This is a genomic window from Marinobacter sp., from assembly GCF_046484525.1.
Lineage (GTDB): Bacteria > Pseudomonadota > Gammaproteobacteria > Pseudomonadales > Oleiphilaceae > Marinobacter.
On record NZ_JAWOIS010000063.1, the window covers coordinates 55,871 to 107,407 of the forward strand.

43 protein-coding genes and 2 tRNA genes (1 of these 45 running past the window's edge) are annotated in these 51,537 nt (G+C 59.1%); 35 read left to right on the forward strand and 10 right to left on the reverse strand.

Annotation, left to right across the window (positions count from 1 at the left end):
* Positions 1-303, forward strand: partial view of a TetR/AcrR family transcriptional regulator gene (locus R6W86_RS13985; RefSeq protein WP_410329976.1) — the end only. The gene continues 312 nt to the left of window position 1, outside the view; the window shows 303 of its 615 coding nt (coding positions 313-615); its start codon lies off the left edge, out of view; its stop codon occupies positions 301-303.
* Between the two features lies 1 nt (position 304).
* Here the strand turns inward: R6W86_RS13985 and R6W86_RS13990 are convergent, their stop codons facing one another.
* Positions 305-802 carry an Lrp/AsnC family transcriptional regulator gene (locus R6W86_RS13990; RefSeq protein WP_410329977.1) on the reverse strand — a complete coding sequence of 166 codons (498 nt, stop codon included), beginning with the start codon at positions 800-802 and terminating at the stop codon, positions 305-307.
* Between the two features lie 145 nt (positions 803-947).
* Between R6W86_RS13990 and leuA the strand changes: the two genes are divergently transcribed.
* Complete coding sequence (gene leuA, locus R6W86_RS13995) at positions 948-2,642, forward strand: 2-isopropylmalate synthase (protein ID WP_410329978.1); 1,695 nt, start codon at positions 948-950, stop codon at positions 2,640-2,642.
* A gap of 95 nt (positions 2,643-2,737) precedes the next feature.
* Here the strand turns inward: leuA and R6W86_RS14000 are convergent, their stop codons facing one another.
* The 3 genes from R6W86_RS14000 to xseA form a co-directional block, all read right to left on the reverse strand.
* Entirely contained in the window at positions 2,738-2,947 is a 210-nt protein-coding gene (locus R6W86_RS14000) for a cold-shock protein (protein WP_008169155.1), read from the reverse strand.
* A gap of 314 nt (positions 2,948-3,261) precedes the next feature.
* Complete coding sequence (locus R6W86_RS14005) at positions 3,262-5,136, reverse strand: propionyl-CoA synthetase (protein WP_410329979.1); 1,875 nt, start codon at positions 5,134-5,136, stop codon at positions 3,262-3,264.
* 117 nt (positions 5,137-5,253) lie between these two features.
* Positions 5,254-6,573 carry an exodeoxyribonuclease VII large subunit gene (xseA, locus tag R6W86_RS14010; RefSeq protein ID WP_410330017.1) on the reverse strand — a complete coding sequence of 440 codons (1,320 nt, stop codon included), beginning with the start codon at positions 6,571-6,573 and terminating at the stop codon, positions 5,254-5,256.
* Positions 6,574-6,859: 286 nt separating this feature from the next.
* On the opposite strand from xseA, the gene guaB reads away from it, so the two are divergent.
* The 3 genes from guaB to R6W86_RS14025 all read left to right on the forward strand — a co-directional run bounded on the left by guaB (position 6,860) and on the right by R6W86_RS14025 (position 19,206).
* A complete protein-coding gene (guaB, locus tag R6W86_RS14015) occupies positions 6,860-8,323 on the forward strand; it encodes an IMP dehydrogenase (protein ID WP_410329980.1) in 1,464 nt (487 codons plus the stop codon).
* A gap of 63 nt (positions 8,324-8,386) precedes the next feature.
* Entirely contained in the window at positions 8,387-9,964 is a 1,578-nt protein-coding gene (gene guaA / locus R6W86_RS14020) for a glutamine-hydrolyzing GMP synthase (protein WP_410329981.1), read from the forward strand.
* Between the two features lie 692 nt (positions 9,965-10,656).
* Positions 10,657-19,206: a GH36-type glycosyl hydrolase domain-containing protein gene (locus R6W86_RS14025; protein WP_410329982.1), complete on the forward strand. Its 8,550-nt coding sequence runs from the start codon at positions 10,657-10,659 to the stop codon at positions 19,204-19,206.
* A 43-nt stretch (positions 19,207-19,249) separates the two neighbouring features.
* On the opposite strand, the gene R6W86_RS14030 is transcribed toward R6W86_RS14025, so the two are convergent.
* Positions 19,250-19,384, reverse strand: coding sequence for a hypothetical protein (locus R6W86_RS14030; protein ID WP_410329983.1), 135 nt, complete (start codon positions 19,382-19,384; stop codon positions 19,250-19,252).
* Between the two features lie 323 nt (positions 19,385-19,707).
* Between R6W86_RS14030 and R6W86_RS14035 the strand changes: the two genes are divergently transcribed.
* The 3 genes from R6W86_RS14035 (at position 19,708) to R6W86_RS14045 (ending at position 24,119) form a co-directional block, all read left to right on the forward strand.
* Positions 19,708-20,256, forward strand: coding sequence for a hypothetical protein (locus tag R6W86_RS14035; RefSeq protein WP_410329984.1), 549 nt, complete (start codon positions 19,708-19,710; stop codon positions 20,254-20,256).
* A gap of 147 nt (positions 20,257-20,403) precedes the next feature.
* Complete coding sequence (locus tag R6W86_RS14040; RefSeq protein ID WP_410329985.1) at positions 20,404-22,857, forward strand: catalase; 2,454 nt, start codon at positions 20,404-20,406, stop codon at positions 22,855-22,857.
* On the forward strand, positions 22,854-24,119 hold the full coding sequence (locus R6W86_RS14045) for a DUF2254 domain-containing protein (protein ID WP_410329986.1): 1,266 nt from the start codon (positions 22,854-22,856) through the stop codon (positions 24,117-24,119). The genes R6W86_RS14040 and R6W86_RS14045 overlap by 4 nt, the downstream gene beginning before the upstream one ends.
* 33 nt (positions 24,120-24,152) lie before the next feature.
* On the opposite strand, the gene R6W86_RS14050 is transcribed toward R6W86_RS14045, so the two are convergent.
* Positions 24,153-25,217 (reverse strand): endonuclease/exonuclease/phosphatase family protein, encoded by a 1,065-nt coding sequence (locus tag R6W86_RS14050; RefSeq protein ID WP_410329987.1) that lies wholly within the window; start codon positions 25,215-25,217, stop codon positions 24,153-24,155.
* 457 nt (positions 25,218-25,674) lie between these two features.
* On the opposite strand from R6W86_RS14050, the gene tadA reads away from it, so the two are divergent.
* Genes tadA through R6W86_RS14070 form a run of 4 tightly spaced genes read left to right on the forward strand, consistent with a single transcriptional unit; the run spans position 25,675 to position 28,992 of the window.
* On the forward strand, positions 25,675-26,175 hold the full coding sequence (gene tadA / locus R6W86_RS14055) for a tRNA adenosine(34) deaminase TadA (RefSeq protein ID WP_410329988.1): 501 nt from the start codon (positions 25,675-25,677) through the stop codon (positions 26,173-26,175).
* 9 nt (positions 26,176-26,184) lie between these two features.
* Positions 26,185-27,180, forward strand: a complete 996-nt coding sequence (gene galE / locus R6W86_RS14060; protein ID WP_410329989.1) for a UDP-glucose 4-epimerase GalE — start codon at positions 26,185-26,187, stop codon at positions 27,178-27,180.
* Between the two features lie 42 nt (positions 27,181-27,222).
* On the forward strand, positions 27,223-28,569 hold the full coding sequence (locus R6W86_RS14065) for a UDP-glucose dehydrogenase family protein (RefSeq protein WP_410329990.1): 1,347 nt from the start codon (positions 27,223-27,225) through the stop codon (positions 28,567-28,569).
* Between the two features lie 3 nt (positions 28,570-28,572).
* Positions 28,573-28,992, forward strand: a complete 420-nt coding sequence (locus R6W86_RS14070) for an HIT domain-containing protein (RefSeq protein WP_410329991.1) — start codon at positions 28,573-28,575, stop codon at positions 28,990-28,992.
* Positions 28,993-28,999: 7 nt separating this feature from the next.
* On the opposite strand, the gene fabR is transcribed toward R6W86_RS14070, so the two are convergent.
* Positions 29,000-29,614 (reverse strand): HTH-type transcriptional repressor FabR, encoded by a 615-nt coding sequence (fabR, locus tag R6W86_RS14075; RefSeq protein WP_410329992.1) that lies wholly within the window; start codon positions 29,612-29,614, stop codon positions 29,000-29,002.
* Positions 29,615-29,947: 333 nt separating this feature from the next.
* Between fabR and aspS the strand changes: the two genes are divergently transcribed.
* The 15 genes from aspS (at position 29,948) to nadA (ending at position 41,915) form a co-directional block, all read left to right on the forward strand.
* A complete protein-coding gene (gene aspS / locus R6W86_RS14080) occupies positions 29,948-31,747 on the forward strand; it encodes an aspartate--tRNA ligase (protein ID WP_410329993.1) in 1,800 nt (599 codons plus the stop codon).
* A gap of 61 nt (positions 31,748-31,808) precedes the next feature.
* Positions 31,809-32,552, forward strand: a complete 744-nt coding sequence (locus R6W86_RS14085; protein ID WP_410329994.1) for a YebC/PmpR family DNA-binding transcriptional regulator — start codon at positions 31,809-31,811, stop codon at positions 32,550-32,552.
* Between the two features lie 19 nt (positions 32,553-32,571).
* Positions 32,572-33,099: a crossover junction endodeoxyribonuclease RuvC gene (gene ruvC / locus R6W86_RS14090; protein WP_239036970.1), complete on the forward strand. Its 528-nt coding sequence runs from the start codon at positions 32,572-32,574 to the stop codon at positions 33,097-33,099.
* Positions 33,100-33,129: 30 nt separating this feature from the next.
* A complete protein-coding gene (gene ruvA / locus R6W86_RS14095; protein WP_410329995.1) occupies positions 33,130-33,762 on the forward strand; it encodes a Holliday junction branch migration protein RuvA in 633 nt (210 codons plus the stop codon).
* A gap of 148 nt (positions 33,763-33,910) precedes the next feature.
* A complete protein-coding gene (ruvB, locus tag R6W86_RS14100) occupies positions 33,911-34,942 on the forward strand; it encodes a Holliday junction branch migration DNA helicase RuvB (protein WP_410329996.1) in 1,032 nt (343 codons plus the stop codon).
* Positions 34,917-35,396, forward strand: a complete 480-nt coding sequence (gene ybgC / locus R6W86_RS14105; protein WP_410329997.1) for a tol-pal system-associated acyl-CoA thioesterase — start codon at positions 34,917-34,919, stop codon at positions 35,394-35,396. Before ruvB ends, ybgC begins: the two co-directional genes overlap by 26 nt.
* Positions 35,397-35,399: 3 nt before the next feature.
* Complete coding sequence (tolQ, locus tag R6W86_RS14110; RefSeq protein ID WP_410329998.1) at positions 35,400-36,089, forward strand: protein TolQ; 690 nt, start codon at positions 35,400-35,402, stop codon at positions 36,087-36,089.
* A gap of 31 nt (positions 36,090-36,120) precedes the next feature.
* Entirely contained in the window at positions 36,121-36,567 is a 447-nt protein-coding gene (gene tolR / locus R6W86_RS14115; RefSeq protein ID WP_410329999.1) for a protein TolR, read from the forward strand.
* 22 nt (positions 36,568-36,589) lie between these two features.
* The gene (tolA, locus tag R6W86_RS14120; protein ID WP_410330000.1) at positions 36,590-37,630 is read left to right on the forward strand and encodes a cell envelope integrity protein TolA; all 1,041 of its coding nucleotides are present in this window, start codon (positions 36,590-36,592) and stop codon (positions 37,628-37,630) included.
* A gap of 16 nt (positions 37,631-37,646) precedes the next feature.
* Positions 37,647-38,960, forward strand: a complete 1,314-nt coding sequence (gene tolB / locus R6W86_RS14125; RefSeq protein WP_410330001.1) for a Tol-Pal system beta propeller repeat protein TolB — start codon at positions 37,647-37,649, stop codon at positions 38,958-38,960.
* Between the two features lie 56 nt (positions 38,961-39,016).
* On the forward strand, positions 39,017-39,583 hold the full coding sequence (gene pal, locus R6W86_RS14130) for a peptidoglycan-associated lipoprotein Pal (RefSeq protein ID WP_410330002.1): 567 nt from the start codon (positions 39,017-39,019) through the stop codon (positions 39,581-39,583).
* Positions 39,584-39,611: 28 nt separating this feature from the next.
* Positions 39,612-40,361, forward strand: coding sequence for a tol-pal system protein YbgF (ybgF, locus tag R6W86_RS14135; RefSeq protein ID WP_410330003.1), 750 nt, complete (start codon positions 39,612-39,614; stop codon positions 40,359-40,361).
* 83 nt (positions 40,362-40,444) lie between these two features.
* Positions 40,445-40,520: transfer RNA gene (locus R6W86_RS14140), tRNA-Lys, on the forward strand.
* A gap of 67 nt (positions 40,521-40,587) precedes the next feature.
* Positions 40,588-40,663: transfer RNA gene (locus R6W86_RS14145), tRNA-Lys, on the forward strand.
* Between the two features lie 190 nt (positions 40,664-40,853).
* Positions 40,854-41,915 (forward strand): quinolinate synthase NadA, encoded by a 1,062-nt coding sequence (gene nadA, locus R6W86_RS14150; protein ID WP_410330004.1) that lies wholly within the window; start codon positions 40,854-40,856, stop codon positions 41,913-41,915.
* 22 nt (positions 41,916-41,937) lie between these two features.
* Here nadA and R6W86_RS14155 read toward each other — a convergent pair whose 3' ends face one another.
* A complete protein-coding gene (locus tag R6W86_RS14155) occupies positions 41,938-43,416 on the reverse strand; it encodes a M48 family metalloprotease (RefSeq protein ID WP_410330018.1) in 1,479 nt (492 codons plus the stop codon).
* Between the two features lie 159 nt (positions 43,417-43,575).
* Here R6W86_RS14155 and R6W86_RS14160 point away from each other — a divergent pair, with 159 nt between their 5' ends.
* Positions 43,576-43,803, forward strand: a complete 228-nt coding sequence (locus R6W86_RS14160; protein WP_410330005.1) for a sulfurtransferase TusA family protein — start codon at positions 43,576-43,578, stop codon at positions 43,801-43,803.
* A 16-nt stretch (positions 43,804-43,819) separates the two neighbouring features.
* Complete coding sequence (locus R6W86_RS14165) at positions 43,820-44,899, forward strand: AI-2E family transporter (protein ID WP_410330006.1); 1,080 nt, start codon at positions 43,820-43,822, stop codon at positions 44,897-44,899.
* 7 nt (positions 44,900-44,906) lie between these two features.
* Here R6W86_RS14165 and R6W86_RS14170 read toward each other — a convergent pair whose 3' ends face one another.
* Entirely contained in the window at positions 44,907-45,374 is a 468-nt protein-coding gene (locus R6W86_RS14170) for a peroxiredoxin (RefSeq protein ID WP_410330007.1), read from the reverse strand.
* A 74-nt stretch (positions 45,375-45,448) separates the two neighbouring features.
* Between R6W86_RS14170 and dapA the strand changes: the two genes are divergently transcribed.
* The 5 genes from dapA (at position 45,449) to R6W86_RS14195 (ending at position 50,119) form a co-directional block, all read left to right on the forward strand.
* On the forward strand, positions 45,449-46,327 hold the full coding sequence (gene dapA, locus R6W86_RS14175) for a 4-hydroxy-tetrahydrodipicolinate synthase (protein WP_410330008.1): 879 nt from the start codon (positions 45,449-45,451) through the stop codon (positions 46,325-46,327).
* Positions 46,328-46,434: 107 nt separating this feature from the next.
* Entirely contained in the window at positions 46,435-47,460 is a 1,026-nt protein-coding gene (gene bamC / locus R6W86_RS14180) for an outer membrane protein assembly factor BamC (protein ID WP_410330009.1), read from the forward strand.
* A 40-nt stretch (positions 47,461-47,500) separates the two neighbouring features.
* Positions 47,501-48,214, forward strand: a complete 714-nt coding sequence (purC, locus tag R6W86_RS14185; protein ID WP_410330010.1) for a phosphoribosylaminoimidazolesuccinocarboxamide synthase — start codon at positions 47,501-47,503, stop codon at positions 48,212-48,214.
* Positions 48,215-48,251: 37 nt separating this feature from the next.
* Complete coding sequence (locus R6W86_RS14190) at positions 48,252-48,989, forward strand: TIGR04219 family outer membrane beta-barrel protein (protein ID WP_410330011.1); 738 nt, start codon at positions 48,252-48,254, stop codon at positions 48,987-48,989.
* Positions 48,990-49,111: 122 nt separating this feature from the next.
* Positions 49,112-50,119, forward strand: a complete 1,008-nt coding sequence (locus R6W86_RS14195; protein ID WP_410330012.1) for an NAD-dependent epimerase — start codon at positions 49,112-49,114, stop codon at positions 50,117-50,119.
* A 44-nt stretch (positions 50,120-50,163) separates the two neighbouring features.
* Here the strand turns inward: R6W86_RS14195 and R6W86_RS14200 are convergent, their stop codons facing one another.
* Positions 50,164-50,988: an RluA family pseudouridine synthase gene (locus tag R6W86_RS14200; protein WP_410330013.1), complete on the reverse strand. Its 825-nt coding sequence runs from the start codon at positions 50,986-50,988 to the stop codon at positions 50,164-50,166.
* Between the two features lie 130 nt (positions 50,989-51,118).
* Between R6W86_RS14200 and R6W86_RS14205 the strand changes: the two genes are divergently transcribed.
* A partial coding sequence (locus R6W86_RS14205) for a lipocalin family protein (RefSeq protein WP_410330014.1) occupies positions 51,119-51,537 on the forward strand: 419 nt, incomplete at its 3' end.

Below are 51,537 nucleotides of genomic sequence, written 5' to 3' on the forward strand. Positions count from 1 at the left end.
TACGAGTTCTATCGCACCGAACCGGCCTATTCGGCCATCTGGAGTGGTGTCGAGGCGATGCCCGAGTTGCGGGAGCTGGACCTAAGGGAACTTTATAGTAACGCCCAGGATCTGGACGCCCGACTGAAAGAGGAGTGCCCCCATATTCCCGACACCCGTCGCTGGACGGCCAGCCTTCTGTTACCCCGCTCGGCCGGCAACATTCTTCGCCTGGCGGTCACCCTGCCCGAAGATCAGGGCCGTCAGCTGGTCGAGGAGCTCAAATGCATGGCAGGCGCCTACGTCCGTGAGCTGATTCGCTGACTCAGGACAGGTAGCCCAGGGGCAGGGCGGTGCTGTCTATGACCCGCCTGAGAACGAAGCTGGAGTGGACGCCACTGACCCCCTGAATACGGGTTATGTGGTTCAGCAGGAAGTGGTGGTAATGGTCCATGTCCGGGACCACTACCTTGAGCATGTAGTCGGCGTCTTGCCCGGTGATCAGATAGCACTCCTGGACTTCCGGGTAACCGGCGACCTTTTCTTCAAAGGCTGCAAAGCGTTCCGGGGTGTGCCGGTCCATGCCGATCAGGATGATGGCCGTTAATGAGAGCCCCAGCTTCTTGTGGTCCAGAATGGTGGCCCGGCAAAGGATGACGCCAGCATCCTCAAGCGCCTTTACCCGTCTCAGGCATGGGGAGGGGGAAAGTCCCACCTTTTCCGCCAGTTCCTGGTTAGTCAGTGAGCCGTCTTTCTGGAGTTCTTCCAGTATCCGCCGGTCGGTTTTGTCAATTTTTACGAGTTCTCTTGATTGCTTTGGCAATTTGTTGCGCCCCGGATTGAAATGAGGGTGGATTATGCTCAAATCTACTCGTTCTAAGACTGAAATAGCAATCAAATTTCCTTCCGACTGAGTTAGCATAGTAACTAAATCAAGTACTCCACCGGCAATCGAAAGGAATCCTTCCATGGCTTTTGATCATCGCAAATATATGGCATTCAAGCCGATCGCCAAGACCGACCGTCGCTGGCCGGACAAGGTGATCGAAAAGGCTCCCACCTGGTGCGCCGTAGACCTGCGAGATGGCAACCAGGCACTGGTCAAGCCCATGTCCGTTGCCCAGAAGCAGCGGCTGTTCGATTTGCTGGTCAAGCTTGGCTTCAAGGAAATAGAAATCGGTTTTCCGGCAGCGAGCCAGCCGGACTTTGATTTCTGCCGCAAGCTGATTGAGGAAAACCGCATCCCCGACGATGTCAGGATTCAGGTCCTGACCCAGGCACGCCCGGAGCTGATTGAACGTACCTACGAGGCCCTGGAGGGTGCCAGGCGCGCCATCGTGCACGTCTACAATTCCACCTCCACGGTCCAGCGCGAGCAGGTGTTCGGCCTGGACCGGGACGGTATCCGGGACATTGCGGTCAATGGTGCGAAGCTGGTGAAGGAGATCGCCACCCGCTACCCGGACACGGACTGGACCTTCCAGTATTCCCCGGAAAGCTTCACCGGAACCGAGCTGGACTTTGCTGCGGAGGTCATCGATGCGGTGACCGCGGTGTGGCGACCGGATCAGGGCCAGCCGGTGATCATCAACCTGCCGGCGACCGTGGAAATGGCGACCCCGAATGTCTTTGCCGACCAGATCGAGTGGATCTGTGACAACATCCAGCGCCGGGAGCACATCAGCATCAGTGTTCACACCCACAACGACCGCGGTTGTGCCGTGGCCGCTGCTGAGCTGGCGGTGATGGCGGGTGCCGATCGTGTCGAGGGTACCCTGATGGGTAACGGTGAGCGTACCGGCAATATGGATCTGGTCACCATGGCCATGAACCTGTATTCCCAGGGCGTCGACCCGACGCTGGACCTGTCCGGCATGGCAGAGATCACCGAAGTGGTTGAAGCCTGTACGGAAATTTCCACGCACCCGCGCCATCCCTATGCCGGCGAACTGGTATTCACCGCCTTCTCCGGCAGTCACCAGGATGCGATCCGCAAGTGTCTGGCGCGCCGCAAGGAAGGCGATGTCTGGAACGTTGCCTATCTGCCGATCGATCCGTTTGATGTGGGTCGGCGCTACGAGGAAGTGGTTCGCATCAACAGCCAGTCTGGCAAAGGCGGCGTTGCCTACGTGCTGGAGCGGGACTACGACATCAGTCTGCCCCGGTGGCTGCAGATCGAATTCAGCAAGGTGGTTCAGCGCGAGGCGGAGACCGACGGTGGGGAAATCGACTCACACACCATCCATCGCCTGTTCGAGGACCGGTACCTGAAGGTGCATTCCGATTGGGAATTGCGCTCCTATGACCTGCACCGGGATGACGAAGGGGTGCGCGCTGACGTGGTGGTGGGCACCGATGCCTCGCCGGTGCGCCTGGAAGGTCGTGGTCTGGGCGCTGTGGAGGCGGTCTCCGAGGCCCTTGAGGCCCGCTTCGGTATCACCATCGCGGTCGAGGCCTACGACGAGTTCGCGCTGGGCGAGGGGACCAATGCCAACGCGCTGGCGTGTATCCGCCTGACGGTGAATGGTCAGCAGTGCAGCGCCGCGGCTCTCGCCGAGGACACCACGTCAGCCACCCTGCAGGCGCTGTTCTCCGCCGTCGCCCAGGCTGTCGGAACCGATATGCCCTCCGCGGAAAAGGCCGTCGAGCTGGCTGACGCCTGAGGAAAGAAATCGAAGGTAAAAAATAAGCCGGCATGATGCCGGCTTATTACGTTTCCAATGCCCGTGAGGGGCAAGGAACGGTCCACGTAACCCGGTTATACCGGCGTTACGTTTTCCGCCTGCGGGCCTTTCGGGCCCTGAGTTACGGTGAACTGCACCTGCTGACCTTCGGTCAGTGTGCGGAAACCGGAAGCGTTGATTGCACTGTAGTGAACAAATACGTCACTGCCACCGTCCTGAGCGATAAAGCCAAAGCCCTTGGACTCGTTGAACCACTTCACGTGGCCGGTTTTTGTATCGGACATTGATCTTTCCTGTCTTTCTAAATTTTGCCCTCACGGGACCTTCGAATTCCTTATGGAACTGTGCTGAGAAATCCAGAGAGTACTGAGAGAAGGGGCAACGAAAAGCACGGAGGCACGACGTTGTAACGCATTCACTAAATACCGCTGTATTTTCACAGCAATTTCAGTATAGACCGAGTTTCGGGAGCGTCAACGCTTTTTTTGAAGCTTTTATTCGTTTTAAAAACAAGGATTTGACGGAAGTGTGACAGGAGGAGAGGTGCCATGGCCGGCCACGTTCGGGAGACCGGCCATGGTGTTTGCGAGCACGATGCTCAGGAGCGGAACTGCTGGCTGATCTCTTCGAGGATGGCCGGGTCATCAATAGTGCTGGGTACCGTGTACTCCTCACCATCGGCGATCTGGCGGATCACCCGGCGCAGAATCTTGCCAGACCGGGTCTTCGGCAGCCGCTCGACCACCATCGCCCGGCGGAAGCAGGCAATGGCGCCGATCTTGTCGCGCACCATTTCAACCAGCTCTTCTTCCAACTCATCGTGATCGATGGTGGCTCCGTCCTTGATCAGCACCAGGCCAATCGGGACCTGGCCCTTCAGCTCATCATGGGCTCCCACCACGCAACACTCGGCCACGGCCGGGTGGGATGCTACCACTTCTTCCATCTCGCCGGTGGAGAGCCGGTGGCCCGCAACGTTGATGACGTCGTCGGTCCGTCCCATGATGAATACATAGCCATCGTCGTCAATGAAGCCGCCGTCACCGGAGCTGTAGTAGCCCGGAATCGGGTCGAGGTAGGTCTTGCGGAAGCGCTCGTCGTCACCCCAGACCGTCATCATGCAGCCCGGCGGCAGCGGCAGCTTGACTGCTACCTGGCCCTGCTCCCCGGAGGGAATCTGGCTGCCATTCATGTCCACAACCTGAACGTCGTAGCCGGGGGAGGGCACGGTGGCGGAGCCGGGCTTGGTTTCCATCATTTCGATGCCCACCGGGTTACAGCAGATGGCCCAGCCGGTCTCGGTCTGCCACCAGTGATCGAGAATGGGGAGCCCGGTGTGCTCTTTAAGCCACTCATAGGTTGGTGGGTCGAGTCGCTCGCCGGCCAGGAAGATCCGCTTGAGGGAGCTGACATCGTACTTGCCCAGTTGGTCCGCTTCGGGGTCTTCCTTGCGCACTGCACGGAATGCCGTAGGCGCGGTGAACAGCAGGTCGACGCCATGGTCCTGTACCACCCGCCAGAAGGCACCGGCATCCGGGGTTTTTACCGGCTTGCCCTCGTACAGGATGGTGGTGCAGCCGGCAAACAGCGGACCATACACGATGTAGCTGTGACCCACGACCCAGCCGACGTCGGACGCGGCCCAGTAGACATCGCCGGGGTTGGCATCGTAGACCAGTTTCATGCTGTATTTCAGAGCGACCGCGTGGCCGCCGTTGTCTCTCACCACGCCCTTGGGTTTGCCCGTGGTGCCGGAGGTGTAGAGGATGTATAGCGGATCCGTTGATTTGACGGGTACCGGATCGGCCGGTTCCGCGCCTTCCATGACGGCGTCCCAGTCAAGATCACGGCCGTCCTGCATGTCAGCCCGGGCTTGCGAACGCTGGTAAATCACACACAGATCCGGCTTGTGGCTGGATTGCTCGATAGCCTTGTCCACCAGCGGCTTGTATTCGATAACACGGTTGACCTCGATACCGCAGGAGGCGGTGATCAGGGCCTTGGGCTCGGCGTCTTCAATTCGCACGGCCAGTTCGTGGGCGGCGAAACCTCCGAAGACCACCGAGTGAATGGCGCCAATCCGGGCGCAGCCCAGCATGGCGACCACGGCCTGGGGAATCATCGGCATGTAGATGATGACACGATCACCTTTGGTGATGCCTTGCGCTTTCAGGGCACCGGCGAATCGGGCAACCTCGGCGGTGAGTTCGTTGTAGGTATAGGATTGCTGGGTGTTGGTAACCGGGGAGTCGTAGATCAGGGCCTTCTGGTCACCCCGGCCGGCACGGATGTTTGCATCCAGAGCTACGTCGCAGGTATTGAGGACGCCATCAGGAAACCATTCGCCATGGCCATTGTCCTTTGGCTGCCAGATGGTCTTCGGCGCTTCGATCCAGTCAATCTGGTTGGCGTGCTCTCGCCAGAATTCGTCACGCTGGTCGATCGAGCGCCGGAATTCGGAATTGTAGTCCATAGATTCCACCTCTTGGTGCCTGTTGTTTTTGTGTTGTTTGTACGTATTGACACAACTTTAGGCGCTTTGAGTTTATGGACTAGTAGACCATAGGCTTAGTAAGGCCTTTTCGAGGGGTCAATTCCCGCCTGATTTGATAGAAGTCACCTCGGCCTCGACTTCGCCTCTCGCTACCCGGGCCGAGACCCGGTCACCGGGGGAGAGGTTGTCTGCGTTTCGGATGATGTCGCCGGTCGGGCCCCGGACAATGGCGTAGCCCCTGCCCAGGGTGGCGAGCGGGCTGACCAGATTCAGGGTCTGGGCGAGGTGTTCCATACGGTCCCGTTGCTGCCGGATAGTCAGCCGGGTTGCAGCAAACAGTCGCTCCTCGATGCGGCCGAGGGCTTCGCGGTTGATACTCAGCTGTTTCCGTGGGGACTGTATGGCCAACCTCTGGGCGAGGTGTCCGGTGCGCACATCCCAGCGCTCCAGTTTCTGCTTCATCGCCTTACCCAGCCGCAGTTCCAGATCATCCATCCGCTGGGCTTTTTCCTGCAGTTCCCGACGGGGATCCCGCAGCCGTGCACTCAGGTGTTCCAGCTGCACCGACAGGCGTTTGAGGCCCCGCCGTGCGGCATTGGCGAGTCGCAGCTCCTGTTCGGCAAGTTGCCTCAGCCACTGGCTCTGGTCCGGAGAGATCTTTTCCGCCGCGGCTGACGGGGTCGGTGCCCGGAGATCCGCCACGAAGTCGGCAATGGTGACATCCACTTCATGGCCAACGGCGCTCACGGTCGGAATCCGGCAGGCGGCAATGGCCCGGGCGACCGCCTCCTCGTTGAAGCACCAGAGATCCTCCAGGGAGCCACCACCACGACCGATGATCAGGACATCCGCAGCGCCATGGCGCTGTGCCTGCTCGATGGCTCGGACAATATCATTGGTTGCGGCCTTCCCCTGGACACCGGTCGGGTAGAGGGTGACCGGGATGGCCGGGCATCGACGCGAAAGCACTGTCAGGATGTCATGGATGGCGGCGCCGGTCGGGGAAGTGATTACCCCGATATGTCGGGGCAGGGCCGGAATCGGCTTTTTGCGCGCTGCGTCGAACAGGCCCTCGGCCTGGAGTTTGCGCTTGAGTTCCTCGAAGGCCTGCTGAAGGGCGCCCAGACCCGCCGGCTCGATGTGCTCGACAATGATCTGGAAGTCGCCCCGGCTTTCGTAAAGCGTCACCTTGCCACGGATGCAGACCTGGTCGCCTTCCTTCGGAATGGCCCGGACCCGCTGATTGAAGCCCCGGAACATGGCGCACCGAACCTGGCATTTGCGGTCCTTCAGGGAGAAGTACCAGTGGCCGGAGGAGGGGCGGGAGAAGCCGGACAGCTCGCCTTCCACCCAGACCTGCATGAAACTGGATTCCAGCAGGTGCCTGGCCTGGTGAGTGAGTTCGCTGACGCTCAGGGCCCGTGTCGGCCGAAGGCTGCCAGTATCACCGGAAGGGGGCTGGGAGTCCTGGAAGGAGGGAGTCAAGGCCGTGCTCCATGGTTGGTTTTATACGCAATACCCGAAAAAAATCGAGGTAAAAATATCGGAAATTCAAAAAGATGCAAGCAGACCTTAAAAATGGTGCGGTTTACTGTCCAGAGCCACCACTTTATAATAGATCGATTAAGGATTTTGCTTTGTCGCGCCGCTCAGGGCGCGGTACAGGATTTCCAAACTTAGCACGTTCAAAAGGCGGATCCCAATGCTGCGAATTGCTGAAGAAGCCCTCACGTTTGATGATGTTCTGCTTGTTCCCGGATTCTCGGAAGTTCTCCCTCACCAGGTCAGTCTCCAGACCCGGCTGACCCGGAATATCACCCTGAACATTCCGCTGGTCTCGTCTGCCATGGATACGGTCACCGAAGCCGAACTGGCTATCGCCATGGCCCAGGAAGGCGGCATCGGTATCATGCACAAGAACATGACTGTGGAGCAGCAGGCGGCTGCGGTTCGCAAGGTCAAGAAATTCGAGAGTGGCGTGGTGAAGGATCCGATCACCGTGTCGCCGGACACCACCGTGCGTGAATTGGTCGACATCACCATGGCCAATAATATCTCCGGCCTGCCGGTTGTCGATGGTCACGATCTGGTGGGTATCGTTACCGGTCGTGATATCCGCTTCGAAAGCCGCATGGACACCCTGGTGCGTGACATCATGACACCGAAGGGCAAGCTGGTGACCGTCAAGGAAGGCGCCAGCCTTGAGGACGTGAAGGAACTGCTGCACCGCCATCGCATCGAGAAGGTGCTGGTGGTTAATGACGAGTTTGAACTGCGTGGCCTGGTTACCGTCAAGGACATCCAGAAAGCCAAGGACTATCCACTGGCGTGCAAGGACGAGCAGGGTCGCCTGCGTGTCGGTGCCGCGGTCAGCACCGGCGGTGATACCGAAGCCCGGATTACTGCTCTGGCCGAGGCGGGCGTCGACGTGATTGTGGTCGATACCGCCCATGGCCACTCCAAGGGTGTTATCGAGCGTGTCCGTTGGGTGAAGCAGAATTTCCCCGAGGTCCAGGTCATTGGAGGAAATATTGCCACCTCCGACGCCGCCATTGCCCTGGCGGATGCCGGTGCGGATGCCGTGAAGGTCGGTATCGGTCCGGGTTCCATCTGTACGACGCGCATTGTTGCGGGGATCGGCGTGCCCCAGATCTCTGCGGTATCCAACGTTGCGGCGGCGCTGAAGGATCGGGGTGTTCCCCTGATTGCGGACGGCGGTGTGCGTTTCTCTGGTGACATCGCCAAGGCTATCGCAGCCGGTGCGCACAGCGTAATGATCGGCAGCCTGTTGGCAGGTACCGACGAGGCTCCGGGTGAAGTGGAGCTGTTCCAGGGGCGGAGTTACAAGGCCTACCGTGGCATGGGCTCCCTCGGCGCGATGGGGCAGGGCTCCAGTGACCGCTATTTCCAGGATGCCAGCAAGGGTATCGAAAAGCTGGTGCCGGAGGGCATCGAAGGTCGTGTGGCATGCAAAGGCCCGATGCGTAACATTGTCCATCAGTTGATGGGTGGGCTGCGTGCCTCCATGGGCTATACCGGCAGTGCGACCATGGAAGAAATGCGCACCAAGCCGGAATTCGTGCGCATCACCAATGCGGGAATGCGTGAGAGCCACGTCCACGACGTGACCATCACCAAGGAAGCGCCCAACTACCGTATCGGTTAAGAATGACCCAATGAACACGGCCCCGGAACGGGCCGCGTTGTTTATTTGTGATCCGAGGACTCCATGGCCCAGAACATCCACGACCACCGTATCCTGATTCTTGATTTCGGTTCCCAGTACACCCAGCTGATTGCCCGCCGCATCCGGGAAATCGGCGTGTACTGTGAGATCAAGGCCTTTGATATCACCGATGAAGAACTCAAAGAGTTCAATCCCAAGGGCATCATTCTCGCGGGCGGCCCGGAATCCGTAACCCAACTGGGTGGCCCCCGGGCTCCGGAGGGTCTGTTTGATCGCGGCATCCCGGTACTGGGTATCTGCTACGGCATGCAGACCATGGCTGAGCAGCTCGGCGGTCGTGTGGCCAGTTCCGAAAAGCGGGAATTCGGCTATGCCCAGGTCAAGGTGCGTGCCAAGGGCCCGCTGCTGGCAGATATTACCGACCATCTTACGCCAGCCGGAGAGTCCTTGCTGGACGTGTGGATGAGCCACGGTGACAAGGTTGTGGCCATGCCGGAGGGCTTCGATCTGCTGGCCTCCACCGAGAGCGCCCCGATTGCCGCCATGCAGGATACCAGTCGTAATCTGTACGGTGTGCAGTTCCACCCGGAGGTAACCCATACCCTCCAGGGCAAGCGCATTCTCGAGCACTTTGTACTGGCTATCTGTAATTGTGAGGCACTGTGGACGCCGGCCAAGATCGTGGACGATGCGGTGCGGCAGATCCGCGAGCAGGTCGGCAACGAGAAGGTGCTTCTCGGTCTCTCCGGCGGTGTGGACTCCTCGGTAACCGCAGCGCTGCTGCACAAGGCCATCGGCGAGCAGCTGACCTGTGTGTTTGTCGATAACGGCCTGCTGCGTCTCCACGAAGGCGATCAGGTCATGGACATGTTCGCCAGCAACATGGGCGTGAAAGTCATTCGCGTGGACGCCGAGGACCTGTTCCTGTCCAAGCTGAAGGGCGTGGATGATCCGGAGCAGAAACGCAAGATCATCGGCAACACCTTTATCGACGTGTTCGACGATGAGGCAGCCAATATCAGGGACGTGAACTGGCTGGCCCAGGGCACCATCTATCCGGATGTGATCGAGTCTGCCGCTTCCAAGACCGGAAAGGCACATGTGATCAAGTCCCACCACAACGTGGGCGGTCTGCCGGAAACCATGAAGATGAAGCTGGTGGAGCCGCTCCGGGAGCTGTTCAAGGACGAGGTCCGTCGGATTGGTCTCGAACTGGGCCTGCCCTACGACATGGTCTACCGTCACCCGTTCCCGGGGCCGGGCCTGGGGGTCCGTATCCTGGGTGAAGTCAAGAAGGAATATGCGGACATTCTCCGCCGTGCCGATGCTATCTTCCTGGAAGAGTTGCACCGTGCCGACCTGTACCACAAGACCAGCCAGGCCTTTGCCGTCTTCCTGCCGGTCAAGTCCGTAGGTGTCGTCGGCGACGCCCGCCGCTACGAGTACGTGGTGGCCCTGCGCGCCGTCGAGACCATCGATTTCATGACCGCCCGCTGGGCGCACCTGCCGTACGATCTTCTGGAGAAAGTCTCCAACCGGATCATCAACGAGATCAGCGGTGTATCCCGGGTGACCTACGACATCTCGTCGAAGCCGCCGGCGACCATTGAGTGGGAATGATCTGTAGCCCGGGCTGAGCGGGGAGGCATGAAGACGGGGTCAGATGAAAGCTTTCATCTGACCCCATTTTCACCAACCAGAATCCCGACCACCCATGCCCCAACCCCCAACCGACCAACACACAGACTGCCATGAGCGCAGCAAATCCCGTGATCTCCGTCCAGTGGGCTCGGGTCAGCAAGGATTCCCGGGGGCTGCGAGGCGGTTCTTCCATCTCACTTCCACTGCCACGGCATCCGAATCCATTGGATCGACCTCGCTCATTCAGCAATGGCATTTCTGCTGCTGCGGAGAACCTTAGATTATTGTCCGGGATTTGTTGAGCACTATATCGTTGGAGTATAGAGGTACAAAAAAAGCCCCATCCATTGAGTGCCCGGTATGCCATCCCTGTAACTCTCTATAAATGCGCGTTGGTAGCGGCTCTGGTGGCTGAAACGTCCTTCCTATGCTACGTTTTTTTATCTAGACGACCCCAATACCAGCCGGAACAACATATGATTCATTAAGACTGAATCGACCGCCACTTAAAGCCAGACAGAACACTGGTGCATTTTCGGTAGATACCGGTGATATGGCCAGGGCTTGCCCCTGACCATCCAGAGGGTTAGCAGGGAGCGATAACCATCAAAGCGTTCAGATTCTGGGCACGCACAGGGAATGGGCTGCGCCATGACCGGGATACCGAGCTGTTGCGCGCGGAGCTGTTCAGTATTGAGCAACTGAAGCGTCATGCAGTCACCCTGGCGGGACAGCATCAAATTGATCCAAGCCCGGGGGCGGACAGGTTGCTGCCGCGTCTGGCAGACAACGCCCGTGTTCTGCTGGCAGCTTACGACGTCGTTACGGCAGCCGCAACGACGGGGCAACGGATCGTGCCCACTGAAGCCTGGTTGCTTGACAACTTCTATCTGATTGAACAGCAGATCGGCCTGGCGCGACGGCATCTTCCTCGCGGGTACAGCCGCCAGTTGCCACGCCTGGCTGATGGAGAATCTGCCGGTTTTCCCCGGATATACGGCCTGGCGCTGGAGTTGATCTCCCACATGGATGGTCGGGTCGACAGCGACAATGTCACCCAATTCGTCGCCGCCTACCAGACTGTAGAACCCCTGAAACTGGGCGAGTTGTGGGCCTTCCCCATTATGCTGAAGCTGGCGCTGCTGGAGAATCTGCGCCGCGTCGGCGTACGCATCGCCCAACGGCGCGAGGAGCGCGACGCAGCCATCAGGTGGGCAGACCGCATGCTTGACGCGGCAGAAAGTGAGCCCAAGCAGTTGATCCAGTTGCTGGCCGAGTTTGCCCATGCTGATGTACCGCTGACTGCGTCGTTTGTGGAAGAGTTTTACGACCGGCTCCAGGCGCAGGGGCCCGCCATGGCGTTCGTGCAAACCTGGGTCGAACAGAAATTGCTTGAGCAGGGTACGACCGCAACGAAGTTGTCGGAGGCGGCCGGGCGGACGGCCGCCGCCAACCAGATATCCATCGCCAACAGCATTGGCAGCCTTCGCTTCATCGGCGCCATGGACTGGAAGCATTATGTCGAGACGCTGAGTGTCGTCGAAAAAACCCTGTGCGAAGACCCGTCAGGTATGCACGCCAGCCAGGATTTCGCCACCCGTGACCGCTACCGACATGTTATCGAGGATGTTGCGCGGGGCAGCGGCGGTAACGAAGCGGCGGTGGCTCGGAAAGCCATTGTTCTCGCGCAGGCGGGTGCCGCGCAGCGGGGCCGGCAAGACCGCAGCGCGCATGTAGGCTACTATCTGATTGATCGGGGACGCCCACATCTGGAGCGTGCGGTCGGCTGCTGCCCGTCGTTTACAACCCGCGTGAAACGGGCGAGCCGGCCTTTCCGCCTGCCACTCTATCTCGGCGCTATCCTGTTACTGACGTTGCTCACGACGGCAGGCGTGCTTTATACGCTTGATGGACTCGCACCCACTGACTGGCGCTACTGGTTCATTGCAATCACTGCCATGATCAGTGCCTCGGCGCTGGCGGTCGCGCTGGTTAACCTGGCGGTCACGGTGTTGTTGCCACCGCGTGCATTGCCACGACTGGATTTCTCACAGGGTATTCCCGACGTTCACCGCACCATGGTGGTGGTACCCACGTTGCTGGGCAGTCGGCATGAGGTCGATCGTTTGATCGAAGCCCTGGAGATACGCTATCTGGGCAATCGCGATCCCAATCTGTACTTCGCCCTGCTGACAGATTTTCCCGATGCGCCCGAGCAAACACTGCCGCAAGAGGTGGCTTTACTTGCCTATGCACGCGCAGCGCTCGAAGCACTTAATGAAACCTACCGCGATGATCACCCCTGCATCTTCTATCTGTTTCACCGGCCGCGCCTGTGGAATCCGTTCGAGCGGGTGTGGATGGGCTACGAGCGCAAGCGCGGCAAGCTCGAGCAGTTCAACGCCCGGCTCCGGGGCGGGGAGGACACCGCTTTCTCGGACATCGTCGGCGATCAGTCCATCCTTACCTCGATCCAGTACGTCATCACCCTGGACACCGATACGCAATTGCCCCGCGACACGGCGCACACCCTGATCGGCAACCTGGCGCATCCACTCAACCGGCCGGTTTACGATGACGCCAGGGGGCGTATCGTAGAAGGCTATGCGATTCTGCAGCCGCGCGCATCGATCAGCCTGACCAGCGCTGGCCAGTCACGATTTTCCAGACTTTTCGGGGGTGACTCGGGCATCGACCCCTACACGCGCGAAGTGTCGGATGTCTACCAGGACTTGTTCGGGGAAGGCTCGTTCATCGGTAAGGGCATCTACGATGTCGATGCGTTTCGTCAGGCCGTTGATGGACGCTTTCCGGAGAATCTCATCCTCAGTCATGACCTGCTGGAAAGCGGCTACGCGCGTTCGGGCCTGGTAACCGATGTCGACCTCATTGAGGAGCAACCGGCCAGTATTGCCACCGAGTCCAGCCGGCGCCACCGATGGGTTCGCGGCGATTGGCAGCTTGCTGGTTGGCTGCTGCCGCGCGTGCCGGGACCACCTGACGGAAATGGCGCGAGATCAAAGCGGCAGGCGAATCCGCTGTCAGCGCTGTCGCTGTGGAAGATTTTCGACAACCTGCGACGCAGCCTGGTGGCGCCGGCGCTCCTTGGTCTTCTGGTGGGGGGATGGCTTGTTGGTCCGGGCCCTGTGTGGGTGTGGACGGTGCTGGTTGTGGCGGTGTTGTTCCTGCCCCCCATGCTGTCCACCCTGATCGAGCTGATTCGCAAGCCCGAAGAATCTGAGTGGTTGCTGCACCTGAGCCAGACCGGAAAATCCGCCGGCCGTCCGATCGCGCTTGCCCTCCTGACCCTGGTCTTCTTGCCCTATGACACCCGAATTGTCCTGGGAGCGATCTGGCGCTCGGGTGCGCGCATGCCGTTTACGCGCCGTGGCCTGTTGATATGGCAATTGCCCGGCTACGCACGCCGCAACGCCTGCAGGTCGCTGACTGATTTTATCCGGGAAATGTGGGTTGCGCCGGTTCTCGCGGTGGGGGTGGGCGTGGCCCTGGTTGTGGTGGGGAGCACATTGGCGGCGGGGCTGGTCGCAGGCCCCATCTTGCTGCTGTGGCTGGTGGCGCCCGTCGTCGGCTGGTGGATCAGCCGGCCGCTGGTCGCCGCCAGTCCGGGCTTGAGCGTGGAGCAACAAGTCTTTCTGCGCGCTGCGGCCCGTCGCACCTGGCGCTACTTTGCGGACTTCGTCGGCCCGGACGACAACTGGCTGCCGCCTGACAATTTCCAGGTCTATCCTGCGCCGACCATCGCGTCGCGCACCTCACCCACCAACATCGGCATGTCGCTGCTGGCCGACCTGGCTGCGGTCGATTTCGGTTATCTCACGGTGGGGGAATGTCTGCAGCGCATCGACAATACACTCAGCACAATGGAAAAGCTGGAACGTTACCGCGGCCATTTTTACAATTGGTACGACACCCGAACGCTGCAACCGCTTAACCCGCAATACGTCTCTTCGGTAGACAGCGGCAACCTGGCCGGCAGCCTTCTCACCCTGCAGGCGGGGCTGGCCGAGCTGAAGGACCAGCCGGTGCTGTCGCTCAGTGCGTTGCAGGGCCTGCAGGACACCGTGCAGGTGTTGGCCGAACAGCTGCCTGCCTCACCGGCCCCCGAACTGGCGGAACACATCCGCGCGCTGCAAGACACCCTGCACGACCTCACATTAAAGGGACAGCCGCTGACACTGGCTGCCGCCGTCAGCGCGCTGGACCAGATTCTGCGCACCGACAGAGCGTTGTTTTCCTGGCTACCGGTGGATGTCGATATTGATGGCGAACTGGTTTACTGGGTGCAGGCTTTCGACCAGCAATTCCGTGCGCTTCGCGATGAACTCGGAAGTCTGGTTCCCGAGTCGTGGCAGGGCAGTGCGCTTCCAACCCGGATGGAGCTGGCCGCTGCAAATGGCCGCACCGATGGAGCAGGCGCGCAGGCACAGCTCGACCTAATCGATGACCTGGTGAATCGTTGCCAGGATCTGGCAGCAATGGATTTCGAATTTCTCTACGATGCTGAGCGCGGCCTCCTGACCATCGGCTACGACGTCAGTGAACGCCGCCGCGATCCAGCCTGCTACGACCTTCTGGCTTCGGAAACTCGCCTGGCCAGCTTCCTGCTTATCGCTCAGGGACAGGTGCCGCAGAAGCACTGGTTCACGCTCGGCCGTCTGCTGACCAGTCATGGTGGCGACGTCAGCCTGATTTCGTGGAGCGGCTCTATGTTCGAATACCTGATGCCTCAGCTGATAATGCCCAGCTACACCAGTACCCTGCTGGAGCAGACCTGCAAGGCTGCCGTGTCGCGCCAGATCGAATACGGCCGTCAACGCGCGGTGCCCTGGGGTATTTCCGAATCCTGCTATAACGCCACCGACTTCGATCAGGTTTACCAGTACCGGGCCTTCGGTGTACCTGGCCTCGGCCTCAAGCGTGGGCTGGGCGACGACATAGTGATCGCACCCTACGCCAGCGCACTGGCACTGACAGTGATGCCGCGGGAAGCCTGCCGCAATCTGCAGGCGCTGGCTGATCAGGATTTCCTTGCCGCCTACGGTTTCTACGAGGCGATTGACTACACGCCCACCCGTGTCCCCCGGGGCAAGTCGCACGCCATCGTGCAGACTTTTATGGCACACCACCAGGGCATGAGCCTGCTGGCCTTTGCCCATGTCTTGCTCCACCAGCCGATGCAGCGCCGCTTCATGTCCGACCCGCTCGCGCGGGCAACCGAATTGCTGCTGCAGGAGCGGGTGCCGAAGCGAGGCGAAACCCTGCACCCGCACGCGGCCGAAGCCAGCGCCGCCGCCCGCCCGCCCAGCGCAGAAGCCGGCGCAACCATGCGCGTGTTTACCGACACCGAAACCCGGCTCCCCGAAGTTCACCTGCTGTCGAACGGCCGTTATCACGTGATGGCGACCCATACTGGCGGCAGCACCAGCCGCTGGGGTGACCTTGCCGTTACCCGCTGGCGCGAGGACGCCACTTCCGACAACTGGGGCACCTTTATCTACCTGCGTGACCGCGACAGCGGAACATACTGGTCGACGGCGCACCAACCGACTCTGCGCCAGGCCGATCACTATGAAGCGATCTTTGTGCAGGGGCGCGCGGAATACCGGCGGCGTGACCATGCGATCGAAGCACACACTGAGCTCTGTGTGTCACCGGAAGACGATGTTGAGATTCGTCGCGTCAAGCTTACTAACCAGTCGACCCGCACCCGCCACATTGAGGTGACAAGCTTTGCAGAGGTTGTGTTGGCGCCGCTCAACGCAGACCTGGCCCATCGCTCGTTCAGCAATCTGTTCGTACAGACTGAAATCCTGACCGGGCGGCGGGCAATCCTCTGTACCCGACGCCCCCGCACACCAGGCGAGCAGGTGCCCTGGATGTTTCACCTGCTGGCCACGCCCGGCTCGGTAGCCGACGAGCCATCCTGTGAGACCGACCGGGCCCGTTTCATTGGACGGGGCCGCACGGCAGCCAATCCGATGGTGATGGACAGCGAAGACCGGCCATCAGCCTTGTCGAACACGCAGGGGGCGGTGCTTGACCCCTGTGTGGCAATCCGTAGCACGCTGACCCTGACCCCGGATGAATCGGCAAGGGTACAGATCATTTCCGGTGTTGCTGAAACGCGCGAGGCAGCATTGACGCTGCTCGAGAAATACTGCGACCGCCACTTCGTCGAGCGCGCGTTCGAGATGGCCTGGTTCCAGAGCCAGGAGGTGCTGCGGCACCTCAATGTAACCGAAGCCGATGCCCAGAAATTTGGCCGCCTGGCCAACTCTGTCATTTACGGCAATGCCCTGCGCCGCGCGGCGCCGGATATCATCGCCCGCAACCAGTTGGGGCAGTCAGGACTGTGGCGCTTTGCCATCTCGGGGGATCTGCCGATCGTCCTGCTGTTCATCGGCGACCTCAACCGCATCAATCTGGTCAAGCAGGTGGTGCAGGCGCACGCCTATTGGCGAATGAAGGGCCTGGCTGCCGACCTGGTGATCGTCAACGAAGGTTTCTCCGGCTATCGGGCGGAGCTGCAGGACCTGATCATGGGGCTGATCAATGCGGGGCCCGAAGCGCAGGTAGTCGATAAACAGGGCGGGGTCTTCGTGCGTCGTGCTGAAGAACTTACCGAGGACGAGCGTGTGCTGCTGCAGACCGTGTCCCGCATTGTCTTCAGCGATGCCGCCGAGACGCTGATCGAGCAGGTGGATCGCCGGGTATCGGCAGGACGCCGATCAGACCTGTTGAAACCTTCGCAGCAGGCGGGCGCCGAAACTGTTTATCCGCTGGAGCCGCGTGAGCTGATTTTCAGCAATGGCGTTGGTGGCTTTACCCCCGATGGTCACGAATACGTCGTCACCCTCGAACCCGGACAGACTACGCCGGCGCCCTGGGCTAACGTCATCGCCAGCCCTCACATTGGCACTGTTGTCAGTGAGAGCGGCAGTGCCTATACATGGGTGGAAAATGCGCATGAATTCCGCCTCACCCCCTGGTACAACGACCCGATCTCCGACAGCAGCGGCGAGGCGTTCTACATCCGCGATGAAGAAACCGGTGCTTTCTGGTCGCCAACGCCGCTGCCTGCCCGTGGCCGCTCCGGCTACGTGTGCCGGCACGGCTTCGGCTACAGCGTGTTCGAGCACTTTGAGGCTGGCATCGCCTCGGAGCTCTACACCTATGTCGCCATGGATGCGCCGGTCAAATTCGTAGTGGTCAAGCTGAGCAACGAGTCGAAGCGTGCGCGCAGCCTGTCGCTCACCGGGTTCTGGGAGCTGGTGCTGGGCGAGTGGCGGCATGCTAACCAGATGCACATCGTCACCGAAATCGACCTGCACACTGGCGCGTTGTTCGCCCGCAATGCCTACGGTCGCGAATGTGCCAACCGGGTGGTGTTCGCACAGATCAGCGAGCGCGAGCGGACGGTAAGCGGAAACCGCACCGAATTTATCGGCCGTAACGGTGCGCTGGCCAGTCCGGCGGCGATGCGTCGGAAGCGGCTGTCGGGCAGGACCGGCGCCGGCCTCGATCCGTGCGCCGCGATCCAGGCCCGGATCGAACTGGGCGCCGGCCAGGAACACGAAATCGTACTGGTCTTCGGCGCGGCGGGGAATGCCGATGAGGCCCGCCATCTGGTCCAGCAATTCGGTGGCCAGGCGGGCGCGCGGCAAGCGCTGGAGGCGGTATGGGAATACTGGAACCACACCCTGGGCGCGGTTAATGTCGACACGCCGGACGCAGCGCTGAACGTGTTGGCCAATGGTTGGCTGGTTTACCAGACCCTGTCATGCCGGTTGTGGGGACGCAGCGGCTACTATCAGTCTGGCGGTGCCTTTGGTTTTCGCGACCAGTTGCAGGACACCATGGCGCTGATCCACGCAGCGCCATGGCTTGCCCGCGAGCAGCTGGTCCGGCACGCCGGTCGCCAGTTCCTCAAGGGTGATGTGCAACACTGGTGGCACCCGCCGAGCGGGCAGGGCGTACGTACCCATTTTTCCGACGACTACCTTTGGCTGCCTTATGCCACCTGCCGCTATGTGCGGGCGACCGGCGATACCGGCGTGCTCGACGAGCCTGTCCATTTCCTGGAAGGGCGTGAATTGTATGCAGAGGAGGAGGCTTACTACGACCAGCCGCAACGCTCTCCTGAGACGGCCAGCCTGTACGAGCATTGCGTGCGTGCGCTCAAGTACGGACTGCGCTTCGGCCCCCATCATTTGCCGCTGATGGGCTGCGGCGACTGGAATGACGGCATGAACCTCGTGGGCAAGGACGGCCGCGGCGAGAGCGTATGGTTGGCCTGGTTCCTGGTCGAGAATCTCGAGTTGTTTGCCAGCCTGGCCCGCGATCGCAATGATCAGGATTTTGCCGAGCTGTGCAGTACCCAGGCGACAGAACTGCGCAGCAACATAGAGGCCCAGGCTTGGGATGGCGGCTGGTATCGGCGCGCTTATTTCGACGACGGTACCCCCCTGGGTTCAACCAGTAACGACGAATGCCAGATTGATTCGATCAGCCAGAGCTGGGCGGTGATCTCGAGAAGCGGCGACACGCAACGGGCACGTCAGGCGATGATGGCGGTAGACCAGCGCCTGGTGCGCCGTGACCAACAGATCATCCAGCTGCTCGACCCGCCCTTCGACAAGTCATCCCTCGAGCCAGGCTACATCAAGGGCTACATACCTGGAGTACGGGAGAACGGGGGCCAGTACACGCATGCCGCAGTCTGGACTACGATGGCGTTTGCCATGCTGGGCGACACCGAGCGTGCGTGGGAACTTTTTGCCATGCTCAATCCTGTTAACCACGGTAGCAAGCCTGAGGCAATCAAACGCTACAAAGTCGAACCATACGTTATGTGCGCGGATATCTACGGTGTGTCGCCGCATATCGGCCGTGGTGGCTGGACGTGGTACACGGGGGCGGCAGGCTGGATGTACCGGTTGACTGTAGAAACGCTGCTGGGGCTTCATCTGGAAGGCGGCCACCTGCGCATTGCACCCTGTGTTCCGGCTGCCTGGGAAAGCTACAATATTCACTACCGCTACGTAGATACCGTCTACCACATCACCGTCAGGCGCATGGGTGAATTTTCAGGACGGGTAACCTGTGTGACTGTGGACGGGAACAGGCTTACCGATACACGCATTCCGCTGACCGACGACCGCCAGGAGCACTTTGTCGAAGTAGACCTGGGCGGCTCGTAGTCGGTAGCAGCCCGGCTACTCGTCGGTTCTGTCGTTGAATGGTTTAGCGTTTATCCTTGCCGCCTTTTTTCCGGCTGTCGTCATTGATCTCGCCCAGCACGGTTCCTGATTTGCCACCCTGTTTCCGGGGTTTATCTTTCGCCTTGTCCTTATGACTGTCGGCCTGATTGTTGTTCATGAGCTGATCTCCACATAGTTAATTCGTTAGCGTTATTGCCTCTCACCCTGACTTCTCCGGAACCAGGGTGAGGATCTCAGGATATGTAAAGCGGCTGATCTGGTCTGTGCGTTGTCAGACTGAAGCCTGGGTTACCAAAACAAACCCGTCGGTTCTTATCATTTCATGCGCTTATGTGTGTTTTCGCACAGACGCACTGGTGCCCGGGCACCGATCCTGAGGGTGTGAGTTCGCGGCGGTTAAATACCGCAGTATCCGCTGGGACATGGTCCGCGCCAGGAATGAACAGGCGCAATTTCGGTAATCCAGGTAAGGAATTTGTCATGATCAGAGTCAAAACTGCGGTAATCAGTATCTGCCTTCTCGGCGCACTACCCATGGCAGCATCCGCACAGTCCTCAGAGTTCGGCCCACAGGAAGGCGAGCGGGAGTTTTCCCTCTCTGGTACCGGCAGTAACGACCGGGATTTCAACAGCGGCAGCTTCGGAGTCACCGGCGATCTTGGTTGGTATCTGAGGGATAATATGGTTGCCGGCGTCCGCCAAAGCATCAATTACGCCGACATCGAAGGGGAAGGTGTCACGGACGATTTCTGGAACGGCTCAACCCGTGGTTACCTCAACCATCAATTTCTTGATGATCGTGCGCGACCCTTCGTGGGCGCCAGCCTTGGCGGCATTTACGGTGATGGGGTCAAGGACAGTGCCTTCGCTGGCCTGGAAACGGGTTTAAAGTACTACGTGCAGAAGAAGACCTTTTTCCTCGCCCGCGCTGAGTATCAATTCCTGTTCAGCGATACCGATGATGCCACCGATGCGTTCCAGGACGACGGAATCTGGGCCTATACCGTAGGCCTGGGCTACAACTTCTGAAGCACGTTAAGGCGCTGTTTGGTGAGGTTGGCGTCAGGGCCAGTGGCCAGCTGTCCGTCATTGGCCCCACGCCCGTATAGGCGGCGGACGCCAGGCAGGTCGCCGGGTTGGAGCCCGGGACAGCTTGCAGCCGTGACATGAAAATCCATGAATGCTGGCGGTTCGAGCGGATCTCGATTGTCCACATCCCCAATTTCCCGGAGAGCCATGATGGCTGCGAACAAAAAACCGACCCGGTCGTCACGAGTGAAAGACAATGGTAATAAGTCCGCCACGGCAGGGCAGAAACATGGCGGGGTGCTCAGTACTAATGATGTGGTGGCCGAGCATGGCAAGGCAATCGACGAATTCGTTGCGGCTATGGCCTATAACAGCATCAAGGAACTGGAGCACGGTCATGACAATGCCCTGTCACCACCGACCGGAGTGACCGTTGAACCAGGCTCCAGCAGGCTGACCGCGAGCACACTCACAGAGGAATCCGGGACTGCAAAAACCGGTGGCGCAGCGCAGCTCGGAACCAACGAAACCATCGAATCCCTGGAACGAGTCCGGGTGGACCCAAGCGATCGGTCGTTGACGACGAACCAGGGCGTTCCCATTGGCGATAATCAGAACACCCTTAAGGCCGGATTGCGGGGGCCTTCGTTGCTTGAAGACTTCATTCTGCGGGAGAAAATCACTCACTTTGACCACGAACGCATCCCGGAGCGTATTGTCCATGCCCGCGGCTCGGCAGCGCACGGGTATTTCGAAGCCTATGATGCACTGACCAAATACACGCGCGCCGCGCCCTTCGCCGAGAAAGGCAAGAAGACGCCGGTATTCGCACGCTTTTCCACGGTCGCCGGCGAACGTGGCTCGAAAGACACCGCCCGTGATATCCGTGGTTTCGCGGTGAAGTTCTATACCGACGAAGGCAACTGGGACTTGGTCGGTAACAATATCCCGGTTTTCTTCATCCAGGATGCCATGAAGTTTCCCGACCTTGTCCACGCCGTGAAACCAGAACCGCACCACGGCATGCCTCAGGCGGCGTCGGCCCATGACACCTTCTGGGACTTCGTCTCACTGATGCCGGAGTCCACGCACGTTTTGATGTGGGTAATGTCGGATCGCGGAATACCACGCAGCTATCGGATGATGCAGGGATTTGGTGTGCACACGTTCCGCCTGGTCAACGAGCAGGGTGAGTCGGTCTTCTGCAAATTTCACTGGACGCCGCTCCAGGGTACCCATTCACTGCTCTGGGATGAGGCCGTCAAGATCTCGGGCGCGGACCCCGATTTTCATCGCCGGGATTTGTGGGAGGCCATCGAATCGGGTGAGTTTCCGGAATGGGAGCTTGGGCTACAGATATTTACGGAGGAACAGGCCGAAGGCTTCAGCTTCGATGTGCTCGACTCCACCAAGATAGTGCCGGAAGAACTGGTGCCGATTACGCCCGTGGGGAAAATGGTGCTTAACCGCAACCCTGACAATTTCTTTGCGGAAACCGAGCAGGTTGCGTTCTGCACGGCGCATGTCATACCGGGCATCGATTTTTCCAATGATCCGTTACTCGCTGGTCGAATCCATTCCTATTCAGATACGCAGATCACGCGACTCGGCGGCCCCAATTTCCACGAGATTCCGATCAATTCGTCGCTCGCCTCGGTACAGAACAACCAACGTGACGGCATGCACCGTCAGGCGCTGCATCGCGGGCGCGTTGCGTACGAACCGAATTCGCTGGCCGGTGGCTGCCCCTTCCAGGCCGGAACGGCAGGATTCGTGTCTTTCCCCGACACCAATGCGGAAGACAAAGTCCGTGGAAAACCGGAAAAGTTCGCAGAGCATTACGCCCAGGCCACCCTGTTTTTCGACAGCCAGACACCGGTAGAAAAAGCGCATATAGCAGCTGCATTCCGGTTTGAGCTGAGCAAGGTGGGCGTTCCTGCCATCCGCAAGCGGATGTTGTCGTCGCTGGTCAACGTTTCGCTGGAGCTGGCTGCAGAGGTCGCGGATGGGCTGGGCATGGCAGTGCCCGAAGCCATGCCCAAAGCCCTGGCCGAATCGCAGCCGCCGGAGGTGACGGTTTCGCCTGCATTGTCGCTGATGGCGCGGCCAGGTGAATGCGGTATCCGGACACGTCAGATTGCTGTATTGGTTGAAGATGGCGTCCACCATGCTTCTCTTGCCAGCCTTTATAGTGCGCTGGTCGACAAGGGCGCAGTGGTTCATTTCGTGGGGCCTCGGGTAGGCCTGTTCGTCGGTGACTCCGGTGGAGAGATAGAAGCGGATAAATCGATGGAGAATTCACCGGGATTCCTGTTCGATGCGCTGGTGATACCCGATGGCGGCGTGGCGGTCGAGGCACTGGCGGGTAACGGAGGAACGGTGGAGTTTGTGATGAACCAGTTCAGGCACTGTAAAACGATTCTTGCCCTGGGTGCCGGGCGCGAACTGCTGAAAATGGCCGGCATTGAATCGGGCCTGGATGGAGATAAGGGAATACTGCTGGCAGAGGGCGCCAATGCGAGCGAGGTTGCGCCGGCATTCATCAATGCAGTCGCCGCTCATCGCCACTTTTCGCGGGACAGTGATCCGCCCAAGATATGACGACATCGCCAAGCTGGAGTGCGGACCGGCTGCGTTTTGTTTTTAGTCGGATCAAGGAGCGCTTATGGGTCAGGCCACTGGCCCTCTGCGTACTTTCCATTGGCGGTACATTCATCGCCATGCTGGCGGACGACTCGGGGCTTTCCAGAGTATTGCCCGAGGTCACCCTGAAATCGGTCGAGTCGCTGCTGTCCATCATGGCCTCCAGCATGCTGGTTATCGCGACGTTTGCCGTAGGCTCCATGGTGGCGGCGTATGCCTCTGCCAGTACCGGTTCAACACCCCGTTCCATCCCGCTAATCATCGCCGATGACGTTACCCAGAACGCATTGTCGGCGTTTATCGGCGCCTTCATCTTCAGTATTGTTTCCCTGATCGCAATCCAGAATGACCTGTTTGAGTCAGCCGGCCGGTTTGCAATCTTCGTGCTTACACTGCTGGTGTTCACCATTGTCATCATCACGTTCGTTCGATGGGTGGACAGAATCGCACGGCTGGGCCGAGTGGTGAACACCATCGAACAAGTCGAAAAAGCAGCCCGTGATGCCCTGGACCGTCGTCGCCATGCTCCCACACTGGGCGCTCTAGCTATTTCACCAGATCACGCCGGAGACACAGGTGTACCTGTGTGTTCAACAACGGTTGGTTATGTCCAGCATATTGACCTGCAGGCTTTGCAATCCGTTGCTGAAGCCCTCAATTGCCGAATGATGGTCACCGCACTGCCTGGTAAATTTGTGACGACACATCAACCGCTGCTTCGTATCGAGGGGTGCACTGAGACGTTCAAGCCAGACACGGCTACCCGTGCCTTCACGATCAGTTCCAATCGTACCTTTGAAGACGACCCCCGCTTCGGGCTCATCGCCTTGTCCGAAATTGCAGACAAGGCGCTGTCGCCCGGCGTTAATGACCCGGGAACCGCGATTGACGTCATTGGCACTTTGGTAAGGCTGTTTACGCTTTGGCAATCCCCGCCCGAAAAGGAACGGCTCCAGGCAATCACCTTTGACCGGGTATTGGTTCCGGAGCTGGCGATCAGCGACCTGTTCGATGACGCCTTTACGGCCATCGCCCGTGACGGTGCAGGTATGGTTGAAGTCTCCATCCGGCTGCAGAAAGCGTTTTGCGCGCTGGCCGAAATAAATGACGATGCAATGGTAGCCGCTGCCAGAAAGCATTCACGAATGGCGTTGGCCCGCTCGGAGCATGCCTTGTCACTCCAGGAAGACATCGAAGCGGTGCGCAGGGCAGCCCCCTAGTGTCCCGTAACAGGGACGTCCCTCCCGGCACACTCATTCCTTCGCTCGCTGCTTACCGTCAACGATCTTTTCTTCTACCTTTTCAGCCTCTGCATGGTTGGTATCCGGCTCTTCCTGCTCAGCTTCCGCTTCTGGCTCCAGGCTCAGTTCGATGAAAACAGGAAAATGATCGGATCCCCACGCAGGCCCCTTCTCCATGCGGACAAGTTTGAAATGGTCAGAGTGGAAGACGTGATCGAGGGGCCAGCGCAAGAGCGGGATCCTGGCGTTGTAGGTGCTGTACATGCCGCGGCCGATACGGGGGTCGAGCAGGCCACTGGCTTTCTGGAACAGCGTTGTGGTGTAGGACCACGCTACATCGTTAAAATCGCCTGCAATAATGGTGGGCTTATCGTGCTTCTCGACTTCCCGGCCCACGATCAACAATTCCGCATCCCGTTCCGTGGTTTCGGTTGCGTACTTGGGGTTGGGGGGATCGGGGTGTACGAAGTGCATAGAAACCCGGTCATCGGAGGGCAACACCACCTGCATGTGCATCGACGGTATGCTGTCTTTGAGAATAAACCGGATGCTGGCATTGATTATCTCAAGTCGGCTGTACACGAGCATGCCATAGGTGTTGTTGAGCGGGTTTTTGAGTGTGTGCGGATAGGTATCTTCCAGTGGCCTGAGCGCTTCCTCCCACCAGTCATCTGTCTCCACAGTCAGGATCACATCCGGATCATAATCGCGCACAACCTCCAGGAAAGCTTCCGACTCCCGGTTGTCTATCAGAACGTTTGCGACGAGTAACTTCAGGTTGGCTTCATCCGAGTAGGATTCAGCATTCATTACCTGCTTGGGCATCAGTACCGTGTACGGAAACATTTTTACGACCTGATACCCTACGGCCAGCACCAATAGGCCCAGAATGACAGATTCGTAGATGCGGTGCGGGTTCCAGAAAAAGAGATACACAGTAACCAGTATGATGCCTGTGATAGCAATCTGACCTCGTGGAAAATCCAGTACACGAATCCACCATTGGTCGAAGCGCAGAAATGGCAGGGCGGTGGCGACGACGACCAGCAGTGCCAGAGCAACCAGAACCAGCTTCATAATGTTTGAAGGGGCTTCCCGGACGAGCACAAATTAATGCCGGCCACTGCATAGAGAGCGGCAACCATGATTCCTGCCTCCAGATAATTCAGACGTTTCGGGCGTCAGTACACAAATCCTATACCTGCCCCTGCACGGTCACTGTGCGTTACCGCACTCACCATTTACTCACGACTCCGGGTTTACGCCGGCGAGATGGTGTTGTAATCGGACAAAACGTCCTGTTTGACCGATTCATCAAAGCTTTGCTTCCCCGGCTTCATTCGGAACAGGGAGTGAATTGCCGTGCGGCACGGAACTCAGGATGAGGTTCCAACGTGCGCCCTAGAAGTTGGCCAGTCGGTTCGCTGGCGCACCAAGGGAATAGCTGCAATTTTGATGTGAAGCGGCTTCCACCGCTTGTGCGAGCACGCCAGTCAGGAGAAAATCACCGCCGAATCAATATAGGTAGGAAATAATGACTGGCAAAGGTGAAGACCAGGCCTGGATGGACCGTGCTCTCAAACTGGCGGGGCAGGCAGCCTCCGCCGGTGAGGTTCCGGTGGGGGCCGTAGTGGTGTTGAATGGCCGGGAAATCGGAGCCGGCTTCAACGCTCCGATCAGCGGGTGCGATCCTACCGCCCACGCGGAAATAAGAGCGCTGCGGGATGCCGCCCGCCGGGTCGGAAATTACCGGTTGCCGGGTGCCACGCTTTACGTCACCCTTGAGCCCTGTACCATGTGCGTGGGCGCCATCGTGCACAGCCGCGTAAGCCGTCTGGTATACGGTGCAGCCGAGCCGAAAGCCGGGGCGGTGGAGTCCGCCCGGCGAACGCTGGAAGAGGAACACCTGAACTGGCATGTTGAATTCGTCGGCGGCGTTCTGGCGGACCGGTGCAGTGGCATTATCAGAGATTTTTTCGCCCGGCGGCGGGCAGACAGCCGTCGCCGGAGGCAGTTGTTTTCAGGGAAGGAGTGATTACCGATCATGAAAGTTCTGGTAACCGGCGGTGCCGGCTATATAGGCAGTCACGTGGTCAGGCAGTTGGGCGAAGCCGGCCACGATATTGTTGTTTTCGATAACCTGTCCACAGGGTATCGCTGGGCTGTCACCTGTGGTGAGCTGGTGGTGGGCGACCTCGCGGACGAAGCAGCCATCGCGGACCTTTTCAGCCAGCATCGCTTCGACGCCGTCCTGCATTTCGCGGCCAATATCGTCGTTCCGGAATCGGTTGAAAATCCCCTCAAGTATTACAGCAACAACACCCGCAACACCCTGAATCTGTTGAAGGCCGTCGAGCGGTACCAGGTTCCATACATGGTGTTTTCGTCCACGGCTGCGGTTTATGGCATGCCGGAGCAGCAGGTCCTTACCGAAGACCTGCCGCTGGCTCCGATCAATCCCTACGGCGCGTCCAAGATGATGAGCGAGCGGATGATCATGGATCTGGCGGCTGCCTCAAGTCTGAATTACGTCATCCTGCGGTATTTTAACGTCGCCGGCGCCAATCCTGACGGTCTGCTGGGGCAGGCGACTCCGGAAGCTACCCACCTGATTAAGGTCGCCAGCGAGTGTGTCACCGAACAACGGGAAGGTATGAGTGTGTTCGGCACGGACTACGACACCCGGGATGGCACCTGTATTCGCGATTACATTCACGTAGAGGATCTTGCCAAGGCTCATGTCATGGCGCTGGATCACATGGTGAGCGGTGGCGAATCGAAGGTCCTGAACTGCGGTTACGGGCGGGGCTTCACCGTGCGCGAGGTCATCGATGTGGTCAAGCGGGTGTCCGGTGTGGATTTCCCGGTGACCGAGACCGACCGGCGCGCGGGCGACCCCGCCGCGTTGATGGCGGATAACACTCTGATCCGCGGCACTTTGGAGTGGGAGCCGGACTACGATGATCTGGAAACCATTGTCCGGACTGCGCTGGCCTGGGAAGCGATCTGGCAGAAGAAAAAAGCCTCCGGCGACCACTGAGCTCTGATATTTACCCATTTGGATACGTTTGGAAAGTAACCCATGAAGATTACAATTTTCGGTACCGGATATGTTGGGCTGGTGACGGGTGCCTGTCTGGCGGACGTCGGCCATCATGTCCTGTGTATGGACGTGGACCAGGGCAAGATCGACAAACTGCGCAACGGCCTGATTCCCATCTACGAGTCGGGCCTGGACTCAATTGTCCGGCACACCGTGGAAGCGGGCCGCCTGGCTTTCACCACCGATACCGAAGAGGCGGTAAAACATGGCGCATTGCAGTTCATTGCGGTAGGAACACCGCCCGATGAGGACGGCTCGGCAGACTTGCAGTACGTGACCGCCGTTGCCAAATCCATTGGCCAGCACATGGATGACTACAAGGTGGTAGTTGACAAATCGACGGTTCCGGTCGGCACCGGCGACAAGGTTCGCGCTGCCGTGCAGGCACAGCTGGACCACCGCGGCCTTGAGCTGGAATTCGATGTGGTCTCCAACCCCGAGTTCCTGAAAGAAGGCGCGGCCATCAACGATTTCATGAAGCCGGATCGCATCATTGTCGGCACCGACAGCGAGAAGGCGGCGGATTTGCTGCGGGAAGTCTATTACCCGTTCAACCGCAGCCACGACCGGATGATCTTCATGGATATCCGTTCGGCGGAACTGACCAAATACGCCGCCAACTCCATGCTGGCCACCAAGATCAGTTTCATGAACGAAATCGCCAACCTGGCCGAGCGCCTCGGCGCCGATATCGAGGCGGTACGTCGGGGTATCGGTTCCGATCCCCGTATCGGTTACCACTTTATTTACCCCGGTTGCGGTTACGGCGGCTCCTGCTTTCCGAAAGATGTTCAGGCTCTGGCCCGTACCGCCCGTGACTGCGGCTATGACGCCCGGCTGCTGAACTCGGTGGAAGAGGTAAATTATGCTCAGAAACATGTGCTGTTCGACAAGATCAGCCATCATTTCCAGGGCAACCTCGAGGGCAAGGTTGTTGCCCTGTGGGGACTGGCATTCAAACCTAATACCGATGACATGCGCGAGGCCTCTTCCCGTACGCTGATGGAAGACCTCTGGAAAGCCGGTGCCTCGGTACAGGCCTTCGACCCCGAAGCCATGGAAGAAACCCAACGCATCTACGGTGACCAGCCGGGTCTGACTCTGTGCGGAACCAAGGAGCAAGCGCTCAAGGGCGCCGATGTGCTGGCCATCTGCACCGAATGGAAGGAATTCCGTTCCCCGGATTTCGACGTGGTGGCCGCCAACCTGCGGGACCCGGTGGTCTTCGATGGTCGTAACCTGTACGAGCCGGAAATGCTCGATCGCTATGGCCTGATCTACTACGCCATCGGCCGCGGCCGTAACCAGTTCCACTCGGTGGTGTGATCGATGAGCCGGGAATTCGAGTTACATGAGCGGCTGGCAGCAGACACCATCCTGCTGGGCAGGACCCGTCTGTGTGAAGTGCAGTTGATGAACGAGAAAACCTGGCCCTGGGTTATCCTGGTGCCGGCGATCGCCGGTATCCGGGAGATCTATGAGCTTTCCGAAACGCAGCAGCAAAGGCTGATGGCCGAGTCATCCGCGCTGAGCCGCGCCATGATGGAGGCGTTCAAAGGGGACAAGATGAACGTGGCGGCACTGGGCAATATGGTGCCGCAGCTTCACGTCCACCACATCGTGCGGTTTGAAGGGGATCCGGCGTGGCCGGGGCCGGTGTGGGGTACCCAGACTCCGGTACCCTATGAGGAAACTCAGCTTGCGCGAATGAAGCAGGCTCTGGAGCCGGTGCTGGCAAGCCTGGCCTGAGCTGGCCTCATCGCCTCCGGGCCAGCGTCTGCGATCCCAGCAGGATCATCCGAAGCTCCGTTTTCAGCTTCACCTTCAGCTCTTCCTTTTCTTTCGGTGTGGCATCGAGCGCCTCCGCACCCTGGTTGAAAACCAGCGTCACCATCGCCTCGGCCACCACACGCGCGTCAGACAGCGGTTTGCCCTGTTCCTCGGCAAAGCGCCGCAGATCGTCGGCCAATTCCGTCACGAAGTGATCGATCTCCGCCTTCACCGCAGTCCGGAACGGCTTCGAAACACCGGTTCGCTCCCGAAGCATCAACCGAAACAGATTGGCGTTGTTGCCCAGATACTCCATGAACGTATCCACCGAGGTGGAAATGGCGCTGCCGTCCCGGGCGATACGTTTGCGGGCGTGGCGCATGAGCTGGCGCAGGGCGACACCGCCTTCGTCCACCAGGGCGAGTCCGAGTTCGTCCAGTTCCGAGAAGTGGCGGTAAAACGAAGTTGGGGCGATACCTGCTTCGCGGGCCACTTCTCTCAGGCTCAAACTGCCAAACCCCCGGTCGGCACTGAGCTGCGAGAGCGCAGCGTCCATCAATGCGCGTCGGGTTTTCAGTTTTTGCTCCGCTCTGGTGGCCAACTTCAGACTCCGTTTGTTGGTGAGAAGAGGGGGCATTCTAGCCGGCTGGAACCATACAGTCATCCGGGCGCCGGATTTGCACACCAGCACGCCTGATTTTCAGACCCATTGTGTTTATAATGGGCCGCTTTTCCAGTAAGGTCGCAAAAATTTTAGCGGCCACGAATCAAGTAGCCTCAGGTGGGGTGACCCTTTCCGAAACCTTGCGGAGCCATGAATGGCGGAGCAGAGCGTACAGGGACGTATCCACAGCGTGTTTCGGAAAGGGTCACCCCACCCGAGGCGGCAAGACACGAAAAAGTTTCGAATACATCTAACGTAACGGGAACCGGTATGCGCAGTCATTATTGCGGTGGGATCAACGAATCCCACATCGATCAGGAAGTCACACTTTGCGGATGGGTACACCGCCGCCGTGACCATGGTGGGGTTATCTTCCTGGATCTGCGAGATCGGGATGGTATGTCCCAGGTGGTTGTCGACCCGGACACCCCTGAGAGCTTCGCCCTGGCCGAGAAGGTCCGTAGCGAATTCGTCATCAAGGTTACCGGCCGCGTGCGTCGTCGCCCGGCGGGTACCGAGAACAACAACATGCCTACCGGCCAGGTAGAGTTGTTGGGCAAGGAAGTGACCATTCTGAACGCTGCCGCCACACCGCCGTTCCCACTGGACGAGCACGTGGACGTGGGCGAGGATGTACGCCTGCGCTACCGCTTCGTGGATCTGCGTCGTCCGGAGATGATCAACCGCCTGCGGTTCCGCTCCCGGGTCACCAGCTATATCCGGAACTTCCTGGACAGCCGCGGCTTCATGGACGTGGAAACCCCGATCCTGACCCGTGCAACTCCGGAAGGTGCTCGTGACTACCTGGTGCCGAGCCGTACCCACGAAGGTTCCTTCTTCGCGCTGCCGCAGTCCCCGCAGCTGTTCAAGCAACTGCTGATGGTCTCCGGTGTTGACCGTTATTACCAGATTGCCAAGTGCTTCCGGGACGAGGACCTTCGGGCCGACCGTCAGCCGGAATTCACCCAGGTGGACATCGAGGCGTCTTTCATCGATGAGCAGACCCTGATGGAGCTGAACGAAGACATGGTTTGCTCCCTGTTCAAGGATGTTCTCGATGTCAGCCTGCCGGAATTTCCCCGCATGCCGCACTCTGAAGCCATGCAGCGCTTCGGCTCCGACAAGCCGGACCTGCGTATTCCGCTGGAACTGGTGGACGTCAATGACCTGGTCGAGAGCGTGGATTTCAAGGTCTTCGCCGGCCCGGCCAGGGATCCGAAAGGCCGTGTCGCAGCTCTGCGTGTACCGAAGGGTGGCGAGCTGACCCGTAAGCAGATCGACGACTACACCAAGTTTGTCGGAATCTATGGCGCCAAGGGCCTGGCCTACATCAAGGTCAACGAACTGGCCAAGGGTGTTGAAGGTCTGCAGTCTCCGATCATCAAGTTCCTCGGTGACGACGTGGCCCAGGCCATCATGGAGCGCGTGGGTGCGGAAGACGGCGATATCGTGTTCTTCGGTGCCGACAAGACCATGGTCGTCAACGAAGCGCTGGGCGCTCTGCGCGTGAAGCTGGGTCACGACCTGAACATGCTGACCTGCGAGTGGGCGCCGCTGTGGGTTGTGGACTTCCCGATGTTCGAGGAAACCCCGGATGGCGGGCTGACCGCGATTCACCACCCGTTCACCGCGCCGTCCTGCTCACCGGAAGATCTGGCTGCGGATCCGGCCAACGCGCTGTCCCGCGCTTATGACATGGTCCTGAACGGCACCGAGCTCGGCGGCGGTTCCATCCGTATCCACGACGAGAAAATGCAGGAAGCGGTGTTCCGCATCCTGGGAATCGGCGAGGAAGAGGCCCGTGCCAAGTTCGGCTTCCTGCTGGATGCCCTGAAGTTCGGTTGCCCGCCACACGGTGGTCTGGCGTTCGGCCTGGATCGCCTGGTCATGCTGATGACCGGGTCATCCTCAATCCGTGACGTGATTGCCTTCCCCAAAACCCAGAGCGCGACCTGCCTGATGACCCAGGCGCCGGGCGAGGTTGACGAGAAGCAGCTGCGTGAGCTGCACATCCGCCTGCGCCGTTCTGCCAAGCCGGTTGAGGGCAACAAGGCCGAGGGTGACGAGTAAATTCTGACAAGGCGGGGGTGGGCCCGCGGCCCGCTCCCCGGACGATGGACGGAGGTTAGGCATGGCTGGTCACAGTAAATGGGCCAACATCAAGCATCGCAAGGCGGCACAGGACGCCAAGCGCGGCAAGATCTTCACCAAAATCATCCGGGAACTGACCGTTGCCGCCCGCCTTGGCGGCGGCGATCCCAACGATAACCCCAGGCTCCGGGCGGTTGTCGACAAGGCCCTGACGGCCAACATGAAAAAAGATACCATCGAACGGGCCATTGAACGTGGTGCCGGTGGTGGCGATGACAGCAACTACGAAGAACTGACCTACGAAGGTTACGGCCCGGGCGGTGTGGCTATTTTCGTCGAGGCCATGACCGACAACAAGAACCGGACCGTCGCCGAGGTACGCCACGCGTTCAACAAGTTTGGTGGTAATCTCGGAACCGATGGCTCCGTGGCCTACCTGTTCACCAAGCAGGGCATTATCAGCTACAGCCCGGAAGTGGACGGCGACCGGTTGATGGAAGCGGCACTTGAAGCCGGGGCCGAGGACCTGCAGGAACAGGAAGACGGCTCCTACGAGATTGTGACCACCCCGGAAGAGTACCTGGACGTCAAGGAGTCCCTGGTCGAAGCGGGGCTGAAGCCGGACAATTCCGAGGTCACCATGGTGCCGTCAACCCGGGTCGAACTGGACCGGGATGGGGCCGAAACCATTCTCAAGCTGATCGACATGCTTGAGGATCTGGATGACGTGCAGAACGTCTACCACAACGCGGACATCTCCGCAGACATCATGGAATCCCTGTGACCATGGCGGGAGCCTGAGCATGCCGATCATTCTCGGAGTGGATCCCGGTTCCCGGATCACCGGATACGGGGTCATTCGTGCCGAGGGTCGGGTGATCGAGTATATCGACAGCGGCTGTATCCGGGTCGGGGAAAAGCCCATGGCCGAGCGGCTCCAGACCATCTTCCACAGCCTGGCCACGCTGATTGGCGAGTATCGGCCGGAGGAGTTCGCCATTGAGCAGGTGTTCATGGCCCGCAATCCGGACTCCGCTCTCAAACTGGGTCAGGCACGTGGCGCCGCCATCGTCAGTGCCGCCAACAGCGGACTGGCGGTACACGAGTACTCCGCCCGGCAGGTCAAACAGGCGGTGGTCGGTAAGGGTGGGGCGGACAAGTCCCAGGTCCAGCACATGGTGCAGGCCCTGCTGTCGTTGTCCCGCAAACCCCAGGCCGATGCGGCTGACGCCCTGGCGATCGCACTGTGTCACGCTCATATGAGCCAGAGTGTGCTGCGCCTGGCGGGGAACGGCGGCAAGGTGCGCAGCGGTCGAGTCAGACAACAATAAGCGGCTCACAGGAGCCACAGGAGCTACCCCTTGATAGGTCGTATCCGAGGCATTCTGGTCGAAAAGACCCCCGGGCAGGCGTTGGTGGAGTGCGCCGGGCTGGGCTACGAAATCGACATTCCCTACACCACCTTCTTTCACCTGCCTGAAACCGGGCAGGAAGTTGCCCTGCATACCCATTTTGCCGTCCGCGAAGATGCCCAGAGCCTGTATGGGTTCACGGCGAAGCTGGATCGGGACCTGTTCCGCCTGCTGATAAAGGTTAATGGCGTCGGCCCGAAGCTGGCGGTCGGGATCCTCTCCGGCCTCGATGCGCAGCAGTTCATCCGCTGTGTCGAGGCGAAGGATGCCAATGCCCTGGTCAAACTGCCCGGTGTGGGCAAAAAAACGGCAGAGCGCCTGCTTATTGAAATGGCTGACCGGATCGGGCAACTTGAGGGTCAGTTTGTGCCGATGTCGCCGGGCGCGACAGTTGCCGGTGGGCCCGTCTCCGAACAGGTAGTGACTGGTCCGGATCCGAGGGAAGAAGCCGAGGCGGCCTTGATTGCTCTTGGCTATAAGCCGCAGGAGGCCGCGAAGGCAATCAATAAGGTTGCCGAGGAAGGCGCGACCAGTGAAACACTGATTCGCCTGGCCCTTCGCAACATGATTCCCGCCGGATGACCTGGCGGTAATATGTCGCCTGAGTGGCGCCAAACCTGTCGAGAGCGTAACGTGACAGTCAGAGGCCCGTTTGTACAATTGGGGCAACGTTGAATTGCAGGGCAAGGCACACAGGCACGATGTTGATTCCCAGAGAACGGGTGATGCCATGATTGAATCCGACCGACTGATTTCAGCCGGGGTCGGTGACTATGAGGAGGTCCAGGATCGGGCCATCCGTCCGACGCTGCTGTCCGAATATGTGGGCCAACCTTCGGTCCGTGAGCAGATGGAGATTTTCATCTCCGCCGCCCGCGGTCGGAAGGAGGCGCTGGACCATGTGCTGATTTTTGGTCCGCCCGGTCTGGGTAAGACCACCCTGGCCAATATCATTGCCAACGAGATGGGGGTAGCCATCAAGACCACCTCCGGCCCGGTGTTGGAGAAAGCCGGCGACTTGGCCGCGATGCTCACTAATCTCGAAGAAGGCGATGTTCTCTTTATCGACGAGATCCATCGCCTGAGCGCCGCCGTAGAGGAAGTCCTGTATCCGGCCATGGAGGATTACCAGCTGGATATCATGATCGGCGAGGGCCCGGCTGCCCGCTCCATCAAGCTGGATTTGCCACCATTCACACTGGTAGGGGCGACTACCCGTGCCGGGCTGCTGACCTCTCCGCTGCGGGACCGCTTTGGCATCGTCCAGCGGCTCGAGTTCTACAACACCGAGGATCTGACCAATATCATCATCCGCTCGGCCCGGCTCTCCACGGTGGCGATTGATGAGGCTGGAGCCTTCGAAATTGCCCGTCGCTCCCGGGGAACGCCCCGGATCGCCAACCGCCTGCTGCGTCGGGTCCGGGATTTCGCCGAAGTTCGGTCGAACGGCCGGATTACCGCGGACATTGCGGACCAGGCCCTGAACATGCTTAAGGTGGATAATCAGGGCTTTGATCACATGGACCGTCGGCTGTTGCTGGCCATGATAGAGAAGTTCGACGGTGGGCCGGTCGGTGTTGAAAGCCTGGCCGCCGCCATCAGCGAAGAGCGGGGCACCATTGAGGATGTTCTGGAGCCTTTCCTGATCCAGCAGGGTTTCATGGTTCGAACGCCGCGTGGACGAATGGTGACCTCGAACGCCTACCAGCACTTCGGCGTGGTGCCTCACGGATCGGATGCCGAGGGGGATCTTTTTGACTGATACAGCCAACGCCCAGGTCTTTGAATTACCCCTCAGGGTGTATATAGAAGATACGGATGCCGGTGGTATTGTCTTCCATGCCAAGTATCTGCACTACATGGAGCGCGCCCGTACCGAATGGGTGCGCAGTTGCGGGGTTGGTCTGCGGGCCGGCCTGGCGGATAACATCAGCTACGTGGTGCAGCGGATGAATATTCACTATGCGGTGCCGGCCCGACTGGATGACCAGCTGCTGGTCACTGCCGAGCCTGTGGCCTACGGCCGGGTCTGGATGACTTTCAGACAGCGTGTTCTGCGTGCCAGTGATCGTAAGTTGCTGTGCGAAGCAGATGTTCGTGTGGCCTGTGTGGCACTGGGTACCGGCAGGCCGAGGCGCCTGCCCGAGAATCTGCAGGACCTGCTGAAGCGCAATGTTCAGCACCCGGACCCAACTAACGGAACCAGCCAGGAGTAAAAGGTGGAGTCAGAACTTTCTGTATGGCATCTCATTTCAAATGCCGGGTTACTGGTACAGCTGGTCATGCTGTTGCTGGGACTGGCCTCGGTGATTTCCTGGGCCCTGATTTTCCAGCGCCTGCTGGTCTTCCGGAAAGCAAGGCGAGCCCAGCTGGAATTTGAAGAACGGTTCTGGTCCGGCATGGACCTGGGGCAACTGTACCGGGAGGTCAATACCGAGCCGACGCCATTCTCCGGAGTGGAAGCGGTCTTTCGCGCCGGGTTCAAGGAGTTCTCGCGCCTCCGGCAACAGAGCCGGGATGCGGACGCTGTGATGGAGGGCACCCAGCGTGCCATGCGGGTTGCATTCTCCCGGGAACAGGAGCGCCTTGAAACCCATCTGCCATTTCTGGCTACGGTCGGTTCCACCAGTCCCTATGTGGGCCTGTTCGGCACCGTTTGGGGGATCATGAACTCGTTCCGGGGCCTTGCCCAGGTCCAGCAGGCCACGCTCGCGACCGTCGCGCCGGGTATTTCGGAAGCACTGATTGCAACGGCCATGGGCCTGTTTGCAGCCATTCCGGCGGTTATTGCCTACAACCGCTTTTCAGCCATGTCCGATGCCTTGCTCAAGAACTACGAGACTTTCGCCGAAGAATTCTCCAGCATTCTGCACCGTCGGGTGCATGCCAGCGAACAGAGTGCCGCCTGATGGATGAACGCAACGACCGGAGCCGGGTGAAATGAAAGGCATGGGAATGATGCCGCAGCAGCGGAAAAAGCCGATGTCGGAAATCAACGTGGTTCCCTACATCGACGTGATGCTGGTGTTGCTGGTGATTTTCATGGTTACCGCGCCCATGCTGACTCAGGGCGTGAAAGTGGATTTGCCGGAAACCACATCAGACCCCATCCAGTCTGACAAGGATGTGGAGTCGATCGTGGTCTCAGTGGACACCAACGGTGCCTACTTCATGGAAATCGGTGATGAGAGCAGTGATCCCATGTCCCTGGGAGAGGTGCGTGAACGGGTGGCGAAAATCCTGTCTCAACGCCCCAATGGTGAGGTCCTGGTGCGAGGTGATGAACATGTGGAGTACGGCATGGTGGTGCGTCTGATGGCGGAGTTGCAGGGTGCCGGTGCCACCAGCATCGGATTGATCACCGAACCATCCCCGGATGAGAAGTGAGTCAGGAAAGCGGGGAGCTGTTGTGACGAATCAGGATCACAGGGTAATCAGTACCGGAACGCCGCCGTGGAAATCGCCGGTCGCCCTGTCGGTGTTTTTTCACCTGCTCATTGTGGTGGTTGCGTTGGCCGGTTGGTCCTGGACCAGCCCTGTTGATGAACCGCCACCCCGAAGTATTTCGGCGCGTCTGATCACCCAGCAGCAGCCGGAGCCACGCCCGGTGGTGGAGCCGGATGATCAGCCGGATCGCGACCAGCAGCGCCGTGCTGAAGAGGAAGAGCGGAAAAAGGCGGAAGCCGAGGCTGAACGTCGTCGCCAGGAAGAAGAGGCGCGCAGAATCGCGGAGCAGAAGGCCCGGGAAGAGGAGGCCCGTCGAAAGGCGGAGGACGAGCGCAAGAAACAGGAAGCCCTGGCCAGGGAACGGGAACAGGCAAAAGCCCGGGAAGCCGCCCGTCAGAAGGCCGAGGCGGAAGCCAAAGAGCGCGAGCGGCAGAAAGCCGAGGAGGAGCGCAAGCGCAAGCAAGCAGAACGCGAGAAGGCCGAAGAGGAGCAGCGGCGGCTGGAAGAGCAGCGTAAGCAGGAAGAAGCCGAGCGTCGGCGTCAGGAAGAAGAGGCCCGCAAGGAAATCGAACGCAAGCGCCTGGAGGCAGAACGGCGCCTGAAGGAGCAGCAGCTTGAAGCCCTGGCTGATGAATCCCGCAAGGCGAAGGAGGCGGAAGCCCGCCGGCAGCAGCAGGCCGCCGCGGCCCGAGCCAAGGAAGCACAGATGCTGTCCGAAAGCGAAAAGTATCAGGCGCTGATCCGGGAACGGCTGAGCCAGGCCTGGTACCCGCCATCCTCGGCGACGGAAGAAATGACTGCGAGGCTGCAGATAACACTGTTGCCGACGGGTGAACTGGCCAGCGTCAAACTTGTCAGCAGCAGCGGCAATACCGCGTTCGATAACTCGGCCCTGAGTGCGGTACGCTCATTGAATCGGTATCCGATACCGGATGAAAGGGAAACCTTCGAGCGTTATTTCCGTCAGTTCACTATTGAGTTCAACCCGCGCCGGTTGAGATAAGGAAACAGGAAAGATCATGACAAAGCGGACCTGGACGACCTCACACAAAGCCGTGGCCGCCGCGCTGGCTGCCCTGATCATGCTGGCAAGCGGGGCGCGTGCCGAGCTGCTCATTCGAATCACGGAAGGTGCTGATGCCGCCCTTCCGATCTCCGTGGTGCCATTCGCGGAAAGCGGTGCGATTCCGCCCGGGGACAAGGTGGCCAGTATTGTCCGGGATGATCTTGCCATGAGCGGGGAGTTCCGGTCGCTGACCCCCGAGAAAATGCTGAGCCTGCCCTCCCGTCGGGAGGAGGTTTACTTCCGGGACTGGCGCATGCTCGGCCAGAGGTATGTCCTCGTCGGTGAACTGAGCCGGAACGGCGATCGGGTCGTTGCCCGCTATGAATTGTTCGACGTTAACCAGGAAAAACGTATTCTCGGCGAAACCGCGGCTGCATCGGTCAATGGTATTCGCACGCTTGGCCATCACATCAGTGACAAGGTGTATGAGGCGATTACCGGTGTTCCGGGGGCGTTTTCCACCAAACTGGCGTACATCACCCTCGACACTTTCAATAGCAAGCCCCGGTACCGCCTGCAGGTCAGTGATGTAGACGGCAAGCGTGCACGGATCCGACTGGAAAGCCAGGAACCGATCCTGTCACCGGCCTGGTCGCCGGATGGAAAACGGCTGGCCTATGTCTCCTTCGAAACCGGCAGGCCAGCCATCTATATTCACGAGCTGTCCTCCGGCCAGCGCACCAAGGTGGCCGATTTCAAAGGCCTCAATTCTGCGCCGGCCTGGTCCGAAGACGGTCGCTCTTTGTTGATGACGCTGTCCAAGGACGGTAACGCAGAGGTCTACCGGATGGACCTGGCGAGCAGGCAACTGACCAAGCTCACCAATCACTGGGCAATCGATACCGAGGCAACTTACGACCATTCAGGCGATGGCATTTTCTTTACCTCGGATCGCTCCGGCGGACCACAGATCTATCATATGAAATCGCCTGGCGCAGAGCCCCGCCGCATTACCTTTGGTAGTCGCTATAACGCGCGGCCGCGGCCGGACATCACCGGGGACTACGTTTATTACGTGCACCAGAGAAACAGCGCGTTCCATATTGCCCGAACCAACCTGAAGAACGGTGAGGAGACGGTCCTGACCCGGACCGAATCCGATGAATCACCGAGTGTATCACCCAATGGCCGCATGCTGATCTATGCCACCAAACAGAGTGGTAACAGTGTGCTGACCGTGATCTCGGCCGATGGCGGAGCAGCATACAGCCTGCCGGCATCGGAAGGAGATGTTCGTGAACCCGCCTGGGGACCAATCGTTAACTGAACGGCCCGGGCTCTTGAAAGTACTCAATCAACTCAAGCCATCGAAAGGAAATGAATATGAAACTGTCTATGCATACCAAAGTTCTCGCCATGCTGCTTTCCGCAGGCCTGTTTGCCGGCTGTAGTTCTACCGGTGAAACCATGGATGAGGGCGGTTACGGCTCCGATGTTGCTGCGGTAGACCAGGATGGCTCCAGCGTTTACGGCGGTGACGACGAAGGCGGTGTGTCCTCGTCCGCGTTGACCGAAGAAGAGCGCATGGCGGCGGAAGAGCGCGCCAAGATGGAAGCCCTGCGTGACATCACCACCTTCTACTTCGATTTCGACACCGCCGAGATCAAACCGGAAGCCCGTGACGTGCTGATGGCCCACGCGCAGTACCTGGCCAACAACCCGGGCCAGAACGTTCGCCTGGAAGGCCATGCCGACGAGCGTGGTACCAAGGAATACAACCTGGCCCTGGGTGAGCGTCGTGCCAACGCCGTGCAGCGGTTCCTGATCGTCAACGGTGCTTCACGTGGCCAGATCGAAACCGTAAGCTATGGTGAAGAAAAGCCGGCGGTCATGGGCTCGTCTGAAAGTGCGTGGGCGCAAAACCGTCGGGTAGAACTGGTTTTCGATTGAACCGCTAACTGACAAAACGGGTGTATCCATGAGAAAACGACTCGTGGCGTTACTGCTGGTTCCACTTGCGCTTGCGCAGGTGGGCCCGGTGCAGGCGCAATCTTCCGCACCGGCCCAGAGAAGTTCCTCTGGCAACCAGGCGACCGCAGAATTGTTCTATATGATTCAGCAGCTCCAGCAGGAGGTGCGCAGGTTGCAGGGGCAGGTGGAAGAGCAGCAGCACATGATCACCCGTTTGCAGGAGCAGGGCCGCGATCGCTACATCGATTTGGACCAGCGCATTCTTGATCTGTCCGAGAAGATGGCGAGCCAGCGGGAACCGGCGCCGGCTTCGTCGTCTGCTCCCGCTGATGGTGGCGGGCAGGCGGTGGAAACCCGCGAATATCGCCAGCCCGGGGATGAGGAGCGTAAGGCCTATAACGAGATCCAGGATCTGATCCGGAACCAGAAAGCCTACGACCAGGCCATTACCCGATTGTACGAGTTTATCGACAAGTATCCAGAAGGGGACCTGACGGTGAACGCGTACTACTGGCTGGGTGAGGTCTACCTGGTCAAGCCGCAGCTGGAGCAGGCAAAACAGGCTTTCACCATTGTGGCGACCCGTTTTCCGGACCATCGAAAGGCGCCGGATGCGGTGTACAAGCTGGGTGTGACTCTGGATCGTCTGGGCGAATCGGACGAGGCTCGCCGGCGCATGCAGAGCGTCGTTGATGATTATCCGAACAGCAGTGCGGCGGAGCTGGCGAAGAAGTTCCTTTCCTCTGCAAACGGTTAATCCGACTCAGGAAAAAAATCCGGGGAATACTCCAGAAAAGGGTTGATCACCGGAAAAATATCAGTACTATATGCGCCTCGTTTGGGTCGTTAGCTCAGTTGGTAGAGCAGTTGGCTTTTAACCAATTGGTCGAAGGTTCGAATCCTTCACGACCCACCAAATTCCGGGTATTGTTCGTTTGAGCTCGAGCGGTATCGATCAGGTAAACCAACTGATCACCAGTCAAGGGTCGTTAGCTCAGTTGGTAGAGCAGTTGGCTTTTAACCAATTGGTCGAAGGTTCGAATCCTTCACGACCCACCAAATAACAGGATCTCCCGGGTCCTGGGAAAAAAGAGCCTTCGGGCTCTTTTTTTTTGCCTCTAAGATCCCACTTATAGTCCGAGAGTGGTCAAAGTTTGTTTTCAGGGGTGTGACGCTGACGTTGCGAGCCCATGAAAACAGTGGCCGAGGTGATATACTTCGGTGGTTAACGCAACACAGAGATGCAGGAATGACACGAGCAGAAGACCGTATCCTTGTTCAGGAGCACCTGGCCCACCAAGCGGAGCCCAAGCCTTTGAGTGAGAGCGAGAAAACGGAACTCGAGGCCCGAATCAAGGAGGAGCTCAAGGCCAGGGATGCCGTGCTCGTTGCTCATTACTACACCGATCCGGATATCCAGCGCCTGGCGGAAGAAACCGGGGGTTGCGTGGCGGATTCCCTGGAGATGGCCCGTTTTGGCAATCAGCATCCGGCGTCCACGGTCGTTGTGGCAGGTGTCCGGTTCATGGGTGAGACCGCCAAGATCCTCAATCCCGAGAAGAAAGTCCTGATGCCGACTTTGGAGGCGACCTGCTCCCTGGATGTCGGCTGCCCGGCCGACGAATTTGCCGAGTTCTGTGACCAGCACCCGGACCGGACAGTGGTGGTGTATGCGAACACCTCGGCGGCGGTGAAGGCGAGGGCGGACTGGGTGGTGACCTCAAGTTGCGCCCAGGCCATCGTCGAGGACCTGGATGCCCGTGGCGAGAAGATTCTCTGGGCTCCGGACAAGCACTTGGGGCACTATGTGCAGAAGACCACCGGAGCTGACATGCTGCTCTGGGACGGCTCATGCATCGTCCACGAAGAATTCAAGTACCGTGGTCTTGAGGATCTCAAGGCTTTGTACCCGGACGCTGCCGTGCTGGTGCATCCGGAATCGCCGGATGCGGTGGTGGAAATGGCCGATGTGGTGGGCTCCACCTCCCAATTGATCCATGCGGTTCAGACACTGCCCAACCAGGAGTTCATTGTTGCCACGGACAACGGCATCTTTTACAAGATGCAACAGCTGGCCCCCAACAAGACGCTCATCGAGGCGCCCACCGCCGGTAACGGCGCTACCTGCCGAAGCTGTGCCCATTGTCCCTGGATGGCGATGAATGGCCTTGAGAACCTGCTGCACGTGCTGCAGACCGGCAGTCAGGAAGTGCTGGTGGATCCGGAATTGCGGGAGAGGGCCCTGAAGCCGCTGAAGCGCATGTTGGAGTTCACCGCCAACATGAATCTCAAGGCCGCAGGCAACGCCTGATTGGCTGGCACCCGGTGCCCGGTCAGCTGTTGCGCTGAACCTGCAGCTGCCGGGTAATTTCCGCCAGTCTTTCCGTGACCGCCTGGCGCTGGGGCGAACCGGCCGGCAGTTTTTCCTGGGCTTGGCGGAGCTGGCGCTGGGCGGACTCCAGATCCCCCATCAGGGCATCATATTCGGCCCGGGCACGGTGCACGCCAACGATATTGCGTGCCATACCTTCCGCTTCCGCCAGCCGTGACCAGAGGTGTTCCTGCCCGGGCATCTGGCGAGTGAGCTCCCTCAGAAGGTCTGCAGCGGCAGCACCGTTTCCCGCTGTAATTTCGGTTCGCGCAAGAGTGTAGGTAATCGGGTAGTTGCCCGGGTTGCGGGCCAGGGCATCTGCAAGCAAGGACCGGGCTTCCCCGGTGTTGTTCCGGGCGTTGAGAACCTCGGCAAGGGTGACCTGCAGGGTGATCCGGCCCGGATTCTGTTCGAGCAGGTCTCGGAGCTCCTGCTCTGCCTTGTCCATCTGGTTGTTGGCCTGGTAAGCAACAGCAAGTCCGTACCGGATGGCATGGTTCCTCTTGGCGTCCGGGCGCTCGAGGTAGGACTCAAAGGTATCCACCGCAACATCCGGTGACGGGGAGTAATGCACCTGAAGGCGGCTGCGCACCAGGTGGTATTCCTGGCCGTCCTTTATCTCCAGCTGCGGATACTGCTCGGCCCGGTTGCGGGTATCGGCTACCCGGCTTTGGGTAAGGGGGTGAGTGGACAGGTATTCCGGGACCTGGTTTCCCTGCAGTCGGTTTTGCCGCATCATGATCTCAAACATTTCCGGCATCCCCCTCGGATCCATGCCGGCACTGGCAAGGATGTCCATGCCGACCCGGTCGGCTTCCTGCTCGTGGGATCGGCTGTATGCCAGCATGTTCTGCGCTGACAATGCCTGGGTGCCTGCAATGGCGGCGATGCCGATATCAGACTGGGTCACTGCCGACAATATGATCCCGGCAATCATGCCCGCGAGGGTCAGCGGTGCGCTGGTTTTCTGCTGTTCGACGCTGCGGGCAAAATGGCGTTGGCTCAGATGCGCCAGTTCGTGGGCGAGTACCGAGGCGAACTGCTGTTCCGTGGCCGCGTTAAGAAACAGTCCGCCATTAACGCCGACGATGCCTCCGGGAACCGCAAAGGCATTGAGTTGCGGGCTGTCTATCAGTGCCAGTGTCAGATCGCGGTTCTGCAGCGGGGCAGAGGGCACCAGTCGATAGATGATGGCACTGAGGTAGTCATACACCAACGGGTCGTTGATACGGGGTGCCGAGCGCCGGATAGAGACCATGACCTGTCGGCCGATCTCGGATTCCTGCTGGCCAGCGATCAACCCGCCACCGGTGCCTCCAATACTCGGAAGAGATGTCTCCTGGGCGGCGGCAGGGGAGTTTGTCAGCAAGGCCGTAAGTGTGAAGACTGCTGCTTTCAGGATCCCCCGGGCGGAGGTTTTTTGGCCATGATCGAGTTTCATGTACTGCAAGTTGCCTCTGGTTTGGACTGCCGCTTGGACAGTGTCTTACCCTGAAAAGTTCTGAATATGAGATTACCAGCTATTGGGATGCAATACCCGGCATCTCGCGGCATAATGCCGCGTTGTCAATTCCACTGATTGTGATGGTGCGTCTACATTATGGCTGACCGTACACTGGATGCTTCCGGGCTGCGCTGTCCGATGCCTCTGCTGAAAACCAAGCTCGAGCTCAACGGGATGTCGCCCGGTGAGGAACTGGAGGTTATTGCTACCGATTCAGGCTCGGCCCGGGATATTCCGGCATTCCTCGCCTTGTCCACCCACACGTTGGTCAGTTCCACCGAGGCCGATGGCGAATACCGGTTTGTGATAAAGTGCGGCGGTTAACCTATCGGAGACGTTGATGGTCAGGATTTTACGCGGTCTTGCGCACAAATACTTTTCAGATGAAGAAGCTGTCATCCTCTCGCTTATCCTGGTGGCGGGAACGGTGTTTATCATCTGGTTCGGTGCCATGCTGGCGCCGGCCATCGCTTCCCTGATCATTGCCTTCATCCTCCAGGGTCTGGTAACCAAACTCAACAAGCTGGGAATACCGGAATTTCTTGCCATCATCGGGGTTTTCCTGGTGTTTCTGGGGGTTCTGGTGGGCTTCCTGTTCGGCCTCCTGCCACTGGTCTGGACCCAGGTCACCAACCTGGCCGGCGAGGCGCCGCGCATCATCCGGGAAATGCAGTCCTACCTTGAACTGCTGCCCGATCAGTATCCGCAGCTGATTTCCGCGGAAGCCGTGAACGCTCTGTACCAACAGGTTTCCACGGAAGTGGGGCAGCTGACCCAGTGGCTGGTTTCCTTCTCCCTTTCCAGTATTCCGGATCTGGTGGCCCTGCTGATCTATATGGTGCTCGTGCCCATTCTTGTGTTCTTCTTCCTGAAGGACAAGGAAGTGCTGCTCGGAGCCATCGCCCGTCTGCTGCCTCCGCAGCGCCCGCTAATGCTGAAAATCTGGCGGGAGGTCAACCTGCAGTGCGCGAACTACGTGCGGGGCAAGGCGGTGGAGATCCTCATCGTGGGCGGGGCTACGTATATTGCCTTCAAACTGCTGGGGATGCCTTATGCGGCGCTGTTATCACTGTTGGTGGGCCTGAGCGTAGTGATTCCCTATATCGGCGCTGCGGTGGTAACCATTCCGGTGGCTATGATCGGGCTGTTTGCCTTTGGCTGGGGCACTCATTTTATCTGGGTGATGGTGGTGTACGGTGTCATTCAGGCGCTGGACGGTAACGTGCTGGTGCCGCTTCTGTTCTCCGAGGTCAATAACCTGCATCCCGTGGCCATTATCGTTGCGGTCCTGTTCTTTGGTGGTATCTGGGGGCTGTGGGGTGTCTTCTTCGCCATTCCGCTGGCAACCTTGCTTAAAGCGGTGTTTGCCGCCTGGCCGGTGAAGGACGTCGTACCTCCACCGACCGATGAGCTGGCCTGAGCTTCTGTCAGAGGGCCTTGACCGCCTCCAGTACTTCGTTGGCGTGGCCCTCGACCTTGACGCCGCGCCACTCTTTCCGGAGCACACCTTCCTTGTCGATCAGAAAGGTGCTGCGTTCGATCCCGAGATGCTCCTTGCCATACAGCTTCTTCAGCTTGATAACGCCAAACAGTTTGCACAGGGCTTCGTCCTTGTCTGAAATCAGGTGAAACGGGAACTCGTGTTTGCTCCGGAAATTTTCATGGGCCTTGAGGCCGTCCCGGGATACACCGAAAATCTCGGTGTCCAGTTCCACAAACTGTTTCATCCGGTCCCGGAAATCCTGGCCTTCGGTGGTGCAACCGGGCGTGTTGTCCTTGGGGTAAAAATAGATCACAACATTCTGACTGCGAAGATCAGAGAGTCGGATTGTTTGATCACCGGTCGCCGGCGCTTCAAAATCGGGGACGGGCTTGTTTAATTCGACGGATGACATGACATCTCCTTTAATTCCCTTGTGTCAGTTCGAACCCAACATTACCATATCGGTTTTATTCGGACGGAGCTTTTATGATTACGGGTAGCCTTGTCGCAATGGTCACGCCCATGCATCCAAGCGGTGACATCCACTGGGAGGAGCTGGACAAACTGGTGGACTTTCACATTGAGAACGGCACGCACGGCATCGTCGCCGTGGGCACCACCGGTGAATCCGCAACCCTGGACCCGGAAGAGCACTGCCAGGCCATTGGCCGGATCATAAAACGTGTCGATGGAAGGATTCCTGTCATCGCCGGTACTGGCGGTAACAGCACCCGTGAAGCCATCGAGCTGACCACCGAAGCCTATAAGCTCGGAGCGGATGCCTGCCTGCTGGTGGTTCCGTATTACAACAAGCCGACCCAGGAAGGCCTGTATCAGCATTTCAAGGCGATTGCCGAGGCGGTGCCGGGCATGAACCAGATGCTGTACAACGTTCCCGGCCGGACAGCCTGTGACATGCTCAATGAGACAGTCCTGCGCCTGGCGGATATTCCGAACATTGTGGCTATCAAGGATGCTACCGGCAACATTCCCCGTGGCGCTGAATTGATCAAGGCGCTCGAAGGTCGTCTCGCGGTCTATTCCGGGGACGATGCCACCGCTGCCGAGCTGATGCTGGCTGGCGGCAAGGGCAATGTCTCGGTGACAGCGAACGTGGCACCGAAATCCATGGCGCAGCTGTGCGAGGCAGCTATTGCCGGTAATCGGGAAGAAACCGAACGGTTGAACGAGCTGCTGATGCCGCTGAACCGCAAGTTGTTCCTTGAAGCCAATCCGATTCCGGTAAAATGGGCACTGCATCGCATGGGGATGATCAGCGCGGGTATCCGTCTGCCGCTGACACCGTTGAGCGAGAAGTTCCACGCGGAAGTGGAAGAAGCCCTGAAAGCCTCAGGCGTGCTCTGAGCTTGCTGAAATCGTCCCTGAACCGGAGTAGCCCGATGCAGGTTCTTTCAGGAACCCGTTCCCCCCATTTTTACAGATCGATCCTTGCTGCGTCCGGGCTGTTGCTGTTGGCAACAGTCACAGGCTGCAGCCTGCTGGTAGACCGTTCCGAGCGGTACGTTGATGCCAAAGAAGGCACTCCGCTGGAACTTCCTGAAAGCGCGGATAAGTCCCGCTTCAGCCAGGTCATGCCGATCCGCGAGATCAATACCGCCGAGTCCGGGAAGATGTATCCGTCCGATATTCCCCAGCCGCCGGATATGACCTCCGAGATCCTCCAGGAAAACTACGTGATCGAGGAGCTTGATGGCCGCATCTGGCTGCTGGTGAATGACGTTCCCGGGCGGCTCTGGCCACAGGCTGCCGCTTACATGAATGAGCGGGGTCTGGGTGTTGCCTACGACAGCCCCCAATTGGGCCTGTTGCAGAGTGAGGTGGCCAATTTCAGCAAGCAGGCGCGGCAGCTGGTAGGCCTGACCAACCAGGCATCGACTGACGAACCGATGACCATCGTCCAGATGCGCATGGCACCGGGTATCCGCCGCAAGACGACTGAAATCCAGGTGCGCCGGGTAGAGCGCTCCGACCGGCCGGGAGAGCTGCTGCCCTGGCAGGGGATTACGAATCCCCCGGCTGAGGCCGTGGCCCTGCAAAAGGAACTGCTTGCCGATCTCGGAACGTTCCTGAAAGCCAGGGAGGAGAGCAAATCGTTCTCCAGAGCGGCGTCGGACATGACCAGTGACCCGCTCGTGAATCTGCAATCCGAGAACGAGCAAGCCGTCGCCATCCGGATGGACCTGGATTATGGCCGCTCCTGGGCAGAAGCCAATCGTGCCCTGGAAGAAGCCAAAATCCCGGTTATCGACCTGAACCGGAGTGCAGGCTGGCTTTATGTCGGCTTCCGCACAGAGGATGAGAAGGAATCAGGCTGGTTTGACTGGTTCAGTGATCAGGAAAAACCACGGCATACCCATACCGTGACCCTGGAAGAGCGCGACGGCGCGGTATTTATTGAGGCTGAGCGGCTTGAGAGCTATGACGGCGAGCACACGGCATCTGATCTGCTCAACCGACTCTTTGAATACCTTTACTGATTGAATGGGGGTGCCCGGTGCATCCCCTCCGGAGATTTCAATGGAAAAGCGCGAAGAACTCTACGCAGGCAAGGCCAAATCCGTATACCGCACCGACGACCCCGAGCGTTTCGTGATGGTCTTCCGGGACGACACCTCGGCGTTTGATGGCCAGAAGAAAGAGCAGCTTAACCGCAAAGGCATGGTTAACAACAAGTTCAATGCCTTCATCATGGAGAAACTCGAAGCGGCGGGCATCCCCACCCACTTCGAGGGGCTGCTTTCGGACACCGAATCCCTGGTCAAGAAACTGGATATGATTCCGGTGGAGTGCGTGGTACGGAACATTTCTGCTGGCAGCCTGTGCCGCCGGCTGGGCGTGGAAGAAGGCCAAGAGCTGAATCCGCCGACCTTCGAACTGTTCCTGAAGAACGACGAGCTGCACGATCCCATGGTCAACGAATCCCTCGCCGAGACCTTCGGCTGGGCGACCGCAGAGGAGCTCGCGCGAATGAAGGAACTGACCTACAAGGTCAATGACGTGCTCGAGAAACTGTTCAATAACGCTGGTATGTTACTGGTGGATTACAAGCTGGAATTCGGCCGCAGCGGAGGCGAGATCGTCCTCGGCGACGAATTCAGCCCTGACGGCTGCCGCATCTGGGACAAGGAAACCCGCAAGAAGATGGACAAGGACCGGTTCCGCCAGGGGCTCGGGGAGGTGATCGAGACCTATGAAGAAGTGGGTCACCGCCTCGGCATCCAGTTCGACTGAATCGCAATCAATACAAAAACCATCAGAAGGTTATCTTATGCGTAAACTGATCCTTGCAATAGGCGGTACCGTGGCCTTGGCCGCGCCGCTGGCCAATGCAGATGTCGTCGGCGTTGGTGCGAATATCAGCTACTGGGACTCCGACCTTACCGGTAAGGTGGTTAACAAGGGGTCTGCCGTTGATATCGAGAACGATCTGAACCTCGACAGCGACAGCAATGCCAATTTCACCGCCTATCTTGAGCATCCGGTACCGGTGCTGCCCAATGTGCGGGTGAACTATACCAGCATCTCCCAGAATGGCAGTGGTCAGATCAGGCTGGAACAGTTTGATCAGATTCCCATCGGTGCAGACGTCAGCTCCGAGCTGGACCTGGATCAACTGGACGCAACCTTTTATTACGAAGTGCTGGACAACTGGGTCAACCTGGATCTCGGCCTGACCGCCCGCAAGCTGGATGGTGAGCTCGTTGTTCGTGATAAAGATGGTCTTTATCCGGTCAGCAAAACCACTGTTGAAGGCGTAATCCCGATGGGGTACGCAGCTGCCCGCTTCGACCTGCCTCTTACCGGTGTCTCTGTGGGAGGCGAGGGCAACCTGATCAGCTTCGACGGCGACTCCTTGCACGACTTCAATGTCTACGGTCAGTACGAACTGTCGCTGTTGCAGCTGCGTGCCGGCTACCGTCAGATGTCTATCGACTATGAAGATGAAGATGACAAAATGGATGTCGAGCTGTCCGGTCCTTTTGCCAGTGTCGGTCTGACGTTCTGATCGGTTACCGGCAAAATGGCTGAAAAGAGCGCTGCGGCGCTCTTTTTTTTGTGGTGTTGCCGGAACGGCCGATTCGGTAAACTTGGCAGCTCAGGACATGAACGTTTTATGGAGACTAGGCCTTGAAAATTCTCGTTACGGGAACCGCTGGATTCATCGGCTCACACCTGGCGCACCGCCTGCTGGATCGTGGTGACGAAGTGATCGGAGTTGATAACGTCAATGACTACTACGATGTGAACCTGAAGGAAGCGCGTCTGGAGCGGCTTACCTGCAAGCCAGGCTTCACCGAGATCCGTCAGGACGTTGCCGATCGCGCTGCCATGGAAGCCCTTTTCCGTGAGCACAAGCCCGAAAGAGTGGTGCACCTGGCGGCCCAGGCCGGGGTTCGTTACTCCATCGAGAACCCCCATGCCTACGTGGATGCCAACCTCGTTGGCTTCATGAACATCCTTGAAGGCTGTCGTCATAACGATGTGAAGCATCTGGTCTACGCTTCCAGTAGTTCGGTATACGGTGCCAATGAGACGATGCCGTTCTCGGTACACGACAACGTCGACCACCCCCTGAGCCTGTATGCTGCCTCCAAGAAGGCCAACGAGCTGATGGCCCATACCTACAGTCATCTGTATAACCTGCCCACCACCGGCCTGCGGTTCTTCACCGTTTATGGTCCCTGGGGCCGGCCGGATATGGCGCTGTTCATCTTCACCAGGAAGATCCTCGCCGGTGAACCGATCGATGTATTCAACCATGGCCACCACCGCCGGGATTTCACGTATATTGATGACATCGTCGAAGGCGTGATCCGAACCCTGGACCACGTCGCCGAGCCCAACACAGACTGGCGCGGCGAGCGCCCGGATCCGGGCACCAGCAAGGCGCCTTACCGGCTCTACAACATCGGCAGCAACAATCCGGTAGAGCTGTCCCGTTTTATCGAGATCATTGAAGAGCGCATTGGCAAAAAGGCGGAGAAAAACCTGCTGCCCTTGCAGCCGGGTGATGTGCCCGCTACTTACGCCAATGTCGACGACCTCATCGAAGATGTGGGTTATAAACCCTCGACCACCGTGGAGAAGGGCATTGCCAACTTCGTGGACTGGTATCGGGATTTTTACAAGGTCTGAGTTCGCCAGAGATACCGAAGACCGGCTCCATTGCCGGCTTTTTGCTATTTGGGCAACTGGTTCAGCGTGTTGAGCCGTCCTGGCAGTTCCAGTTTGACAGGGCGTCGGAAAATCGGGCACTCGAATTCCAGAAGCCAGGCGAGCAGCTGTAGGGGAAGTGGGTCGGCGTTGCCATAGAGCCGGTCACCCACGATAGGGTGGCCGATGCCGGCCAGGTGGCGGCGGATCTGATGCTTGCGGCCGGTTTCGATCCGGACCCTGAGCAACGTGCTCTGTTGTTGCTCATCCAGTGCCAGAGTAGTGATGTGGCTGGTGGACGATTTTCCTTCCACGGGTGCGTCGATGATTCGGTCTTTGGCCTCCAGTAATCCCGTCACCCGTGCCTGATACACCTTGGTAACCGATCTCCCCGAGAATAACTGTGATAATGCCCCGGCGGCCTTGGCATCATGGGCTATCAGCATCAATCCGGCTGCGTCTGCATCCAGACGGTGAATCAGGAAGCAGGGCTTTTTCAATGATACCTCCGCCCACCGCAACAGGCTGCAGTGGTCTCCCCACTGGGAGCCCTGGGCCAGCATGCCATGGGGTTTGAACCACACCGAGTAACGGCCGAAGTCCTCCAGAAGCTCCGCCGGCTCCGGTTTTCGCCCCAGGACGGCGTCATGGTAGAACAGTTGCAATCGTGTGCCCGCGTTCACATCCCGCTTGGCCTTTCGCAGGCGAACCTGCTTGCCCTTGACCGTCCACCAGCAGGCTCCCTTCGCCATGGCATCCTTGATGCGCTGTTTGGGCAAACCTGAGGCTTCCGCAAGTGCATCTACGGCGGTCTGGTCCTGGTCAAGAGTAAGGTCGACGGTGGTTCGCATGGTGTAAGCCAGGGCTCTGAACGGGGCTGATAATTCTCGGGATTATACTGGAAATTGCATACCATCCGGAGAAAACCGCCTGAGGTCTTGAGCGTAGTTACATTCAAATCCACGGAACAGGAGAGGGACCATGAGAACAATTCTGGCCGGAATCACGGCTTTGGCACTGGCCGGTTGCACCGGCGTACCCGAGGGTATTGAGCCGGTGACCGGGTTCGACACCCGGCGCTATCTGGGCACCTGGTATGAAATCGCCCGGCTGGATCACTCATTCGAGGAGGGCCTGAATAACGTCAGTGCCCGGTACAGCCTCAATGACGATGGCAGTATCGAGGTTATCAACCGGGGATACGATGCCGAGGCCGGCAAATGGAAGGAAGCGGATGGCCGGGCGGTGTTTGTAGAGGGAGAAAACACGGGTCATCTGAAAGTGTCTTTCTTCGGACCCTTCTACGCTTCCTATGTGGTCTTCGAGCTGGATAAGGAAGACTACTCCTACGCCTACGTGACCGGATATGACAAGGATTATCTGTGGTTCCTGTCACGCAC

Bases quoted from the DNA above. Each gene is read 5' to 3' on its own strand.
- leuA (WP_410329978.1), top strand. From the start codon at position 948: ATGGCTTTTGATCATCGCAAATATATGGCATTCAAGCCGATCGCCAAG.
- R6W86_RS14000 (WP_008169155.1), bottom strand. From the start codon at position 2,947: ATGTCCGATACAAAAACCGGCCACGTGAAGTGGTTCAACGAGTCCAAG.
- R6W86_RS14005 (WP_410329979.1), bottom strand. From the start codon at position 5,136: ATGGACTACAATTCCGAATTCCGGCGCTCGATCGACCAGCGTGACGAA.
- guaB (WP_410329980.1), top strand. From the start codon at position 6,860: ATGCTGCGAATTGCTGAAGAAGCCCTCACGTTTGATGATGTTCTGCTT.
- guaA (WP_410329981.1), top strand. From the start codon at position 8,387: ATGGCCCAGAACATCCACGACCACCGTATCCTGATTCTTGATTTCGGT.
- R6W86_RS14030 (WP_410329983.1), bottom strand. From the start codon at position 19,384: ATGAACAACAATCAGGCCGACAGTCATAAGGACAAGGCGAAAGATAAA.
- R6W86_RS14035 (WP_410329984.1), top strand. From the start codon at position 19,708: ATGATCAGAGTCAAAACTGCGGTAATCAGTATCTGCCTTCTCGGCGCA.
- R6W86_RS14040 (WP_410329985.1), top strand. From the start codon at position 20,404: ATGAATGCTGGCGGTTCGAGCGGATCTCGATTGTCCACATCCCCAATT.
- R6W86_RS14045 (WP_410329986.1), top strand. From the start codon at position 22,854: ATGACGACATCGCCAAGCTGGAGTGCGGACCGGCTGCGTTTTGTTTTT.
- R6W86_RS14050 (WP_410329987.1), bottom strand. From the start codon at position 25,217: ATGAAGCTGGTTCTGGTTGCTCTGGCACTGCTGGTCGTCGTCGCCACC.
- tadA (WP_410329988.1), top strand. From the start codon at position 25,675: ATGACTGGCAAAGGTGAAGACCAGGCCTGGATGGACCGTGCTCTCAAA.
- galE (WP_410329989.1), top strand. From the start codon at position 26,185: ATGAAAGTTCTGGTAACCGGCGGTGCCGGCTATATAGGCAGTCACGTG.
- R6W86_RS14065 (WP_410329990.1), top strand. From the start codon at position 27,223: ATGAAGATTACAATTTTCGGTACCGGATATGTTGGGCTGGTGACGGGT.
- R6W86_RS14070 (WP_410329991.1), top strand. From the start codon at position 28,573: ATGAGCCGGGAATTCGAGTTACATGAGCGGCTGGCAGCAGACACCATC.
- aspS (WP_410329993.1), top strand. From the start codon at position 29,948: ATGCGCAGTCATTATTGCGGTGGGATCAACGAATCCCACATCGATCAG.
- R6W86_RS14085 (WP_410329994.1), top strand. From the start codon at position 31,809: ATGGCTGGTCACAGTAAATGGGCCAACATCAAGCATCGCAAGGCGGCA.
- ruvC (WP_239036970.1), top strand. From the start codon at position 32,572: ATGCCGATCATTCTCGGAGTGGATCCCGGTTCCCGGATCACCGGATAC.
- ruvB (WP_410329996.1), top strand. From the start codon at position 33,911: ATGATTGAATCCGACCGACTGATTTCAGCCGGGGTCGGTGACTATGAG.
- ybgC (WP_410329997.1), top strand. From the start codon at position 34,917: ATGCCGAGGGGGATCTTTTTGACTGATACAGCCAACGCCCAGGTCTTT.
- tolR (WP_410329999.1), top strand. From the start codon at position 36,121: ATGAAAGGCATGGGAATGATGCCGCAGCAGCGGAAAAAGCCGATGTCG.
- tolB (WP_410330001.1), top strand. From the start codon at position 37,647: ATGACAAAGCGGACCTGGACGACCTCACACAAAGCCGTGGCCGCCGCG.
- pal (WP_410330002.1), top strand. From the start codon at position 39,017: ATGAAACTGTCTATGCATACCAAAGTTCTCGCCATGCTGCTTTCCGCA.
- ybgF (WP_410330003.1), top strand. From the start codon at position 39,612: ATGAGAAAACGACTCGTGGCGTTACTGCTGGTTCCACTTGCGCTTGCG.
- nadA (WP_410330004.1), top strand. From the start codon at position 40,854: ATGACACGAGCAGAAGACCGTATCCTTGTTCAGGAGCACCTGGCCCAC.
- R6W86_RS14155 (WP_410330018.1), bottom strand. From the start codon at position 43,416: ATGAAACTCGATCATGGCCAAAAAACCTCCGCCCGGGGGATCCTGAAA.
- R6W86_RS14160 (WP_410330005.1), top strand. From the start codon at position 43,576: ATGGCTGACCGTACACTGGATGCTTCCGGGCTGCGCTGTCCGATGCCT.
- R6W86_RS14165 (WP_410330006.1), top strand. From the start codon at position 43,820: ATGGTCAGGATTTTACGCGGTCTTGCGCACAAATACTTTTCAGATGAA.
- R6W86_RS14170 (WP_410330007.1), bottom strand. From the start codon at position 45,374: ATGTCATCCGTCGAATTAAACAAGCCCGTCCCCGATTTTGAAGCGCCG.
- dapA (WP_410330008.1), top strand. From the start codon at position 45,449: ATGATTACGGGTAGCCTTGTCGCAATGGTCACGCCCATGCATCCAAGC.
- purC (WP_410330010.1), top strand. From the start codon at position 47,501: ATGGAAAAGCGCGAAGAACTCTACGCAGGCAAGGCCAAATCCGTATAC.
- R6W86_RS14190 (WP_410330011.1), top strand. From the start codon at position 48,252: ATGCGTAAACTGATCCTTGCAATAGGCGGTACCGTGGCCTTGGCCGCG.
- R6W86_RS14200 (WP_410330013.1), bottom strand. From the start codon at position 50,988: ATGCGAACCACCGTCGACCTTACTCTTGACCAGGACCAGACCGCCGTA.